Raw genomic sequence first — 57,671 nt, 5'->3', positions numbered from 1 at the left:
ACGCGCCGGCCGTAATCCTCGTCCGCGTGCCAGAAGTGCCAGACCATCCGCAGCTGGATCGGCTCGGGGCACTGCTTCATGTCGGCCACGAGGTTGGCGATCAGGTCCTCGCGCTCCCACGCCTCGAAGGAGCGGTAGCGCGCCCCGGCCTGGGCGTAGTCGTCCTCGGTCCGGCTCGCCTGGTAGCGGCCGAGATGGCCGGTCACCGGCTGGTGGTAGTCCCTGGCGGGCTTCGGCGCCTCGCGAACGCCCTCGGCCAGCGTGCTCGGCTCGTAGTTGATGTGCTTGTTCGGCCCGGTGCCGTCGACCGCGTAGGTCATCTGGCCGTCGCGCTGGTTCGAGAACACCTTCACGTCGGGATGCGGCGCGTTGATCGGCAGCTGCAGGTAGTTCGGGCCGACGCGGTAGCGCTGCGTGTCCGAGTAGGACAGGGTCCGGCCCTGCAGCATCTTGTCGTCCGAGAAGTCGATGCCGTCGACCAGCACGCCCGTCCCGAAGGCCGCCTGCTCGACCTCGGCGAAGAAGTTGTCCGGCACCCGGTCGAGCACCATCCGCCCGCACTTGAGCAGCGGGAACTGGTCCTCGGGCCAGCGCTTCGTGTCGTCGAGCGGATCGAACGAGAGCTGCTCGTTGGGCCCGTCCGGCATGATCTGCACGGCGAATTCCCATTCGGGGAAGTTGCCGGCCTCGATGTTGTCGTAGAGGTCGCGGGTGGCGTGACCGACGTCCTTCGCCTGGATCGCGGAAGCCTGGGCCGAGGTCAGGTTGCGCACGCCCTGCTTGGGGATCCAGTGGAACTTGCAGAGGACCGCCTCGCCCCGGTCGTTCACGAGCTTGTAGGTGTTGACGCCGGAGCCCTCCATCTCGCGGTAATTCGCGGGGATGCCCCAGGGCGACTTCAGCCAGGTCACCATGTGGATCGACTCGGGGTGCTGCGCCACGAAGTCGAAGAAGCGCCACGCCTCCTGGCGGTTCGTCACCGGATCGGGCTTGAAGGCGTGGATCATGTCCGGGAACTTCACGGCGTCCCGGATGAAGAAGACCTTGAGATTGTTGCCGACGAGGTCCCAGTTGCCGTCCAGGGTCTTGAACTTCACCGCGAAGCCGCGCGGATCGCGCTCGGTCTCGGGGCTCTCCTTGGCGCCGGCCACGGTCGAGAAGCGCACGAAGACCGGGGTCTTCACGCCGGTCTCGTTGAGGACGCGGGCGCGGGTGTACTTGGAGGCCGGCTCGTCGCCGATCTTGCCGTAGGCCTCGAAGTAGCCGTGGGCGCCGGCGCCCCGGGCATGCACGACCCGCTCGGGGATCCGCTCGCGGTCGAAATGCGTGATCTTCTCGATGAACTGGTAGTTCTCGAGGGTCGCGGGTCCCCGCTCGCCGACCGTGCGCAGGCTCTGGTTGTCGCGGACCGGGTGACCCTGGCGGGTCGTCAGGATCGGGCGTTGATCGCTCATGGAGCCTCCTCTCGCATCGAACAGCGCGGCGCGGGGTGCCCGGGGCACCACCACCGCGCGAGGACGTCAGACATAGGGTCGCCGGGCGCTCGCCCCAACCACGCTTGGACCCAACCACCCTTGGAACCGTTCTCGCTCGCCCTTATGACCCCCGCGTGACCTGCCGGCCAATGCATCGTTGCGAAGCTTGCGATAGACACAGCCTATGAATCTCGCCGGCCTGTCCCTCCGCGACCTCGAATACGTCGTCGCGGTCGCTGAGGAACACCATTTCGGCCGCGCGGCCGAGCGCTGCGCGGTGAGCCAGCCGACCCTGAGCGTGCAGGTGCGCAAGCTCGAACAGGCGCTCGGCGTCGTGATCTTCGAGCGCACCAACCGCCGCGTGCTGCTCACCCCCACCGGCCAAGCCGTGGTGCGCCAGGCCCGGGCGGTGCTGGCGGAGGCGCGCCGCCTGCTCCTGCTCGCCCGCGAGGGAGGCGGCGCGCCCCTGTCGGGCCGTCTCGTGCTGGCGGCGATCCAGACCCTCGGCCCCTACCTGTTCCCGCTGGTGCTGCGCCCGCTGCGGCAGGACTTCCCGCTCCTCGCCCTGGCGCTGAGCGAGGGGCGCACGGCCGGGATCCTGGAGGGCCTGCGCGAGGGGCGGCTCGACGCGGCCCTGATCTCCCTGCCGATTGCCGAGGCCGGGCTCACCGTGGCGCCGCTGTTCCGCGAGCCGTTCCTGCTCGCCTGCCCGGCCGACCACGCCTTCGCGGCAGGGGATCCGCCGAAGGCCGCCGACCTCGCCGGGCCGGACCTGCTCCTCCTCGACGAGGGCAATTGCCTGCGCGACCAGACCGTGGCGGCCTGCGGGGCCGGGCCCTCCGCCGGGCGCCACGCCACCAGCCTGGAGACCCTGCGCTCGATGGTGGCGGCCGGGGGCGGCTACACGCTGCTTCCCGCCCTCGCCGCGCCCAGCGGACCGGATCCGAGCGGCCTCACGGTCTGCCGCCGCTTCGGCGAGGAGGGTCCCTCGCGGGTGATCGCCCTCGCCTGGCGGGCGAGCGACCCGCGCGGCGAGGGTCTCGCGCGCCTCGCCGGGTTCTTCCGGGCCCATGCGCCCGCCGCAACCCTTCCTTGCGATCGGCCGGAGCGGCTCGCCCCGGCATGACAGGGCCACGATTCGCGGCTAGCGAGGCCCGTCACACGCCCTAACGCATTCGCCCGCGCGGCGCGCGGCCGCGCAACCGAAGCCTTCGATGAAGCCCGCCGATCTCGACCTCCGCCGCTCCACCGCCGTCGCGGCTCCGCAATGGGTCGGACTCGTCGCCGCCTCGGCGGCCCTCTCGGCGCTGCTGTCGGCGGCGGGCTTCCCGGCGGCCCTGCTCCTCGGGCCGATGCTCGCCGCGATCGGCTTCGGCGTCTCGGGCGCCGCCATCCGGGTGCCGAAGGCCGCCTTCCTGGCCGCGCAGGCGCTGATCGGCTGCCTCGTGGCCCACGCGGTCAACGCCTCGATCGTGCAGACCCTGATGGCGGACGGCCTCCTGATGCTCGCCGTCGTCGGCGTCACCGTGCTGGCGAGCGCGGCGGTGGGCTGGGTCCTCACCCGGATCCGGCTCCTGCCCGGCACCACGGCCGCCTGGGGCTCCTCGCCGGGCGCCGCCGCCGCCATGGTGGCGATGGCCGAGGAGTACGGGGCCGATCCGCGCCTCGTCGCCTTCATGCAGTACGTGCGCGTCGCCTGCGTGGCCCTCTCGGCCTCGATCGTGGCGCGGTTCCTCGTCGGCCACGCCGCGCCCGCCGCCCTGCCGGAACCGGTCGGGGCGCCGGAGCCCCTCGCCGTCCTGGTGACGCTCGCCGTGGCGGCGCTCGGCTCCTGGCTGGGGCGGCGCCTCAACATCCCCTCCGGCGCGATGATCGGCCCCCTGGTGATCGGGGCGACGCTCCACGCCGGCGGGCTCGCCAGCATGAGCCTGCCCGACTGGCTGCTCGCCCTCGCCTACGCGGCGGTGGGCTGGACGGTGGGCCTGCGCTTCACCCGCGCCACCGTGCGGGCGACGGTCTCGGCGCTGCCGGGCGTGCTCGCGGCGACGCTCGGGCTGATCGCGCTCTGCGGGCTCTGGGCCTTCGGCCTGACCTTCCTGCTCCCGATCGACCTGCTGACCGCCTTCCTGGCCACCAGCCCGGGCGGGCTCGATTCCGTCGCCATCATCGCGGTCGGCTCGAAGGCGGACGTCTCCTTCGTCCTCGCCGTGCAGACGCTGCGACTCCTCGTCGTGATCATCACGGGGCCGCTCGTGGCCAAGTGGATCTCGGCCAAGTGGAGCTCGCGCGCCGTCGCCTGATCCGCCACGGCCGCGCTCGCATCGCGGGCCGAAACCCGCTATGGGGCCGCCTCTGCGGAAGGCGCCAGCCCTCCCGCCATCCGGACCGCGCCCCGTGCACGACTACATCAGGAAGATCCTCACCGCCCGCGTCTACGACGTGGCGATCAAGAGCCCGCTCGATCCGATGCAGCGCCTCGCCGGGCGCCTCGGGGCGCCGGTCCTGCTCAAGCGCGAGGACCTGCAGCCGGTCTTCTCCTTCAAGCTGCGGGGCGCCTACAACAAGATGGCGGGCCTGCCGCGCGAGGTCCTCGACCGCGGGGTGATCTGCGCCTCGGCCGGCAACCACGCGCAGGGGGTGGCGCTCGCCGCCGCCAAGCTCGGCGTCGCGGCCACGATCGTGATGCCGCGCACGACCCCGGCCATCAAGGTCGAGGCGGTGCGGGCGCGCGGCGGCCACGCCGTGCTGCACGGCGACGCCTTCGACGAGGCCTACGCGCATGCCAAGACGCTGGAGGCGGACCGGGGCCTGACCTTCATCCACCCCTACGACGATCCCGAGGTGATCGCCGGCCAGGGCACGATCGGCCTGGAGATCCTGCAGCAGCATTCGGGGCCGATCGCGGCGATCTTCGTGCCGGTCGGCGGCGGCGGGCTCGCGGCCGGGATCGCCACGGTGGTCAAGTTCCTGCGCCCCGAGACCAAGGTCATCGGCGTCGAGCCGGAGGACGCGGCCAGCATGGCCGCCGCCCTCGCGGCGGGGGAGCGGGTGGTGCTCAACGCGGTCGGCCTGTTCGCGGACGGCGTCGCGGTGCGCCAGGCGGGGGCCGAGACCTTCCGGCTCTGCCGCGAGCATCTCGACGGGGTCGTGACCGTCGACACCGACGCGATCTGCGCGGCGGTCAAGGACGTGTTCGACGACACCCGCGCCATCTGCGAGCCCTCGGGGGCGCTCGCGGTGGCGGGCCTCAAGGCCTGGGCGGCGGAGCACGGGACCGGCGGCGGCGCGCTCGTCGCCGTCAACAGCGGCGCGAACCTGAACTTCGACCGCCTGCGCCACATCGCCGAGCGGGCCGAACTCGGCGAGCGCCGGGAGGTGCTGCTCGCCGTCACCATCCCGGAGCGGCGCGGCAGCTACCGGGCCTTCATCCAGGCGCTCGGCGCGCGGGCGATCACCGAGTTCAACTACCGCTACGCGGAGGGGGCGGACGCGCACATCTTCGTCGGCGTGCAGCTGCAGGGCCAGCCGGGCGAGAAGCGGGCGCTGATCGAGGGCCTCACGGCGCTCGGCTACCCGATCCTCGATCTCAGCGACAACGAGATGGCCAAGGTGCACGTCCGCTACATGGTGGGCGGCCGGGTGCCGGGCCTCGCCGACGAGCGCCTGTTCCGCTTCGAGTTCCCGGAGCGGCCGGGCGCCCTGCTCAGGTTCCTCGACAGCCTCGGCCATGCCTGGAACATCTCCCTGTTCCACTACCGCAACCACGGCGCCGATTACGGGCGGGTGCTGGCCGGGATCCAGGTGCCGGAGGCGGACAGGCCGCGCTTCCTCGAGGCGCTCGACGAGCTCGGCTACCCGTTCCACGACGAGAGCGACAACCCGGCCTACCGGCTCTTCCTCGACGGCAATGCCGCCGCCGAGGCGCCGGGGCCGGCCTGAGCGCCCGGAGCGCGACGCCGCCGCGGCGGCGTTCGCCGCGTTGGCGTTCGCCGCGGCGGCGTTGCGGGTTGACGCGGCGCCCGGCCCGGTTCACCTCTCCGGCCCGATGCCGCCGCTCCTCGCCATTCCCTTCCCGGCGATCAACCCGGTCGCCATCGCGATCGGGCCGATCGCGATCAAGTGGTACGCGCTCGCCTACATCGCGGGCCTGCTCGGCGGCTGGCTCTACGCCAAGAGGCTGGTCGCGGCCGCCGCGCTCTGGGGGCCGGTGCGCCGCCCCAGCGGCGCCGACATCGACGACCTGATCGTCTGGGTGGCGCTCGGCGTCGTGCTCGGCGGGCGGATCGGCTACGTGCTGTTCTACAATCTCGGCGCCTATCTGGCCCACCCGTCCGAGATCCTGGCGATCTGGCGCGGCGGGATGTCGTTCCACGGCGGCTTCCTGGGCGCGGTCCTCGCCATCGTCCTCTTCGCCCGGGCGCGGGCGCTGAGCGCCTACGCGATCCTCGACCTCGCCGCCGTGGTGGTGCCGATCGGCCTGTTCTTCGGCCGCATCGCCAATTTCGTGAACGGCGAGCTCTGGGGCCGGCCCGCGCCCGACTTCCCCTACGCGGTGGTGTTCCCGAGCGGCGGGCCGCTGCCGCGCCACCCGAGCCAGCTCTACGAGGCCGGGGCCGAGGGCCTCCTGCTCTTCGCGCTGATGGCGCTGGCGGTGCGGCGCGTCGGCTTCCGCCGCCCGGGCCTGCTCGGCGGCCTCTTCGTCATCGGCTACGCGCTCGCCCGGACGGCCTGCGAGTTCTTCCGCGAGCCCGACCCGCAGCTCGGCTTCCTGTTCGGGACCGAGGTCTCGGCCCTCGGGGGTGGCATCACCATGGGGATGCTGCTCTGCATCCCGATGCTGATCATCGGGATCGTCGTGGTGGTGCGGGCCCTGCGGGGCGCGACGGCCCCGCGCGCGCACCTCGCCGACGAGCCCGCCGAGGCGCGGTCCGCGTGAGCGGGACCCCGCTCCTCGCGGAATTGCGGGCGCTGATCGCCCAGAACGGCCCGATCCCGGTCGAGCGCTACATGGCGCTCTGCCTCGGCCACCCGCTCCACGGCTACTACACGACCCGGGACCCGCTCGGCGCGGCCGGCGACTTCACCACCGCCCCGGAGATCAGCCAGATCTTCGGCGAGCTCCTCGGCCTGTGGGCGGCGGAGGTCTGGCACGGGATGGGCCGGCCCTCGCCCTGCCGCGTGGTGGAACTCGGCCCCGGACGCGGCACGCTGATCGCCGACGCGCTGCGGGCGATCCGCGCGGCGCTGCCACCCTTCGCCGAGGCCCTCGATCTCCACCTCGTCGAGACGAGCCCGGTCCTGCGGGCCGCGCAGGCGGCGCGCCTCGCCGCGATCGGCCGGGAGGCCGCGTGGCACGCGCGGATCGAGGACGTGCCGGAGGGCCCCGCAATCGTCCTCGCCAACGAGTTCTTCGACGCGCTGCCGGTGCGCCAGTTCGCGCGCGGCGCCGGCGCGTGGCACGAGCGCCGGATCGGCCTCGACCCGGAGGGCGGGGGCCTCGTCGTGGGGCTCGACCCCGACCCGACGCCGGAGATCGCCGCCGCCGCGCCCGAGGGCGCGGTGCTGACCCTCCCCTCCGCGGCGCTCGCCGCCATGCGGGCGATCGCGGGCCGGCTCGCCCGCCAGGGGGGCGCGCTGCTCGCCATCGATTACGGCGAGGCGACGCTCGGCCTCACCGACACCCTGCAGGCGGTCTCCCGCCACCGCGCGGTCGGGATCCTCGACGCGCCCGGCGAGACCGACCTGACCGTGCCGGTCGATTTCGGCGCCCTCGCCCGCGCCGCCCGGGAGGCGGGCGCCGCGCTGCACGGCCCGGTGCCCCAGCGCGACTTCCTCCTCGCCCTCGGCCTCGCCCAGCGGGCCGAGCGCCTCGCCGCCCGCGCGACGCCCGATCAGGCGCGGGCCGTCGCCGAGGCCGCGGCGCGGCTGACCGATCCCGCGCCGACCGGGATGGGTCGGCTCTTCAAGGTTTTGGGCGTCTCTGATGCGGGGATGGCGGGCCTGCCCGCCCTGCCCCGCTCGACCCTGTCCCGTTGAGCAGGAGCGCGTGCTGCTCTCCTGCTTCGATCCTCGTTTCCGCATCATCCCTGCCACCGCACCGGTGCGCGTCGCGGCGGATGGTGCCCAGGCCCGAGAGGCGTCGCCATGCTCCTGGAAGCTCCCGCGCTGAGCGCGCTCCCCGGTCTCCGCCACGGCTTCTTCACGCGCGAGGGCGGGGTCTCGGGCGGGCTCTACGCCAGCCTGAACGGCGGGCTCGGCTCGGGCGACGACCCGGGCGCGGTCGCCGAGAACCGGCGCCGGATGACCGAGCGCCTCGGCGTCGCGCCGGACGCCCTGGTCAGCCTCTATCAGATCCACTCGGCCGAATGCGTCACCGTGGAGGCCCCCTTCCCCGACCGCCCGCGGGCGGACGGCATGGCGACCCGGGTCCCGGGCCTCGCGCTGGGCATCCTCACGGCGGATTGCGGGCCGATCCTGTTCGCCGATCCCGAGAACCGCGTCGTCGGCGCCGCCCATGCGGGCTGGAAGGGCGCCTTCACGGGGATCATCGAGGCGACGCTCGCCGCCATGGAGCGCCTCGGCGCCGAGCGCGGCCGCATCGTCGCGGTGCTCGGCCCCACGATCGGCCGCGAGAATTACGAGGTCGGCCCGGAATTCCACGCCCGCTTCGCGCAGGCCGGGCCCGCCCACGCGGATTTCTTCGCCCCGAGCCCGGGCCGCGCCGGCCACCACCTCTTCGACCTGCCCGCCTACATCGCCGCGCGCCTGCGCGCCGCCGGGATCGGCACCGTGGCCGATCTCGGCCTCTGCACCTACGCGGATCCGGACCGGTTCTTCAGCTACCGGCGCACCACGCACCGGGCCGAGCCCGATTACGGCCGCCTCGTCTCGGCCATTGCGCTGGTGCCATAGCGGGCATTCCGCCGGCGGGAAGCATTCGGGTCTAGGCGCAGCGAAAAATTTTTGTGGGCGCGTGAACCTTGGCCATACGGGCGCGTTGTCGGGGTAAGGAGCCAAGGGAGTCCGGGCGGCGAAACGCCGACAAGGCCGCGGTGAACCTCACCAGCGTTGTCGCCAGGACACAGCTTTCACAAGGCTGCCGGGATATGTCGAGGCACTGCTTCGGGAGAACGTTCGGCTGCGGCCGCAACGGCGCCGGGGCATCGTAGAGAGGACCAGAACCATGAAGTCGCTTCTCAAGAGCGCCACCGCCCTCGCGGGTGTTGTTATTGCCGGCTCGGCCATGGCGGCTGACCTGCCGCGTCGCGCGGCGCCGCCGCCGGTCTTCACGCCGGTGCCGGTCTTCACCTGGACGGGCTTCTACGCCGGTTTCAACGCTGGCTACGGGTTCGGCACCAGCGACAACAACAACTCGACCCTGATCGGCGTGAACGCCGCGACCGGCCTCGTGCCCCCCGGCACGACCGCGGTCCTCGGCTTCCGCAACCGCGACAACAACGACGGCTTCGTCGGCGGCGGTCAGGTCGGCTACAACTACCAGTTCACGCCGGGCGCNGGCGTCGTGATCGGCATCGAGGCGGACGCCCAGTACGCCGATTTCGGCCGTGAGCGGAACCGCTTCAGCCTCGTCACCAACAACCCGGCGGTGACCGGGCTGGCCGCCCAGCAGGTCTTCAACCCGAACGGCCTATCGGGTCTGGACTACTTCGGCACGGTGCGCGGCCGGCTCGGCTACGCCTTCGACCGCACCCTCGTCTACGCCACCGGCGGCTTCGCCTACGGCGGCGGCGGCGGCACCAGCTTCGGCCTGCCCAACCGCGACGACTTCCAGACCGGCTGGACGGTCGGCGGCGGCGTCGAGTACGCCCTGCCCACCGACTCGTTCCTGAACTTCTTCAAGTCGAACGCGGTGACCCTGAAGGTCGAAGGTCTCTACGTGAACCTCGACCGCGGCAACGGCCTCAACGGCGCCTTCGCGGTCAACAACGCCGGCACCCTGATCACCGTGACCAGCCCCGGCGTGGTGCTGGTCCCGGGCAGCGGCCTGGTGCGTCGCGACACCGAGTTCGCGGTGGTGCGCGCCGGCCTGAACTACAAGTTCGGCACCTACTGAGCCTCGGCTCGGTCACCGGCCGGACTTGCCCCGGCCGGACTTGCCCCAGCCGGACTTGCCCCAGCCGGACTTGCCCCGGCCGAACCTGCCCCGATCGAACCCGAAGCCCGGCCCACAGGCCGGGCTTCTTCCTTGTCGGTCGCCCCGGGCCGTGCGCGCGGTCAGTGCAGCGAGGCGGGATCGCCGGCAAAGCCGTTCGGCACGCCGCGGACGTCCGCCTCGCCCGGCGCCGACACGCCCGGCCCCTCCTGACCCGAACTCGCCTCCGCGAGGATCCGCCGCGCCCGGGCGATCCGCGCCTGCGACTCCGCGAGGCGGGCCTCCAGCCGGCGCACCCGCTCGCGCTCCGCGGCGAGCAGCGCCTCCGCGGCCCCGCAGCGCGCCCGCGCCTCCGCCGCCTCGCGCCGGGCCGCCGCCTCCCGGTCGGCCGCCTCGCGCAGAACCCTCTCCACCCGCTCCACCAGGGGCCGCACCTGCCCGGCGATGCGCCGCGCCCGCGCCTCGGCCGCCTCCGCGCGCGCCGTCGCGTGGCGCACCGTCTCGGTCGCCCGCCGCAGCAGGGTCAGGATCGTCTCGGGATCGGGCAAGGACGGCATGGCGGCACTCGGGACCGGCGGGGGATCGCCCTACGACGCCCGGCCGCGGCGGCGCGGTCAAGACGGCGGCGGGCGCCGCGCCCGGAACGATCGCGGCAGGCCTGGGTTTTCGGGGTGCGTGATACCGATCGGGAGTACCATGATGGCCGGGAAAGACCTCAGGACGCTGTTCCTGCACCAGCTCAAGGACACCTACTTCGCCGAGAACGCCATCCTGAAGGCGCTCCCGAAGATGGCCGAGGCGGCCCAGACCGACGCCCTGCGCGGGGCCTTCGGGGTCCATCTCCAGGAGACGCGCGAGCAGGTGAAGCGCCTCGACCAGGTCTTCCGCAGCCTCGGCGAGAAGCCCGAGGGCGTGACCTGCAAGGCCATCCAGGGCATCATCGCCGAGGGCGAGGAGGTGATGCAGGAATTCGGCGGCAGCGGCGCCCTCGATGCCGGCCTGATCGCCGCCGCCCAGGCCGTGGAGCATTACGAGATCACCCGCTACGGCACCCTGATCGCCTGGGCGCGCCAGCTCGGCCTCGCCGAGGCCGAGAGCCTGCTCAAGGAGACCCTGGTCGAGGAGGAGAACACCGACGAGGTGCTCTCGGAACTCGCCGAGGAGGCCGTGAACCCGGCCGCGGCGTGACGTGCGGGGGCCCGGCCCCCGCATCCCGGCCGGAGGGAGCCTCCCTCCGGCCTCCCTGGAGGGAAGGACGATGCCGGAGGTCGCGGGCGTCCTCGAGACCGTGCTCTACGTCGACGACCTGGAGCGGGCCGCCGCCTTCTGGGGCGGGCCGATGGGCCTGCCCTGCATCCACAGCGACCACCGCATGCGGGCCTTCGACGTGGCCGGGCGGGGCGTGCTGCTGCTCTTCCCCCGCGGGGGCTCCCTCCACCCGATCGAGACGCCCGGCGGCACCATCCCGCCCCATGACGGGCAGGGACCGCTTCACCTCGCCCTCGCGATCCCGGCCGAGGCCCTGGGCGCCTGGGAGGCCCACCTCGCCGAGGCCGGCATCGCGGTCGAGGGGCGGACGCACTGGCCGCGGGGCGGCACCAGCCTCTACTTCCGCGACCCGGACGGCCACCTCGTCGAGTTGGCGACGCCGGGCCTCTGGAAGGGCTACTGAGCGGGCGCCCGCCAGACCTGCCCGTCATAGGCGAAGCGCTCCGGCCTGGAGGCGAGCGCCGCCAGCCCGGTGAAGGCCGGATCCGCGATCGTGATCACGCAGGTCGGAATCCGCTCCATCATCGCCACGAAGGGCGGCTTGTGCACGAAGGCCTGCCGGAAAGCGCCCCGCCGCAGCACCGGCAGGAGGCGCGGCGCGATGCCCCCGCCGATATAGACGCCCCCGGTCGCCAGGAAGGTGAGCGCGAGGTCGCCGCACAGCCGCCCGAGCAGCTTGGCGAACAGCGCGAGGGTCTCGGCGGCGGCCGGATCCTCGCCGGACAGCCCGCGCGCGGTCACGGCCTCGGGGGCGAGCGCCCGCCCGCCGCTCACGGCGGCGTAGAGGCGGCACAGGCCGGGGCCGGAGAGCAGCGCCTCGACGGTGATGCGCCCCTCGATCCGCTCCAGGGCCGGCCAGAGGGCCGCCTCGGCGGCGTCGCTCGGGCCGAAATCGGTGTGGCCCGCCTCCGTCGACACGATCGCCAGCTGTTCGCCGAAGGGCACGAGCGCGGCGGCGCCGAAGCCGGTCCCGGGCCCGAGCACGAGGCGGCTGCCGCGCCCCGGCGCCAGGGCCGGCCCGACCGCGGAGAGCGCGGCCCCGTCGCCGCCGAGCGGGTCGAGCGCGGCGGCCCCGGCCGCGACCGGCACGTAGTCGTTGACGAGGACGCAGGCGCCGAGGCCGAAATCGCGGCCGATCCGCTCGCCCTCGATCACCCAGGCGGCGTTGGTGAGCGGCACCGCCGGGCCGTCGACCCGCCCCGCGATGGCGAGGATCGCCGAGCGCGGCGCCGCCCCGCCCTTGGCGAGGGCGTGCCGGATCGCCGCGCTCGGGTCCGGGAAGGCCCCGGTCTGCACGTGATCGAGCGGCAGGGGCGCGGCTCCCGGCCGCGGCACCAGCGCGAAGCGCGCGTTGGTGCCGCCGATATCGCCGATGAGGACGGGGAAGTCGAACATGGAGGGCCGCTTTCCGCCGGGTGAGGAGGGGAAACGGCCCCGTTATAGCGCCGCCCGCCCGGGAATCGACCGGGTCAGCGCCCCTCCATCCGCCCGATCTCGCGCATCGCCCGCTTCAGGGCGAGCAGCCGCCGGTCGCGGTCGCGAAACAGCTCGGCCGGGTCGCGCCCGCCCCAGTCGAAGAAGCCGTGCCCCGCCATCACGCCCGTGCGCCCCTCCGCCGCCAGCGCGTCGAGGGCCGGCGAGGCGGTGCGGGCCGGGGGCGGGCTGTAGCTCGCATTGGCCAGCGCGTGGCGCAGGAGCTCGATCCCGGTGAAGTCGGCCTTGGCGAGGTGGCCGAGGACCGGGATGCGCAGGGCCAGCCCGTGGATGATCGCGTCGTCGATGTCCCGCGGCGAGGCGAGCCCCTCGTCGAGGAGGTGGTAGACCTCCGCCGAGATCGCCGACTGGATGCGGTTGGCGACGTAGCCCGGCACGAAGCGCTTGAGGACGATCGGGACCTGGCCGAGGCCGAGGACGAGCTCGCGCATCGTCTCGACCACGGCCGGATCGGTCCGCGGCCCCGGCACCACGTCGACGAGGTCGACGATGTAGGGCGGCGTGTACCAATGCGCGACGAGGGCCCGCGCCTGCCGGGCCTCCGGGATCAGCGGGAAGACGTCGAGGTAGCTCGTGTTGCTGGCCAGGATCGTGCCGGGGGCGCAGAGCCGGTCGAGTTCGGCGAAGAGCGCCCGCTTGGCCTCCGGGTTCTCGGTGATCGCCTCGATGACGAGGTCCGCCCCTGCCACCGTCCCGGCGAGGTCCGGCGACAGGCGCACGGCCGCCTCCAGCCGCTCGGGCGTCCACTCCGCCGCGACGGCCTGCGCCTCCCGCAAGGTGGCGAGGGCCGAGCCCATCAGGCCCGGCACCCGCTCCAGGGCCTCGGCCCGGCTGTCGGTCAGGCGCACCCCGTGCCCGCCGAGGGCCAGGACCAGCGCGATGCCGTGCCCCATCAGGCCGGCCCCGATCACCGCGATCTCGCTCATGCGTTCCTCCCCGGCGAGGTCCCCGCCGCGCTCCCGGCCCCCGGGCACCGGCGCGGCGTCGGGGCGGTGGCGCGGTCCGCCCGTTCACCTCGCCCGCCCTGCCTCGCCCGCCCACCTGGCCCGAGCCGCCCGCCTCGCGCAAGGGGCCGCCTGGCGCAAGGGGCCGCCTGGCGCAAGGACCCGCCTGGCGCAAGCGGGAATGCGGGCGCGAGCGCATCCTTGCGTGCGCGTTGACAGGTCCGGGGACCGATGCGACGGCTTGGCGATGAGCCGCACCGCCGACCCTGAGCGCAGCCTCGGCCCGACCCGCGCTGAGGAGATCCGCCGCCGGCTCGCGGACGAGATCGTCCGGGGCCTGCGCGCGCCCGGCACGCCGCTCGACGAGGCGGAGCTGGCGGCCCTGTTCGGCGTCTCGCGCACCCCGGTGCGCGAGGCCCTGCGGCAGCTCGAAGTGGAGGGCTTCGCCACCTCCCGCCCGCGCCGCGGGGCCCTGGTGAGCACGATCGCCCCGGCGGCGCTCGCCGAGATGTTCTTCGTGATGGCGGAGCTGGAAGCCCTCTGCTGCCGCCTCGCCGCCCAGGCCATGACCGCCGAGGAAGGCGCGGAGCTGGAGCGGGCGCGCCGCCTCTGCGAGGCGGCGGTCGCCGCCGACGCGATCGAGGAGTACCGCGAGGCCAACGACCGCTTCCACGACCTGATCTATCGGGCGAGCCACAACGGCTTCCTGATGGAGCAGACCCGGGCGGTGCGCCGCCGCGTGGCGCCCTTCCGGCGGGCGCAGTTCCAGTCCTCCGGCCGGCTGGCGAAGTCCCTCGCCGAGCACGAGCGCATCGCCGCCTCCCTGCGCGCCCGCGACGGCGAGACGGCGGCGCGCGAGGTGCGCGCCCACATCTTCACGGTGGAATACGCCTACTACCACCAGAAGGCCCAGGGGCCGGCCTCCTGAGCCTCATTCGCCGACGCGGTCGCCGGTTCGGCGGCGAGAATGATCGGCAACGAGACCCGAACGGGATCGCCCCGCGCCCCTCTGATACGCAACCCGACGGAGCGCTTCGCAATGCGGATGAGGGCGGCGCCGGCGACCCGCGGGGCGCGCTCCGTCCGCTCAGCCCGGACGCGCGCAGGACTCGCACAAGGCGGCGTGCAGCGCGTCGATCAGCGCGATCCGCGCGCCCCGGCGGTGCAGGATGCCGATCGACCGGACGAAGGCGCGATCCGCGATGGGGATCTTGCGGATCGGGCGATCGTCGCTCGACCGGAAGCCGTAATCCGGGAGCAGCGCGATGCCGAGCCCGAGCGAGACCAGGATGGTGATGGTGTCCGGCGCGTCCAGCTCGAACAGCTCGTTCGGCACGATCCGGCGGCTGTTCAGGTAGTCGGTGACGATGGCGCCGGTCGGCGAGCGGCGATCCATGCGGATCAGCGGCGCCGCCGAGAGATACGCGTCCGTCGTGTCACGGCGCAGGCCGACCGGGCTGACCAGCGTCAGCGGCTCCCGCCGCACCGGCAGCCATCCCCAGCCCTTCGCGAGCGCGAAGCGCGGCTGGACGGTGAGGGCGCAATCGATCTCGCCCGCCTCCAGCATGCGCGCGAGCTGCGAGGAGGTGCCCGGTGCGATGTGGAGGGCGATCTCGGGGCTGCGCTCCGCCATGAGCTTCAGGGCCGGCGGCAGGATCGAGATCAGCGCGGTCGACACGGCCCCGACCCGCAGGCCGCCGCGCAGCCGGCCGAGCTGCGCGACCTGGGCCAGGTCCGCCACCCGCGCCAGGATGTCCCGCCCCGCGGCGACCACCGCGCGCCCCTCGTCCGTGAGGGTGACGGCCCGGCCCTGGCGCCCCACCAGCCGGACGCCGAGCTCCCGCTCCAGCGCCTGAACCTGCTCGGCCACCGTGGCGCTCGCCAGGCCGAGGGCGCGCGCCGCGCCGGCCAGCGACCCCGCCTCGGCGATGGCGCAGAGCGTGGCGAGGAAGCGGGTGTTCACGCGCCGGATTTTCCTGTTCCCGAACACGGGAGAACACGGGTATTTCCGCCGGCGCAAGTCCGTATCGTCCCGGGCAGGCCGCCAGGAGAGGAAGCATGTCGCTCACGCCGTCCGCGCAGGGTGTCTACCCGATCGCCCCGACCCCGTTTCACCCGGACGGCAGCATCGACGTCGCCTCGATCGACGGGCTGACCGACTTCTACGTGGGATGCGGCGCGACGGGCCTGACCGTGCTCGGCGTGATGGGCGAGGCGCCCAAGCTCGACCACGCCGAGGGGCTCGCGGTCGCCACCCGCTTCATCCGGCGCGCCCGCGGCCTGCCGGTGATCGTCGGCGTCTCGGCGCCGGGCTTCGCCGCGATGGCCTCGCTCGCCCGCGGCGCCATGGAGGCCGGGGCGGCGGGCGTGATGATCGCCCCCCCCAACACGCTGCGCACCGACGACCAGATCGCGGCCTATTATCGCCAAGCCGTCGAGGCGATCGGGCCCGACGTGCCCTTCGTGATCCAGGATTACCCCCTCACCTTCTCGGTGGTGATGACGCCCGGGATCATCCGCCGGATCGTCACCGAGAACCCGTCCTGCGTCATGCTCAAGCACGAGGATTGGCCCGGGCTCGAGAAGATCTCGGCGCTGCGGGCCTTCGAGGCGGAGGGCGCGATGCGGCCCATCTCGATCCTGTGCGGCAATGGCGGCCTGTTCCTCGACTTCGAGTGCGAGCGCGGCGCCGACGGCGCCATGACCGGCTACGCCTTCCCCGACATGCTGGTCGACGTGGTGCGGCTGTCGAAGGCGGGCGAGCGCGACCGCGCCCACGACCTGTTCGACGCGCACCTGCCGCTCCTGCGCTACGAGCAGCAGCCCGGGATCGGCCTCGCCGTGCGCAAGTACGTGATGGCGCGGCGCGGGCTGATCGCCTCGGACGCGCAGCGCAAGCCCGCGGGCGGGCTCGGCCCGGCCGCGCGGGCCGAGGTCGAGTACCTGCTGGGCCGGCTCGCCCGGCACGATCCCCGCGCGCGGGTGCGGCCGCTCTGATACGGGATCCGCTTGGATCAACCGGATCCCGTGCGACGCGCCGCGGACGACCGGCCGGCCCCGCCGCGGGCGCGGCCGTGCCTCAGAGCGTCGTCGGCCGCGCGCTGCGCTCCGCCTCCGCGGTGCCGGGGACCCGGCCCTTCCCGGCGACGTGCCGGATGAACGCCGCCGCCCAGGCGTCGAAGCAGGCCATCGCGTCGGGCTCGCGAGCCATGTCGTCGGCCTGGTCGTCCGCGTAGGCCCTGCCCCGGCCCACCGTCGCGTGGCGCCAGAGCGCGTCCGGCACCTCGATCCCGCTGTAGCGGCACTGCCAGACGAGGCCCTGATAGGCCAGCCGCTCCTCGCCCTGGTAGGGCTGGGTCGCCGGATCGAACCACGCCTTGTGCCGCAGGATCCGGGGGCGGCCGTCGGCGTCGAGCTCGTCGCCGCCCTCGTTGCCGTAGCAGAAGAAGGCGGTGCTGCGCCCCTCCAGGTGGTTGCGGCTGAGCTCGCGCCAGAGCGGCGAGCGCTCCAGCGCCTGCGCCTTCGCGGTGCTCTTCTTGTCGATCAGGTCCGGGCGCGGGTTGCCGCCGCTCGCGCAGACGAGGCGGTCGAACAGCGCCTTGAGGTTCGTGGTGGGGCCGTACCACCAGACCGGCCCGATGATCGCCCAGGCGTCGGCCCGGGCGAGGCGCGCGTAGAGGTTCTCGTTCCAGAGCAGGTCCGGCTGGTGGTCGCTGCCCGGGGCGTAGCAGTTGCAGGGCCAGACGCAGAGCGCCATCGCGGAGCCGACGCAGCCGTTGCAGCCCTGGATCTTGGGCTTGCCGTGCTCGTTGCCGAGATCGACGTGGTCCGCCTGCCAGTCGGGCGGCAGCTGACCGAGCAGGCGGTGCATCAGGAAGCGCGCCTTGCCGTCGAGACCCGGGCAGCCGTCGAGCCGGCGGGCCGAGCCGGCGATCACCAGCACGCGCAGCGGCCGCTCCTCCAGGGAAAGCGCGCCGGCCGCGGCCCTCAGCTCATCCATCGCGCCCTCCCCCCGGATGCGGGACCGCCACGCGCCGGCCCGGCAGGCGAAAAATCCCGGCCGCACCCGTTGTTCCCGGGGAGCTGTGCCGTGCGGCGCCCGGTCGCCGCGGCGGAACCGCCGTCCCGAGCGCCCATTCCCCCCACCGTCCCCGCAGGCCGGGGCGGGCGCCGCGTCGGCCGATCACGCGGCGCCGGACGGCGAGGAACCGGGAGATCCCCTCATGCGACGACTTGCTCTTCCCCAGCTGCTCGCGATCGGCGTCGCGACGTCGGCCGCGGCGCAGCCGCCCCTGTCCGGCCGGGAGCCGGCCCTCCTCTTCCACGGCAATTACTGCGGCCCGGGCAACAATGCCCCGCTCCCGCCGGTCGACGCGCTCGACCTCGCCTGCGCCCGCCACGATGCCTGCACGCCGGACGGAGGCCTGCCGTCCCGGGCCTGCAACGCGCGCCTCGCCCGGGAGGCCGAGGCGGTCGCCCGCGACGCGAGCCAGCCGCAGGACCTGCGGGCGCTCGCCGGGATGGTCGCGACCGGTGCCGCGCTCCTGCCCACCGCGCCGGGCGCGGCGCCGCGCCCGGCGCTGTCGATGCGGGCCGCGCCACTCGCCGGTCCGGTCACCCTGATCGCGCCCCGGCCGGCCGCGGACCCGGACGCCCTGGAGCCAGATTCCCCGGACCTGGAGCCCGCGGACGAGGCCGAGTAGGCCCGGTCAGGCGCCGCGGGCATCCTCCAGGATCATCGCGGCCCCCTTCTCGGCCATCATGATGGTGGGCGAGTTGGTGTTGCCGGAGGTGATGCGCGGCATCGCCGAGGCGTCGATGACGCGCAAGCCCCGCACCCCCCGTACCCGCATCCGCGCGTCGAGCACCGCGCCGGGCTCGTGGTCCGGCCCCATCCGGGCGGTGCCGACCGGATGGAAGATCGTGGTGCCGAGGTCCCCGGCGGCGCGCAGCAGCCCCTCGTCGCTCGTCACCTCGGGGCCCGGCCGGTACTCCTCGGGCCGGTAGCGGGCGAGGGGCGGCTGCGCGACGATGTGGCGGGTGAGCTTGAGCGCGTCGACCGCGACGCGCCGATCCTCGTCCGTCGAGAGGTAGTTCGGCCGGATCGCGGGCGGCGCGGCCGGGTCGGGGCTCGCCGCGTGGACGCTGCCGCGGCTCGACGGGCGCAGGTTGCACACGCTCGCCGTAAAGGCCCCGAACGGGTGCAGCCCCTCGCCCCACTTGTCGAGGGAGAGCGGCTGGAAGTGGAATTCGAGGTTGGCGGTGGCGTAGTCCGGCGAGGACTTGGCGAAGACCCCGACCTGGCTCGGCGCCATGGTGAGCGGCCCGGTCCGGAACAGGGCGTACTCGATCCCCATCCAGGCCCGCTTGAACAGGTTCGCGTAGGTCAGGTTGAGGGTCGGCACGCCGGACACCTTGTAGACCGGGCGGATCTGCAGGTGGTCCTGCAGATTCTCGCCGACCCCGGGGGCGTGGTGGACGAGGCCGATGCCGAGATCCCGCAGCCGCGCGCCGTCGCCGATGCCCGAGAGTTCGAGGAGCTTGGGCGAGGCCACGGCGCCGGCCGAGAGCACCACCTCGCCGCGCGCCCGGGCGAGGGCGCGCCGTCCGTCCGGCCGCGCGAAGACCACGCCCGCCGCGCGGCCCTCCTCGATCAGCACCCGCTCGACGTGGATCCCGGTCTCCAGCCGCAGGTTCGGCCGGCCGAGGGCGGGCTTGAGGAAGCCCCGCGCGGCGCTCCAGCGCCGGCCCCGGCGCTGGTTGACCTGGAAGTAGGACGAGCCCTCGTTGTCGCCGGTGTTGAAGTCCGGGATCTTGCGGATGCCGGCCGCCTCGGCGGCGTCCCGGATCGCGTCGAGCACCGCCCAGCGGATGCGGGGCGGCTCGACGCGCCACTCGCCGCCCGAGCGGTGGAAGGCGTTGGGCGGCGCGATGTGGTCCTCGTGCTTGAGGAAGAAGGGCAGGACGTCGTCCCAGCCCCAGCCGCTGAGGCCGAGCTGGCGCCAGCCGTCGTAATCGGCCGCCTGGCCGCGCATGTAGATCATGGCGTTGATGGCCGAGGAGCCGCCGATGACCTTGCCGCGCGGATAGGCGAGCTGGCGCCCGTTGAGCCCCGCCTCCGCCTCGGTGGTGAAGAGCCAGTCCGCCCGCTTGTTGCCGATGGCGAACAGGTAGCCGGCCGGGATGTGGAACCAGATCCAGTTGTCGCGCCCGCCCGCCTCCAGGACCAGGACCGAGCGGCGCGGATCCGCCGACAGGCGGTTGGCGAGCACGCAGCCCGCCGAGCCCGCCCCCACCACGATGTGGTCGTAGGTCCCGAAATCAACCGGAGCCTCGCCCTCGCTCGCTGTCATGTCTCCTCCCGGGCTTCGCGTCGTTTCCGCGCTGTGTAGCGCAAAGCGGGCGCGGGGCAGTAGCGGCTCCCGGCGGGGCCGGGCCGCTCCCGCCGCCTCGCAGGCCGGTCCGGCCGGCGTCTCCCGGGAGACTCCGCTCCGGGAGGCCGTCACGGAAGCGAAGCAAGCGCGAATGTGGTGTCATACCAAATCCGCTTGATCTCTTCGGGATGGCGGATTTGGGCTTCGCTCAGGCGCCGCGCGGGCTGGTGATCCGCTTGATCCCTTCGGGATGGCGGATTCGGGCTTCGCTCAGGCGCCGCGCGGGCTCGTGATACGGGACCCGCCTTGATGAAGCGGATCCCGGATCAGCTGCCCGGCTCGATCGAGCAGGTATCCGCTGCGCCCACCTTGAAGAATTGACCAATGAGAGGGCTCGTGGGGAGTTTTCGATCTTTGTTTCGACCGTGACCCTTAAATCCTCCGTAGACCACCCTATAATGTCTGAAAGATCGCACAACCGCGATCGGGGATCTCATCAGGAGAGAAAAAGCAAACTCCGCGGCCGTCAAGAACTTCCTGTCTCGTAGGGCGAGAGACAGCAGCCAGGAAAGAACATTAACGTTTGCTTCCCTCAGGAGCGCCGCGGAACCAGCATCACGTCTGAGGTGGTCCCGGGCGACAAGGAGGAACGATTTGTACATCCTCCTGTGATTGCTTGACATGTTGTCGGAGGCTTGCCTGTATCCGGTCAGAAACTCGGGAACCAGCGCGAAGTTGTACTTTCTGGAGATCGCCAGGTAAAGGGCCCAATCCTCGCATCCTTGGGCACCTCGGTCTCGCAAGCTCGCGTCGTAGCCCCCCACCTCACGAACGGCGGCGGTCCGCATCAGGGTGGCGCTTCCGTTGCCGATGAAATTCATCGTGCACAGCGCCTCGTAGGCCCTTCCCTCGTGAGCTGGTTTCCAGTCGGCGACGATGATGATGCCCCGCTCGTCGATCTGGGCCGACCACGTATAGGCGAGCGCCGCATCGGCGCCGGCCGCCTCGATCGCGACCAGCTGCTTCGCGATGCGGTCCGGCGAACAGAGATCGTCCGCGTCGACGGGAGCGACGAAGGCGCCCCGGGCCTGCGCGATCCCCTCGTTCCGCGCCCGCGCAACCCCTCCGTTCGCCTGCCTGATCAACCGTATCCGTGCGTCGAGCGCCGCGTGACGCGCCACGATCGCGGTCGTGCGATCCGTCGAGCCGTCATCAACGACCAGGATCTCCAAATCGCGATGGCTCTGAGACCTGACACTCACCAATGTAGCTTCGATCGTCTTCTCGGCGTTGTACGCTGGAATAACGACAGTGACCAAAGTGTGGCAGTTACACGAACTTGAATTCACGCTCATGCCACATCCATACAGCACGGAATCGTCTTATAGTGCACGATCTATGCGATATACCGACAATCCGAACGGACGCACTCGCCCCCGAGACGAAACATTCACCTCTCGTATACAGTGCGTGGTCGGATGAAGCAAATCGGCCGGCGATTCCGAGGTTGGAGCCTCGCCCGAACGGGCCGCACTGGCTCTCGGCGGCGCGGAGAGCTGACCATGCGTCGGCCTGAACTGGGCGAGTCCTGTCATCCATCTCCGAGCGCCCGCGCGAGCACTGCCTTGCCGGCATTCGGTGCCGCGATCCTGGGCAGGGCGTAGCGCTGAAAGTCTGCGGCCCCCACCGCCGTCGCGACGGTCGAGCATGCCCACGCGAAGCCGCACGCGGCCACGGCGGCCTGAGCGGAGGCGTCCATCGCGCCGTACGGGTAGGCGAAACCTTCGACGCGCTGCCCGCTCATCTCTTCCGCGGCGCGCTTGCCCTCCGCGATTTCCCATCGCTGCTCGGCGGGCGTGAGCGTCGGCAGCGCCGGGTGACTGAGCGTGTGGCCTCCGAGGGTGACGACGCCGCGCCGCGCCATCCCGCGGACCTCGTCCGGCGTCATCGCCCTCTCCTCCTCGGACGCCGCCCCCGCTCCCCCCAGAGCCCGTCGCAGCGTCGCCATCGCGCGCTCGCGCTCGGGACGCGAGGCGTCGCGGATCAGGCGCCAGAGTGCCTGGTAGGCCGCCTCCCGCGCCGTCCGGGGCCTCTCCCACGCGCGCCACCTCCGCCGGTCGAGGTCGAGCCGGTCGGGTTCGCCGAATTGCAGGCGGTATCGCCCGTCCGCGATCCCGACCGAGAGGTCGGCCGGGGCGGAGCGGTCGAGGATCAGGTGGGCGAGCTCGTCCCACCAGAACGGCTCGGGACGCCCGATGGCGGCGGTCGTCAGGAAGAGGGTCGCCGGGATCCCGGCCGCCGCGAGCCTGGGCTCAGCCTGGTGCAGGTTGTCGACGTAGCCGTCGTCGAAGGTGAGCGCCACCGCGTCGCGCGGGAGGGTGCCGGCGGTGAGCGCGGCGACGAAGGCGGCGAGGTCCATGGGGGTCCGGGAGCGCCGGAGATGCTCCAGATGCGCCTCGAAATGGCGCGGGGAGACCGCGAGTTGCCAGGGATCGGAGTCGAGCTCGGCGACCCGGTGATACATGAGGATCACCGGACGCGGTCCCGAGCCGAACGGCCAGGCCCTGCGCAGCTGGCGCTTGAGGAAGCCCACGCCCCTCACCTCACGGCCTCCGCGCCGCCCGGGCGGCCACGATCACCGGGTAGGATGCGTCCACGACGTCGAGCTTCGTCGGATCCACCTCCGAGAGGGCGAGCCCCTGGAGGAAGGCCGTCGCGGCGTAGACGTTGCCGTGGCTCCGGACCGTTGCCGCGCCGGCGCCGAACACCTCGTCGAGGAGGCGCGTCAGCGCGGCGGGGGTCAGGGACCAGAACCAGGTCCCGGACCACTCGCCGCGGTCGATCGGGCTGATGCCGGGCACGGTCAGCAGGAGCACGCCGCCGGGCCTGAGGGCGCCGTGCAGCTGGCGCAGGGCGCTCGCCATGTCGAAGATGAGGTGCAGCGTCTGGGTGAGGACGATGCAATCGAAGGCGGCCTGCGGCAGCGTGCCCGCCCGGCTGATGTCGCCGATGAGCGTCGCCCTGGGATTGCCGGCCTCGACGTGGAGGATGTCCTGCCGCTCGACCCGCGCGCCGCCGAAGCGCCGTGAGTAGGCGTCGTCGCCGATCTCGAGCACGCGGCCGCGGATGTCGGCGGCCGCCCCCTCCAGAAATCGCTCGATGTAGAACCTGTCCACCGGGAGCCCGCGATCCCAGCCGAAATCCTCGCTCACCGGCCAGGGCGTTCCGAAATCACCCCAATCAACCCGGCCGACCGGGGGCGAGGCGCGACCGACGAGGCGGCGGCGCAGCCGATAGCCCGCGCGGCGGGAGACGGCACCGCCGAGCCGGATCGCCGCCCGGCGCGCCAGCTCGCCCGCGGTCCACAGCGGGTCGAGACGCGCGGCGGCCGCCACGCCGCGCGGCGAGATGCGTCCGCCGGCCCGCAGCGCCTCGCCCGCGTAGTACCGGCGCCAGAAGCGGCGCCCCTCGGACCAGGTCTCCCTGCGCAGCGAGTCGGCCCCCGCCGCGGGCCGGTACCGCGCGTGGACGGCGAGGGCCGCGTCCCGCATCGCGCGGAAGTCGTAGGACATGTTGCTGTCGTGCCACCGGTAGCGGGCGACGACCGTCGGGTGCGAGGCGATCGCGTGGGCCTGCGCGAGGCGCAGGTAGACGTCGTAATCCTCGCATCGCCTCAGCCGGGTGTCGAAACCGCCCGCGGCCGAGAGGATGTCGCGGCGGTACAGGACCGTCGCGTGCATGCCGACGATGTTGTGGTGCAGCAGCGCGGCGACGGGATCGCCGGCCATCGCGTGATAGACGGCTCCTCCGAGGGGATTCCCCTCCCGGTCCACCCTCTCGTGGGCACCGTACACGAAGGCGACGCCCGGCGAGCGGGCGAACGCGGCGAGGCCCTGCGCGATCGCGGCGGGGCGCAGCATGTCGTCGGCGTCCAGGAACAGGATGTAGGTCGTGCGGGCCTGCGCGAGCCCGGTGTTGCGGGCGGAGGAGAGGCCCTGATTGGGCTGACGGATGAGCCGCACCCCCGGCCACCGGGCCACGATCGCGGCCGGATCGTCGCTCGACCCGTCGTCGACGACGATCACCTCCTCCGGCACCCTGGTCTGCGCGGCGACGCTCGCCAGTGCCTCGCCCAAGAAGTGGGCGTGGTTGTAGGTGGTGATGACGACCGTGACGTCGCTCCCGGCGATGAGCTGGATCGACTTCTCATTCGACGGGGTGGTAATCGGCGCCTCCATGAGATCCTTGCTTCCCTTCATCCTGAGAGGCCCGCTCTGCATCGGCGCGCGTCGCGACGCGTGGACGGCGCCGGTCGTCGCCGGCCCGGGCACCCCGCGGCTGATCGTGGAACGGCGGCCCGCCCTCATCGCTGTTGCGCCGCCGGTCCGCGCGTTCGCGACGCCCCGCGCCGCGCCCGCCGCGCGAGGCGTCTTGGAGCGTCACTTCGGAAGCCCGCGTGATCGGGTACCGGCATGATGAGGGGAACGACCCGAGCCGCGGCGTCGGATCCGCCCATGCCTCCGTTCAAGATCCATTCGTCGCGACCGATCGAAGATTTGCATGTTTTTATTCGATAAGCATCGCCCGCTCGTCAACATCGCGCGCCGCTATCTGTGGTCGGTTCCAGCCGTCACGGTTCTCGGCCTCATCTCCACGGGACTCGAGGGCATCGGGGTCGGCCTGATCGCGCCCCTGGTCGTGAGCTTGACGTCGAGCGAGTCGGCGGCCTCGTCCGGCCCGTTCCGCGTGCTGATGCAGTTCGGGGCGGATTTGCCGGCGAATACACGCCTCGTTTACATCTGCGCAGGGATCGCGGGTCTCGTCATCCTGAAGAACGCGGTCGCGTTCCTCAACACGCTCCTGATCTCGTTCGTGGATGGTCGGGCCAGCCACGACGTGCGCGTCGCTCTCGCGCACCAGCTTCTCACGGTGGAGTACGGCTTCTTCCTGGTCGAGCCGCCGGGCCGGATCATCAACATCCTGGCCAATGAATCGTGGCGGGCGTCGGAGGCCATACGGGCCTTCTTCCAGGCCCTGTCCAGCGCCGCGTCCCTCATCCTGTTCGGGATCTTCCTTCTCTGGAGCGAGTGGCGGCTGGGATTGGCGGTCGGACTGGGCGTCCTGGCCATCCGGCACGCGATCGCCCGGATCACCCGTCGGGTGAACGACCTCAGCAGCCAGATGTCGGCGGAGAACGAGTCGCTGGCGAGCGCGATGATGATCAGCGTCCTGGCCATGCGCCCGATCCGCATCTTCGGGCAGGAGGCGCGGGAGGAGGCCCGCTTCCGCGACGCGTCCGAGAAGGTTCGGGCGCTCATCTTCGCGATGGAGCGGAAATCGGCGCTGATCCAACCCCTGAGCGAGAGCCTGCGGACCTGCGTGCTGGTCCTCCTGCTGGCCGGCACCGTCCGGGTCGCGGCCGACGTTCCCCTGCCGGTCCTCGCGACGTTTCTGGTCCTGCTCCAACGCACGCAGCCGCACCTCGCCACGTTCGAGGCCGCCCGCGCCAAGATCTCACAGACCTCCGGCGCCGTGCAGGAGGTGGAGTGGCTCCTGGCGGTGACGCGCAAGGCTGCGCCGCGATCGCTGGGCCAGGTCAAGCCCAGCTTCGACAGGGATATCCGTTTCGCCGACGTGAGCTTCCGGTATCACAGTTCCTCCGAGATCCGAACGATCGACAGTGCCTCTTTCGTCATCCGCGCCGGCTCATCGACGGCGCTGATCGGACCGTCCGGCTCAGGGAAGTCAACGATCATCAATCTCCTGTGCGGCCTGCTCGAGCCCACATCGGGTGAGATCCTGGTGGACGGGACCTCATTGGACCGGCTCGATCGTTCGGAATGGCTGAATCTGATCGGCATCGCCGGACAGGACACCGAGATCATCGAGGGGACGATCGCCGAGAACATCGCCTACGGCGCCCCGCATGTCGGCCAAGCCGAGATCGAGGAGGCCGCGCGAGTGGCGGACGCCGACGCCTTCGTCCGGTCCCTGCCGCTGGGCTACGCGACGAATGTCGGCAGCAGGGGACTCAACCTGTCGGGAGGCCAGCGGCAGAGGATCGGCCTCGCACGCGCCATCGTCCGCAAGCCCAGATTGCTGATCCTGGATGAGGCGACGAGCGCGGTCGACGGCCTGTCGGAGAGGACGATCATGGATCTCCTCGCGTCGTCGCGCCGGTCCTGCACGATGCTCGTCGTGAGCCACCGCATGAGCACGCTCTCGCGATGCGACAGCGCGATCGTGCTGGAGGGGGGCCGGGTGGTCCGGGCGTCACCGATGACCGACGTCATGCGCGACCGCGAGGCGATCCCGTAGCGCGGCGGCGCGTCACCTCGCGTCCGGCCCATCCGGGCGGAGGGGTGCTCCGAAGGGCAGCTCCGCGGCGTGCCGGCGATCCACTCGACCGGGAGCCGCAGGCCCGGGCGATCGTCGCGGGCGGCGCGTCGCGCCCGGTGCCGGCCAGCGGCTCGGGGGCTCACGCTCCCTTCCGATCCCGCCCCCGCGCAGCGGTTGCTCGTTGAGACCAGCCCGATCGAGATCCTTGTCACGGCGCGAGCCGAGCGTCGAAGCGGGAGCCGCCAACGATCGGCCGGACCGACTCAGACCGAAGACATCGTTGCATCAGGGCTGCTACCAGCGGAACGGCGGCTCCGGTTTGTAGCAAACATACCCGTAGGGACCGTACCAGCGGCTTCCGACCGAGCAGGGTGGCAGCCCTCGCAGGCAGCGCCCCAAGCAGAAAGGCGAAATGACGTCACCGTAAGCCGGGCTCATGGAGGTGGCGCGGACGACGGCAACTCCTCGACCTCGAGCCGAGGCCGGCATGGCCGAAGAACTCATGGCAATCGCGATCAACAACGCAGCTGATCCTGTAGCCTTGCAGACTTTCATGGTCAGACCTTCCGTCGCAGACGTGCTGGATCCGCCCGTGTCGATTCAGCACGCACGTTCTGAACGTCTCAGAAGCGCAACGGTTCTCATGTACTCCACGCGGAGTGGCGCTGCCTCCGTTCCTAGAGCAGCACCCGATCACGTGGCCATCGGGTACTGCTCTAGGTCTTTGATCTTGCCGCATTTTCTGCGACGAACCGGCATCCACTTCGTCGGAAAATGCTCTAGGATAACGGCTGCCGGCCTCCCGGCACCGCGCGCGACGACGGTGCGGCCGGAGTCGGGCCGAAGCAAGTGCCCAAAGCTTCCTCTGAGGCTCCTTGAGGGCCTCAGCCGGACGCTGCCGATGGATTCCTGCGACACCACGCATTCCGCCTGGCCGGCGAAGCGGGGAGACGATGATGAGGGACCGGCAACGGACTCGGCACGAGGCGCGTCTGCATGATGTCGTTGCGCGGGCGGAGATGGACGAGGCGTGAACCGTCGCGTTCGCGGCAGACGCCTTCGGGCTCCCTCCTCCGGCACGCCCTCATCGCGTGACTGGCCCTCCGCCGCATCGGTGCCGCCGGATCACAAGTCGCTTGCCGGTTGAGGCGCTCCCCTATCCAAACATCCAGCCGCGCTTGAGTCATAAAGATAAATCTTATACCGTTGCCACCTGCGATCCGTTCAGAATAAAGGCTCAGCTTCGGAGGAGAGATTTGACCTATTATCTAACATCAGTGCAAATCGCAAACATTCAAAATCAGAACAAAGAAGCCCCTCGCCGGCGCGCTGAGGTAGTATTTACAGTCGAAAACGACGAAGGTCACCCAACAGTCGCGACGACCATGCTTGTTGATATATCTTACGAGGATGGGATCACGTTTGGCGAACTGAAGGAGGAGGCAATTGCGCAAGCCACTAAGATAATTGAGGTTATTCATGGCAACTTGAGCGCGAAAAGCGCTTCGCCGGCCTGACAAGAAATGCGCATCGACATTCTTGCGCGCTGAAACCTGCGGCGGTTCACGAGGTCCTTGCGAAGCGGTGCGGTGGCCTCGGATTGCGCGCCGGCCATGTGAAGCGCGCCATCGAACCCCGGGATCAAGCGTCGAAAGGCCGTCGGCATCCGGCGCTCGATCGTGATGAGGGCGCGACAGCGCTCACACGGGAGTTCAACCGCCCTCACGGATCGCGGTCGACCTTTCCATCCAGCCCTCGAGGCGGCTGGCTCGGCCGCAAGCCTCATTCAACGATTTGCGGCCACTGCCCTTGCCGGACCTTGGGAGCACGCGGCGCAGCGTCCGATCCCGCGCCCCGCTCACAGATGCGGCTGGAATACGCCGCACGATCCTGCCACCGACGCGCCGGCGTGAACCTATTCACAGTCTGATAGAGGCGCGAGCTTCGATTTTCATCAAATATATCTTTCAAAGGATCGTATATTTCGCCCAACATGTATTGTCCCCTCATGGCTTTACTGATGCCTCTCGCTTAATCCGCTCAGCGTGAGCTGGGCTGGACAGCAAATTTCCGAATGTCAGGATCACGCGGGCCTTGGCCTGCTCGACGTAGCTCTCTTTACATCCGGTCACGATACAACTTGAGACGCGAATTTTCTGATCCACCGCGAAGCGGTCAGCATCGTTCAATGAGATTTTGACGACCTGCCCGCGATCGCGCGCCCTGTTCGGGGGCTGAAACTCGGGGGGCAGCGCGTCGGTGACCGGAAGGATGCGGGCGATCTGGCCCGACACACTCTGGCGATGGGCGGAGACCTGCACCGACTGGCCCTCGGCAGCTTCGAAGAGATAGCTTTCAGGCATGTAGGCGAGCACGAAACTCGTGCCGGTGTAGATCGAGGCCAGCCGATTCGAGCCTGGCGTGAGGACCTCGCCGGGGCTCGCGATCGCGCTTCCGACGACGCCGGAGACCGGCGCGGTGAGCACGCCGTCCGCGTAGACCCTGCGCAGGTTGTCGGAAGCACTGGTGATTTCGGCGAGCGCCGCCCGGTTCGACGCGAGTTCCGTATCGAGCGAGATCTTCTCGGAGATCATCGTGAGCAGGCGCTCGGTCGCGGTGAATGATGCGGCGGTGACCTCATGCAGCGAGCGGTTGAGGGCAAGACCCGAACTCTTAGCCTTGTTCAAGTCGGCCATGAACTCGTTGGCCTGCTTCGCGCCGGCACGGGCGACAGGGACCATCGCGGCCACGATCGTCGTGCGGGCCTCGAGTTGAGCGACGCGCGAGGAGATCTTCGCGCGCTCAATGGAGAATTCCGCGAGCGTCTTCGAGATCGAGGGAGAGTCGACCACAGCAATCTTCTGGCCGGCGACGACCGTGTCGCCCGGGCGCACGAAGACCTCACGGACGCGGGCATCATAGGGCGTCGCCACGTAGACTCGGTCGCGCGTGACCAAACCGCCCGCATTCAGAACCAGAACGCCACTTGAGTAATAATAGAAGCCTATCGCTCCGCTGCCGATCACCGCAGTACCGGTCACGAGAACTCGGAACAGCTTGCCCCAGCTCATCTGGCTCACCTTGAGTTCAGACATCTTGCTCTCCCAAGCTCAGGCGGCAGCCGACCGACGGAGCGTGCGCGCGATCAGCGCGTCAGCGATCCGGACCGATGCATGCCCGTCACCGAACGGGTTCGGCCCGCCCAGCCGGTGAGGCGTCCTTCCGCGCGTGCGTTCGCGGGCCATCGCCGTGATGACGTCGTGGTCGGACCCGACGAGGCTTCCGAAGCCGGCCGCCACCACTTCCGGACGCTCGGTCGTCGTCCGGGTAATGAGGATCGGCAGGCCGAAGGTCGGCGCCTCCTCTTGCACACCTCCCGAATCGCTGATCACCAGCCACGCGCGGCTGAGGAGATGGACGAAGTCGAGATACTGAAGCGGCGCGAGCAGACACACATTCTCGATTCCACCGAGAATTGCTAAAACCTCGCGACGCACTTCGGGGTTGAGGTGAACCGGCAGCGCGACGACCTTGTCGCCGTCCTCGGCCAGCGAGCGGAGCGCCCGAAGCACCTCGCGCATCGGGCTACCGATGTTCTCGCGGCGATGCATCGTCGCGAGAATCAGCTTCTTGTTGAGCGGAATGCCGGCAATGCCCGAATCGACCGGCGCGTAGTTCGGGGCGGTATTCTCGCGAGCGTAGAGAAGCGCGTCCACCACCGTGTTCCCGACCGTGATCACAGACTTCGGATCAACGCCTTCCCTGAGCAGATTCGCCGCACTCTCCGCGGTCGGCGAAAAATGCAGGCTGGAACTCACCGAGATGACACGTCGGTTGTACTCCTCGGGCCAGGGTGACGACAGGTCACCGGTGCGCAAACCAGCCTCGACATGGGCGACGGGCACCCTGGACAAGAACCCAGCGCTCGCGGCGGCGGAAGCAGTGGCCGTGTCACCCTGGACCACGATCCAGTCGTAATGGGTCGCTCGAAGCGCCGCGGCGATCTGGTTCGTCATCAAGCCGAACTTCTCGGCCAGACCGGGTTCGCTCATCACCGCTTCGCCATGGTACCTGACGGTGATGTTGAACAACTGCAACAGGCCGGCCGCCAGCTCAATGTGCTGGCCGGTCCAGTATGCGTCCACCTGAATGCCAGGCTGCGCCACAAGGGCCCGATACACCGGTCCAAGTTTGATGATCTCGGGACGCGTCCCAAAGGCGATCAGAATACGCATGTACTTCTTCCTTTGATTTTTTTTACCGAGTGGCTTTCCCGAAATCCTCAGGAAGATCGTGCGCCGTTTTCGACCAGACGATCGGCTTGGTCGCGAATTCCGACTCACCGATGTAAGTCTTCCACGCGCGGAAGACGGCTGCCGCGTTGATATAGAGTCCAACCGGCCAACGATACGCGATGCCGAGCAGATCATACGTACCGTAAACTTCGCGGCAAGCTGCGACCCTGACCACATAACGGGTGAACAGCGCAACGAGGTTCACGGTGACAGACGCCGACAAAAACGGCTCCAAAGACTCAGGTACACCAGAAAGATCGATGATGCCGCCTGCGATCAGGAGTAAGATCATCAGCGAGACAGGTGGAAGGAAATTAGTGACAACGCCCTTCCTGTCACGCACAAAAAAGTACTTATCCCAAGCATCACCCTTCCAGCCCAGCTTGTGCGTAGCTTCGAAGTTTATGCCGTATACCCAGCGCGTCTTCTGCTTTATACTTGATGACAAGCTTTTTGGGAAAAACTCCCGTGTTGCGACGTAGTTCAGACCGCGCTCATCGTCGGCAGAAACCGCCGCGAAAGCCGATCTGAAGCCTGCGCGCTTGGCTTCTACGCCGAGGATGTAGTCTTCCGTGACCGTCCCGGACATGAGGACCTGACCCCGCGTTGCCAGGAAGTGCTGCAGCAGCTTCCTGGTCATCGCGGTGCCCACCCCGGCCGACGGGATGGCCGCACCCACCGCGTTCCTCACGATCATCTCGCGAGTGTGCCTTTCAGCGAATTCGTCCATGTAGGTCGACGCGACGGGAAGCCCCTCGCCCCGATCGAGCGAGAACACGGGGACCTGAATAAAGTCGTGATCTTTGCTATATTCGGCATAGATAGAAAAGGTGCGCGGATCAATGACATCCTCGCTGTCATGCAGGACGGCGATGTCCGGGCAGTCCTCGCGCTCGAAGACCTGTCGGAACATTTCATTCAGCATCTGGCCCTTCGAGGTCGGACCGCCGAGCGTATTGACGATGACGGTGACGCGACTCGGGTATTTGCACTCGAGTTCCCTGGCGACGCGCAAAGTACCCGTGTCGTTCGGGTAAACGCCAAGGTACAAGCTCACGTAGGGGCAGGTAATCCGCGCGAGATTGCCTTCGACCATCCGCCCGAGGACGTCCTCCTCATGCCAGTTTGCAACAAACACGGCGATGCGGGGGATAGCGGACTTCCCGGACAGGCTCGGGAGACCCCTTCTCGAAATCCCGAATGCCATCAAATCGATGAACGCATCGTCGAGTGAGGAGATATTGATCAATGAACTAACGGCAAACATAGCTATTGGAATGACTTCACTCATAGCACCACACTCAATACGCTCACGATAAGCGCTGCGCTCCGCGCGTCGCTGATCGGTAAAAAATGTCTTAACTGGCGTGCTTTGTAAATTCGAAGGATATCGGTATGAGTACGTACGTCGTCTGATTTATAGTGAATAAGAGCAGTTACTCGGATCCAAGGCCCCCGTTAACCATGTATATTCTAATTGATAATGAGAAAAAGTTTCTGTCTTCGCTCCTGACAAGCGATTTCATATCCGACCTTGAGCCGGTTTTATGGTTAAGTTCTAGTTCATTTCGTGCATGCCTTGCGACGCTTGGAACCTCGTGCCAGCCGGTGCGTCGGTCACGACTTAAATCCCTGGTGACGCCCTCGAGCGCATACGGACCGGCCGGCCGGATGGTTGCCGGCTCGGCTTGGGTTCACTTGATCGGGGTCAGCCTGCGTTGCGCGCGGTCCGCCCCGAGGACCGGCTCTCGAACCTGTTGACGGCCTGCGGGTCTCAGTCGGGCCCGAGGGCCCGAGAGCGGCGCGCGACGGCCCTTGTTCACGGGCCCGACGGCCCCCGACGCCGCCGCCGGGGGAGACGGTCGCTCCTCGCACGCCGTCCTGCTGCATGCGCAGTCGCTCCCGACGCCGCGCGGTGCGATCCGATCCGCGCGGCCCAGCGACCATCCGCCCCGCGGCACGAAACTCGATCTGGCGCACTCAACTTCGACGCGCAAAATCCAGCAAGGTTTCCGTCGTACCGGCGAGAGCCAAGAGCCTCGCCCCAACTGTCTCAGCACAATATTTAGGCAGCATCTGTCCTTACGGCATCTTTGTAGGATTTAATGCTTTCGCAATCCGCCCCAATCATATTGCCCGACATGCGAGCAAGGGGCGCGCGGCGCGATGAAGGCCAGGACGACGGAAATCCGACCCGGCGAGTCCGCCCGGGTTAGCCTGACGCAGGTCGCGGGCGAGACGGAGTCCGTCCGCCAGATCGTGACCGACAAGACGCGCGCCATCCAGGCGGTCACCGCGCAGGTCAAGATCCTCGCCCTCAACGCGCTGATCGAGGCGGCCCGGGCCGGCGAGCAGGGGCGGGGCTTCTCGGTCGTCGCGCAGGAGGTGCGGGCGATCGGCGCGCAGATCGAGGCGATCGCCGGAGCGCTCGACGCGGAGCTCGCCGGACGCATCACCGGCCTGCAGGGCATGATGAAGGACCTCGCCGACGCGGCCCAGGGCGAGCGCCTGGTCGATCTGGCGCTGAACGCCATCGAGCTGATCGACCGCAACCTCTACGAGCGCACCTGCGACGTGCGCTGGTGGGCGACCGATCCGGCGATCGTGGCCTGCGCGGAGGAGCCGACGCCGGAGCGGGTCGCCTACGCGACGGAGCGGCTGGGCGTGATCCTCTCGGCCTACACGGTCTATCTCGACCTCTGGGTCTGCGACGCGGCCGGTCGGGTCGTGGCGAATGGCCGGCCCGACCGCTTTCCCGCGATTCGCGGCGCGAGCGTCGCCCACGAGGAGTGGTTCCGGCGCGCGGCGGCCCTGCCGAACGGCGACACCTACGTGGCGGCCGAGGTGGCGACGCGCCCGCTCCTCCAGGGCGCGCAGGCCGCGACCTACTGCGCCAGCATCCGGACGGACGGGCGCTCCGACGGGCGGCCGCGCGGCGTGCTGGCGATCCACTTCGACTGGGAGCCGCAGGCCCGGGCGATCGTCGCGGGCGTGCGCGTCGCGCCCGAGGACCGGGAGCGGACGCGCGTCCTGCTGGTCGATGCCGGCGGGCGGGTTCTCGCCGCCTCGGACGGGCGCGGCCTGCTGACGGAGACGCTCCGCCTCGACGCCCGCGAGCGCACGGGCGGTTTCGACCAGGATGCCGGGGGCGCGGTGACCGCCTTCCACCGCACGCCGGGCTACGAGACCTATGCGGGGCTCGGCTGGTACGGCGTGATCACGCAGCATCCGGCCCGGCGGGCGGCCCGCTGAGCCGGTCCCGGACCCGGACCGGGCGAGGCGGCCGGGCGACCTCGGCGAAGCGGCCGTTGAGGACGGAGATGAAGCGCTGAAACCTGTGCCGGGGCCGGCGCCAGAACCGGGGCGCCCGCACGCGAAGGTTGTCCTGGGGAGAGGCCCGCCGGGCGCGCACTCCGATCGGGCGCCGAGGAGCCGAACACCCGACATGTCCAGGCCGGCAGGGCGCTTCCTGCCCAGGCACCCGCCGCGCGTCTCATCATGGTGGTCGATGATCACCCTCAACGCCGACGCGGCCCGGAAATCCTCAGCGGAAACCCGCACTCTTGCCCGAATAATCCGTTTGGATGATGCTGGCCTTCTCCTGGCGTTTCTATGCTGCGGAAGCGGACGCGGCATTCGCGTGCCGTCTCCCAGGCTTCAGGTGAGCAAACCACTGATGTCGGTCCCGATCGAGGTCGCGCGCCCACAGGGCCACGAGGAGGCACGCCTGATCATGGTCAGGGATGTGCTGGCAGCGATCGTGGTGCGCGTGCATGCCGACCCGGATCTCGGCATCGACGAGGGATGGTTCCTGAAGGTCGGATTCGGACCGTGCGATCACGAAGGTGTCATTTTTAGCTGTGTTGAGGAGTCCCAATCCTGGGCCGAGAAGCTGCTCGGCGGGTGAATACATATGTATGTATGATCGGGCACGGTCCGAGATGGATCGGTCGGCCTCCTGCTGCATTGCCTTATAGTTAAAACCGCATCCGGTATAGGCAGTTTATACGCACTTGTATGTCGGCAAATTTGATGCAAAGCTCATCACTAGTGAAGCTTTCATCTCTTGGTTGCATAATGTTGTCGGGAGAGACCCTCCTCCTCGTCCTACAACGACTCGGCTACTGCGCATTCCTTCTCGACGAATCTGGTCATGTGACGGCGGGCAATGCTCTGGGAGCAGTCCTCCTGAAACACGAGGCCGTGGGGAATGAGGAGATCTTTCGGCCGCCCCACGAAGGCAACGGGGCGTTGCGGCAGCTTCTCGGTCAGCCGACGAGACCCGCCGCGATGCCCAGGCGCCCCTGGATCGTCCAGGACGGGACACGTCGCCTGCTCTGCTCCTTCGAGCAGCCCGCGGGCGCAGAGAGCTCCTCGCCGCACGTTCTCGTCATCATTGACCTTGAGGAGCGTCAGCGGCCGAAAGGGACCACGCTGCAGGAACTGTTCGCCTTGACCAACGCCGAGGCGAAGCTCGCGCTGCAACTCGCGAAGGGCGGAACGCTCGAGGCCTGCGCGGAGGAGAACGGCACGAGCGTGAACACCGCTCGCGTTCAGCTCCGGTCGATCTTTGCCAAGACCGGCACGGCGCGGCAATCGGATCTCGTGGCCTTCCTCAACCGCGTCGCCATGCTCGGCTGACCCGTGAGGGCGGGCCCGTCGGACAGGGCGGCCTGAGGCCGGGCTCGACATCCGCTCGACCCGAGCGGAGGCGATGCCGGATCCTGTCGGAAGCTCGCCGCCGTGGCGTCGGCCCCAGAGGCATTTCGACCCCGACCCGGAGGCTTGGCGACACGCCGAGAGCGGCGCCAGAGGCTATGTCCACCGTTTCGATGATCTGGCCGGGAGGGCCGCCACACCCGCGCCCGCGCCGACCACGGGACGAGACCCGCGCGACCCCGTCGCGGACGCGCCGACCGGCCAATACGGCCGCTGCGGTCCCCGACGAGAAGGCATCCGGGCCCCTGCCCGGCAGCTGCCGCACCGAGTTCGTCATCGCACCCGCGAGCAGGATTGCCGGACGCGAGCGGCTCCCCGGCCGAGCCTAATCCATTCGATCTAGTTCTTCACGGTTAAAAAATCGTTGCCGCATAATCAAAACCGATGATGTGCGCTCATGTTTGGCTGAGATATACGATGGTCATGTGTACCAAAAGCGCTTCGGGCAGAACGTACTTATACTGAAATCGAGCTGTACCACTTGGTGTTTTCAAACCCAAGACTTTGGCTAAAGATCTGCACATTGGACAGCAGTCGAGCGCTCATTCCACAAAGAGGCATCCATGAGTTCAGATGCTAACAATGCCTGCTCACCATCAGGAGCCGCACGCAGCATCCAGATGGATCCGGCATCTGCGCTGTCACGCTGCAAGTACGCGCTGTTAGGGGTCGCTCTGATGAGCGGTTTGGTCAACATCCTTTACCTGACCGGCTCGTTCTTCATGCTCGAAATTTACGACCGCGTCATTCCGAGCCGCAGCGTGCCGACGCTCGTCGGGCTGATGACGCTCGCCCTGGTCCTCTACGTGTTTCAAGGAATGCTCGAGACCCTGCGCTCACGCGTCCTGACCCGGATCGGGATGAGCCTGGACGAGTCGCTCTCGGATCGGGTGTTCGACCTGATGGTGCGTGCGCCGCTCAAGGGGGCAGCCCCGAGCGACGGCCTGCTGCCGATGCGCGACCTCGACCAGCTGCGGGGTTTCCTCGCCGGTTCGGGCCCAGGGGCGTTCTTCGACCTGCCCTGGATGCCGATCTACCTGGCGATCTGCTTCCTGTTCCACCCGCTCGTCGGCGTTGCCGCCGTTGCGGGGGGCGCCGTCCTGGCCTGTGTGACCCTGGCGACGGATTGCCTGACGCGCCGCTCCACGAAGAAAGCGATGGCGCACGCCTCGCAGCGCTACGCGCTCGCCGAGGCCGGTCGCCGCAACGCCGAGGTGCTCGCCGCCATGGGCATGCAGGAGCGCTTCGCGACGCGCTGGGCCGTGGCGAACCACGGCTACCTCGTCGAGCAGCGGCGTTTGGCGGACGTCACCGGCGGGTTCGGCGCGGGCTCCAAGGTGTTCCGGGCCGCGCTGCAATCGGGCGTGTTGGCGCTCGGCGCCTGGCTCGTCGTGAACAACCTGGCCACGGGCGGCATCATCATCGCGAGCTCGATCCTGGTCTCGCGCGCCCTCGCGCCGGTCGAGCTCGGCATCGCCAACTGGAAGGGCTTCGTGCAGGCGCGCCAGGCCTGGCAGCGCCTCGGCACGGCGTTCGAGCGGATCCCTGCGGTGCGCGAGCCCCACGGGCTCCCCGCGCCGCAGCAGGCGCTGAGTGTCGAGAGCGTCAGCGTCGCGCCGCCCGGCACGCCGCGGGTCGTGGTGCAGGACGTTTCGCTCGCCCTCGAGGCGGGCCATGGGCTCGGCGTGATCGGCCCCTCGGCCTCGGGAAAGTCCTCGCTGGTGAGGGCGATCGTGGGCGTGTGGTCGCCGCTGCGGGGCAAGGTGCGCCTCGATGGGGCCGCGCTTGACCAATGGACGAGCGCCGCGCTCGGCCGGCATATCGGCTTCCTGCCGCAGGAGGTCGAGCTATTCGCCGGCACGATCGCGGAGAACATCGCCCGCTTCGAGCCGCAGGCCGCCCCCGAGCACGTCATCGCGGCGGCGCGGGCGGCGGGCGTCCACGAGTTGATCCTGCGCCTGCCGGAGGGCTACGACACCCCGATCGGCGAGGGCGGGGCTGGTCTCTCGGCTGGACAGCGCCAGCGGGTAGGGCTCGCGCGCGCCCTCTACCGCGATCCCTTCCTCGTCGTCCTCGACGAGCCGAACGCGAACCTCGACACCGAGGGCGAGAACGCGCTGACGCAAGCGATTCTGGGCGTGCGCCGGCGGGGCGGGATCTGCGTGGTGGTGGCCCACCGGCCCAGCGCGCTCGCCGCCGTCGACATGGTCCTGATGATGACCGACGGCCGCGCCCAGGCCTTCGGCCCGAAGGACGAGGTGTTGAAGCGCGTGCTGCAGCCGGTCGCCGCGCCAGCGCAGGCCCCGGCCCAGCCTCACCTGCCCCGGACGGTGCCACTCCCCGAGACAATGCGGGAGACTGCGTGATGGCCGCGAGCCTCGATCCCGTCAGGATCCCTCTGGTGCGCCCGCCGGCGACCGCCGACGCCTCGATCCGGCGGCACCTCCGAGCCTCTCTCCTCCTCGGCACCGTCCTGGTCGGCGGGGTCGGCGGCTGGGCAACCTTCACGCAGATCTCGGGCGCGGTGATCGCCCCGGGCCAGCTCGTGGTCGAATCGGACGTCAAGAAGGTGCAGCACCCGACGGGCGGCGTCGTCGGCGAGCTCCTGGTGCGGGACGGCGACCCTGTCAAAGCGGGCGACGTCCTCATCCGTCTCGATGAGACGCAGACCCGGGCGGGCCTCGACATCCTGCTCAAGGCCCTCGACGAGCTCAGCGCCCGGCGCGCCCGCAACGAGGCGGAGCGCGACGGAGCGGGAGGCATCACCTTTCCGGCTGACCTGCTGCAGCGCGCCAAGGCTGACGCCACGGCCGCCCGCCTGATCGACGGCGAGACGAAGCTGTTCACCTCGCGGGTGAACGCCCGGGAGGGTCAGAAGGCGCAGCTGCGCGAGCGCCTCGCGCAACTCCAGCAGGAGATCGGCGGGCTCACCCAGCAGGCGAGCGCGAAGGAGCGCGAGATCGCCTTCATCGGGAGCGAGCTCAAGGGCGTGCGCGAGCTCTACGCCAAGAACCTCGTGCAGCTGCCGCGGCTCAACGCGCTCGAGCGCGACGCAACCCGGCTCGAAGGCGAGCGCGGCCAGCTCCTCGCCTCGACCGCGGCCCAACGAGGCAAGATGTCGGAGATCGAGCTGCAGATCCTGCAGATCGACCAGGACATGCGCACCGAGGTCGGCAAGGAGCTCGCCGAGATCCGCAGCAAGTGGTCGGAACTCGTTGAGAAGCGGGTCGCGGCCGAGGACCAGCTCAAGCGGGTCGAGCTGCGCGCCCCGCAGGACGGAATCGTGCACCAGATGACGGTGCACACGATCGGCGGCCTCGTCACCCCGAACGAGCCCGCGATGCTGATCGTCCCCTCCTCCGACCGGCTGGCGCTCGAGGTGAAGATCCAGCCCCACGACATCGACAACGTGCGTTTCGACCAGAAAGCGGTGCTGCGCTTCTCCGCCTTCAACCAGCGCACCACGCCCGAAATCGACGGCCAGGTGACGCGCGTCTCGGCCGACGTGACCACCGATCCCAAGACGGGAGCGAGTTTCTACACAGCCCGCATCAGCGTGCCCGACGACCAAAGGGCACGCTTGGGCGCCGTTCGCCTCGTGCCCGGCATGCCGGTGGAGAGCTTCATCCAGACCGGCGAGCGCACCGTACTGTCGTACCTAACCAAGCCGCTCACTGATCAGATCACCAAAGCGTGGCGGGAGCGCTGAACGGCCTCAGCGCTGTTTCCGACTTCAGAAATAAATCCAAAAGGGAGTACGAGTCATGGCTATCTCGCTCACGTCCGGCATTCTGGAAGTCGATGAGGGCTCCTTCTCGACGGCGGACGAGCTTCTCTACGCGGGCAACACCGTCACGTTCTATGATACCGGCTTAGGCTCGCTTTACGCCAACTTGGCGGCTCAAGCGGTGACCGGCGCAGCAGCCCTGTCCACCCCCCAGAAGGCGGTGGACCAGGGCATGTTCAACATCGCGGCGAACACCAAGGATCTGCTGCTCTCGTCGGCGGGCACGCTGTCGAGCGGCGCGGTCCAACAGTTCAGCACAAGCATCGGTGTCGACAGCGGCCTCACGACCGTCGACGGAAAGAAGATTTTCTTGTTCGCCGTGTCGGGCGACGACGACATCGTGGTCGGTCGCGTCGGTGCCGATGCGACCTCCGCGAAAGATGGCGGCATTGCCTTCTCGATCGCGCTCGACGAGCAGGTTGACCAGACGACCGGCTACGTCACGAAAGCTCAACTCTGGATCACACAATACGCAGCGATCACGAACGTGGGCGTTGACAAAATTGACGCCAATGATTTCCAGGCGCTGACACAGAAGCTGTTCGTCGCCTCCAGCGAGTCGGTCACTAACGAGAACACGACCTTCAGCACAGCGTCATCCGGCGCGCCCGTTTACGCCATCGTCACGCCGCCATCCAACTCACAGGACCTTAGCGTCCTGGTGACCGCGTTCAACAGCGACGACCCGAGCACAACCATCCATGAGGACTACCTGTCCCAGCGGTTGAACATCAGCACGACCGGCTTTGGCGTCGGCAGCCAATCGGTCACGGCACCACCCAACGGGGCCGGCATCCGACTCGACTACGTGCGAAACGGCGTCGCCGGCGCAGGATCGGACCCGACGGGTTCCTTCTCTAGCCACAATCACAACATCACCAACGCTGGATTTGGGATCACTCAGATCCAGGGCGGAGGCACCACGGCCGATGTCAAGGTGACGGCGATCCAGGCGAATGCGCCGGATGATGATGCAACCAATTTCTTCGCTGATCTTGGCAAGAACGACACGGTGGTTACGATCGAGGCGGTTCGCGTCAAGGACGCGAGCGGCAATGTCGTCTACCTGGGCGGCAATGTCGCCAATGCGAACGGCCTGACGATCTCCGGCGTCGGCTCGGCCTCGGCCGTGACCGTGAAGGGCGTTCAGCTGAACTGGACGGTCGAAGTCGTGAACAAGATCGGGACCTTCGACCGCCTTACGGTCGAAAATGTCGGCTCCAAGGGGTTCGATGTTGGCCACCTGATCTATACAGCACCGCCGACGGTCCAGAATACGGTCGTCGAACTCGGCTCGCATGTTCACTTTCTCGACGGGGGGCCGTCTGTCACGACCGACGCAACGCAGGTCGGCGCCTGGATCGTGGACGAAAGCACCCCGAATTCCAGTGATCACCACAGCGTTGCGGCGGCGTTCACCGCGAGCGGCGGCCCCGACGGGACCGATACGATCGCTTACGCGCTAAGTGCCACGGCCGGCAAGAGCGGCTTGAAGAGCGGCGGTGAGGACGTTCTGCTGCGCCTGTCCAACGGCGTCGTGGAAGGCTATACGGCGAGCAACAGTAAGGTCATCTTCTCCGTCAGCGTGAATTCCAGCACCGGCGATGTGACGGTCACGGAGAGTGGTCATCTCGACCATCCGGGCACCAGCGATCCCGACGACGCCGTGGCGATGGCCGCCAGCCTGATTCAGGTGAGCCAAACGGTTACGGACAAGGACGGCGACCACGCGACCGGCTCCGTCTCGATCTCCGATAAGATAAGTTTCAAGGACGACGGTCCGACCGCGGTCGCGGGCTCCGACGTGAGCCTCTCCAGCACGGACGGCAGCAGCATCGCCGGCCAGGGGACCGCGTCGTTTACCATCGGATACGGCGCGGACGGCGCCGGCACTACGACCTATGCCCTTACGATCAACACGGCTGCTACCGGCCTGACGTCCGGCGGCAAAGCGATCACCCTGTCCATGAGCGGCGCCGACGTGGTCGGCAAGACCAGCGACGGCGTCCTGGTGTTCACGGTGTCTTCGACGGGCAGCGGTGCCTTGACACTCGTCCAGTCGGCCGCGCTCGACCACAGCGGCGGGACGGCGCGCACCCTGAATGGGGCGATCTCCCTGACGGCCACCGTGAAGGACGGGGATGGCGACGCGGCGTCGGCCAGCGACAAGATCAATCTGTCATTCGCGGACGGTGCTCCGACCATCACCGGCTCAGGGCCAGTCTCGCTCGCCACCAGCGATGCGAATCTCGGGCCCTCGGGCCACGACGTGAAGGCGGCCACGTTCACGCCGGACTACGGACCGGATGGAGCCGGCTCGGTCAGCTACAGCCTAATCGGCACGGGCAGCACGAGTCTCACGTCGGCCGGCAAGGCGATCAGCCTGTCGAAAGATGCCGGGGGCGTGATCCATGGCGCGACTTCGGACGGTGACGTGTTCACCGTGTCGGTCGATCCGTCAGGTCAGGTCACGCTCACGCAGTTCAAGGCCATCGACCATGCCGCGGGCTCCGACACGGCCAGCCTGAACGGCGCGATCAGCATCAGCGCCGTCGCGACGGACGGTGACGGCTCGACCTCAGCTCCTGCGTCGCAGGGGGTCAATCTGACCTTCGCCGATGACAAGCCGACGATCACGGCCGATGCGTCGGCCTCGCTGAGCACCAGTGACGCGACGCTCGGGACGGACACGAAGGCGGTGACCATCACGCCGGCTTACGGTGCCGACGGTGCGGGTGCGACCCACTCGGCGCTCGTCATCAATGCCGCCACCACGGGTCTGACGTCCCACGGCTCCGCGATCACGCTCGTGGCGGATGGCGCCGACGTGGTCGGCAAGGCCGACACGACCGAAGTCTTCCGCGTCTCGTTCAGCGGAGGGCAGGTTACGCTCAAGCAGTCAGCCACCATCGACCACCAGGTGGGCTCCGACACCGCATCGCTGACCGGTGCGATTTCGCTCTCGTCCTCAGCGACCGACTCGGACGGCGACGTCTCGTCGGCAGCCACGACGGCCCTGAACCTGGCATTCGGCGACGCAACGCCCACCGCGACGGCCGCCGCACCCTCGGTGACCCTGACCACCAGCGATGACAGCCTGGGCGGCGCCGGGGCGGCAAGCCAGGCGACGGCCTTCATCACCGCCTACGGCAACGATGGTGCGGGCAGCACGGCGTTCGCGCTGGCGCTGACCGGCGGCAGCAGCACCGCCCTGACCAGCGGCACGAAGCCGATCAAGCTGTCGATCGACGGGTCAGGGGTCGTCCACGGCGCGACCGCGGATGGGGACGTGTTCACCGTCTCGGTGGATGCTGGTGGCAAGGTCACCCTGACGCAACTCAAGGCCGTTGATCAGGCCGCCGACGCGGTTAATCTGACCGGTGCCCTCACCGTGACATGCACCGTCACCGATTCCGACGGCGATAAGGCCAGCGCCTCGGAAGGCGTGAACCTGTCATTCACCGACAGCAAGCCCTCGATCACCGCGACCGGCAGCACGGTTGCGTTCGCGGTGGATGAGTCGAGCTTGAACGTCGGCGACAAGCACTCGATCCTGGCCCTGTTCGACGGCAAGTACGGAGCCGACGGCGCGGGCACTACGACCTACGCTCTGACGGCCACCACCGGCACGGCGACCAACCTCCTGGACACGCTCACCGGGGAGCAGGTCACGCTGAAAGCCGTCAGCGGCACGGAGGTCGATGGCGTGAACGGGCACGGCGACGTCGTGTTCACGGTCACGCTCTCGGGCAGCGATGCCACCCTCACTCAGCTGCGCGCCGTCAAGCATGGGGACACGTCAAACCCGAATGACACCGTCACGCTGACCCCGCAGCTGATCACGGTCACGGCCACGATCACTGACGCGGACGGCGACGCGAAGGCGGCCGGCGCGGATCTGTCGGCGAGCATGACCTTCAGCGACGACGGTCCGTCCATCGCGCTGAAGCAAGGCGCGACGGCGGTGGCCCTGGCCAGCAGCGACGCGGCGCTCAACACGCCTTCCGTGTCGGCGAGCGACTTCGCCGCGGCCCAGTACGGGGCCGATTCCAACGGCACGACCACGTACAGCCTGACCTGCTCGGCCGGTGACAGCGGCTTGATGTCGGGCGGTGAGGCCGTCCAGCTCAAGACGGAGAACGGCAGCGTCGTCGGCTACACGTCGAAGGGCAGCGTGTTCACCGTGTCGGTCGACGTGACCGGCAAGGTCAGCCTGACCCAGGCGGCCGCGATCGACCACGACGCGAACTCGGATACGGCGTCGCTGACTGGCAAGATCCAGGTCACCGCGACGGCGACGGACGGGGACGGCGACAAAGCCGCGGCATCGGAGGCGGTCAATCTGACCTTCGCCGATGACAAGCCGACGATTGCGCTTAGTGGCACCAAGGTGTCGTTCATCGTGGATGAGAGCGGCCTCGGCACGGGCTCAACGCCGAACTCGGCTCTGGTCACCTCGCAACAGGACATCACCGGCCTGTTCATCGGCAAGCCGGGTGCCGACTCGATCGGGGCCACGACCACCTACAGCCTAGCGGCAGCGTCAGACGGGACCCCGACCGGCCTGGTCGATACGCTCACGCAGTCGGGTGTGGCGCTGAGGACCATCAGCGCCACGGAAGTCGACGGCGTCAACGCCAACAACGACGTCGTCTTCACCGTCACCCTGGCGAACGGCAAGGTCACGCTGACGCAAGCGCGATCGGTGGTCCAGAACAACAAGCTTGACCCGAACGATGGGGCGACGCTGGCGGCGGGCCTCATCAGCCTCTCCGCGACGATCACGGACGGAGATCACGACTCAGCCTCACGGACGATCTCAATCTCCGACCTCATGACCTTCAACGACGACGGCCCCTCGCTCGCCACGAAGTCGGGTACAGGCTCGGTGACCGCCGATGACGCTCAGCTGAAGCAAGCGTTCACAGGCAGCTTTGCCGACTACTTCGCCACACCGACCTTCGGTGCGGACGGCGCGGGCTCTCTGGACTACAAATTCGCGATCAAGAGCACGAACAGCGGCCTCACCGATGTGAACGGAAAGCAAGTGTTCCTGACCCTGTCGGCGGATGGAAAGACCATCACCGGCAAGGAGACGGACGCCGCCGGCACCACGGTGTTCACCCTCGCGCTGGATAGCTCCGGAAACGCCTCGCTGACGCAGAGCATCGCGATCAAGCACGCCGTTAACACGTCCCTCGCCACGCTGTCAGCCAATGCGCTGCACCTCATTGCGACGGCGACGGATGGCGACGGCGACACCAAGACTCAAGAAATCGACGTGAGCGGCAACATCAGTTTCAAGGATGCGACCCCAGAATTCATCGAGACAACGGTGGCTGGCGGCACCAAAGCCGTCGATGACATGATCTTGCAGTATAGAAATGGCATCCAGGGCAACGACACATTCAAAGTTGACTTCCACAACGACGTCCCTGGCACGAGCGTAACGATCTCGAGCTTCGATGCGTCGTCGCACGAGGGCCTCCTCGCAAATCAAACGAGTGCAGCTCACATTGACTACGTCAAGAGCCTCGACCCCCTTACCAAACCGATTTACTCACTTGATGTAACGGACACGGGATACACCGTCAGTGTTGTGAATGCACCGGACGGCCTGCCGCAGAAGATTGCCTTCGAGAAGCTGCCTTCAGGCTCCCCCACGGAGACCGTGACGGCTACCTTGACCGGCGACTACGGCGGCTCGGTCAAGATCGACGGTCTGATCTTCGACCCGAGCAAGGCGATCAAGGCAACGAGTTCGGTCGTCGGTGGCGTGACGGTCTGGAAAGCTGATTACACCGCCGCCCTGGACCCCAAGCAGAATGGCGCGGCCTCCGACGCGGATGACGTCAACACCAACAACATCGGCTTCGGTATCAAGGGAGGGCAAGCGTCCCAGATCAACCCCAATGAGGGGTTCCGGGTGGATTACCTGGCGCCGACGCACCCGGATCAGACAGGCGGTCTCGACCACCTGAAGCATCTCAGCTTCGATGTCTATGGCATCGGGAATATCCCTAACGTCAATATTCACTACTGGCTGTATCGCACCGACGGCAGCCTTGTGGACGAAGGCTGGCGGAAGACCTCGGAGCACATCACCAACGGCGCGGTCGACAAGACTGGGCTCACGCTGACGGACAACAAAGCGCACAACATCGACCTGTTCGATGATGGCACAGCAACTGGCACCGCAGGCCTGCAGGGGGCGAACGACTACTTTGATTACGCTGTCGTCCAGTTCGATTTCTCGCCCGCTGCAGCGAAGAACGGGTCCATCCCTGATAACATCGGTGTCCGAGTGGGCACGTTCTTCACCGAGATCATCCAAACGCCGGAGAAGGACAGCTTTAATTTTGAAGTAAAAGCCACAGACGTAGATGGCGATGTGGCGCTGGGTGGAAGCACGCACGTTGCGCTTGATCCCGCTCATAGCGGCTGGCACCTCGTCTGAAGACCTGCGGGGGAACTGCAATCGCGGCTCCCCCGCGACCACCTTGCGAACGAATGCTTCTTTCTGACAAGGTCTACGTCCCTGATGACCTTGCATGCACTTGAGTTGCGGGGCGCTTCTCGACGGCGTCCGCGAGCGCCGGAGCGTCGAGCCCATCCACGCCCTCGAACGCGGCGGGGTCGATGATCTCACCACCGTGGATCCAGCGCACGAAGCCGGCGGCCGCATCAAACTCTGGGATCAAACATCAGGGTGGCTCAAGAGAGACGATCCTGCTTCGGGAAAGTGGAGAGCGGTTGAGGAGCCGCCTCTCGAACTGGACGGGGCTGAGGAAGCCGAGCGCGGAATGGCGCCGGCGGGGATTGCAGACGCCGTCGATGTCGCGGGCTAGAGCGGCACCCGATCCCGTTGCAACCGGGTGCCGCTCTCGATCTTTGATCTTGCCGCATGTTCTGCGACGAACCGGCATCCACTTCGTCGGAAAATGCTCTAGTGAACCGTCGCACAGTTGGTGATCATCCAAGTGGCGCGCTCGGCACGCAGGAAATCCATGATCTCCAGCGACGCGGCGAGCTGCGAGGCAACCTCAAGCGAGAGTCCTGTTTGAGGCTGCCCATCGAGCAGGACTGGTTTCCCCGTCCGAGAAGCACAAACGCTCCAACCTTCACGGTCCTTTTGTATACCGTATACCAGGGTCTGCATGGCGCTTCTCCGGCTGTGCTTTTCCTCTTAGTTTAGACATGACGAAGCGCGCAGCAACAGCAAGCTTCCCGGGCCAAATGGCGCCGGTCGCGCTTGGGGCGGAGGACCGGCGCGAGCCGAGCATGATGCGCCGGGGCTTCCCGCCCCCGCCAAAGCTCGGCACGCCGCCCGCCACCAAACGGCTGCCGAGCAGTTGGAGCGGTGCCGCACGGCAGGCCGGGGCAGGCGCCCCCGGAGTGGGCTCCGTCGAGGAAGCGCGGCCGGCCGCGGCGGCATCAAAGCCCGGTGCAGCTCGACCTGTTCGCCATGCTCTGACGCGAAGAAGGCCCCGCCGCGGGCGAGGCCTTCTCGACGTCGCTGTCTCTGCAGGTCCGGGACGTTGCCCGGCCGCCCCGGGTTCTGCCTCCCAGCCCCGAAGTCGTGAGGGCAGAGTAGGAGACCCGATGATCAGCCTACCGCGCCCCGGCAATACCCGTACTCGGTCTCGTCCTGGGCCGAGAAGCGGCTGCCATTCGCAAGTTTTCTGGTCAGCGGGTTCATTGACCGGATCGCCTCCACGATCGACCCGCCATCGACGCTCACTCTTGCGTAAAGTTCATCGACATGGCTCAAGAGCACGATCGCCTCGCCGCTTGATTCTCGCTGCGGCCGCTACGCGCACCTCACGCTTCAAGGCCCTCGCGGCGTAGCCGCCGAATTCGCCAGAAGTGTCCGGTCGTTTTCATTACATTCCGATTTGCAAGTGAGGTGCAGGTGGCGTGTCTCGATTGGGCGCGGAACACAGCTGCTCAATGACATCGAACAGTTCCGTCCACTTGATCGGCTTGCCGACGTGGGCGTCCATGCCACCGGCCCGACACCGCTCTGCATCCTCGTTCATGGCATTCGCCGTGAGCGCCACGATCGGCATCGGAGGCCGACCCTGCGCACGCTCCCACGCCCGCACCGCAGCCGTTGCACCAAGCCCGTCGAGCACCGGCATCTGCACGTCCATGAGCACGATGTCGAAGGCCGGTCCTGTCTTGATCGCCTCCACGGCTTGAGCCCCGTCCTCAACAAGCACGACCTCGTAGCCCCGGCGGCTCAGCACGGCGCGGATCACCTCCTGGTTTATCTCGTTGTCCTCGGCAACCAGGATCCGGTGGCCGCGGGCAACAGGACCCGCGAGGACTTGCGGCGCGGCCTGACCCTGTCGATCCGACTCGGCCAAGGGCAGCGGCAGTTCGAACCAGAAGGTCGAGCCTCGCCCAGGAACGCTCTCCACGCCGATCGTGCCCCCCATGAGTTCCACGAGACGCTTGCAGATCACCAGACCCAGGCCCGTGCCGCCGTAGCGACGGGTGGTCGAAGCGTCGGCTTGACTGAACCGCTCGAACAGCAGGGGCAGCTTGTCGGCCGGGATGCCGATGCCAGTGTCCGTGACCGCGACCCGCACTCGCCCGGTGCTCGCCGCGAAGCCAACCCGCATCGTGATCTCACCTCTCGGCGTGAACTTCACGGCGTTGCTGGCGAGGTTGAGCAGGATCTGGCGCAAGCGGGTCGGATCGCCGACGAACCGGTCAGGCGCGTCACCCTCGATGTCCGTGACCATCCGGAGCGGCTTGTCCTTGGCGCTCTCCGCGACCAGGGCCCGACAGCTCTCGACGAGCGCCCGCAGAGAGAAAGGCACGCTCTCGATCGCCATCTGGCCGGCTTCGATCTTGGAGAAGTCCAGGATGTCGTTGACGATGGCCAGGAGCGAGCGCCCGGCCTCCTGCGCCAGCCCGACCAGGTGCCGCTGGGCGTCCGGCAGCGAGGCGTCGTCGGCCAAGAGATCATGCACGCCGAGCATGCCGGTGAGCGGCGTCCTGAGCTCGTGGCTCATGTTGGCCAGGAACTCGGCCTTGGCCCGGGCGCCAGCCTCCGCCTCGACCCTGGCCCGCTCCAGGTGGCGTTCCTGACGGACCCGCTGGGTGACGTCCCGGATGGCGGTGACGATGGTGACCTCGTCGGCGTCCTCGATCCGCTTGTACGCGGCCTCGACCCAGACGTAGTGCCCCGCCTTGTGCTTGAGGCGGAACACGACCGAGGCGGTCGGCCTCTCCCGGGAGAGGCTCGCTGCTGCCGCCGACACCCGGTTCAGATCATCCGGGTGAAGGCAGTCGCGCACCCTGATCCGGTGCGCCTCCTCGACCGCGTAGCCGAGCATGGCGTGCACCGAGGGCGAGATGTAGGAGCGGCGCCCGTCGGCGTGGCCGAGGACGATCAGGTCGGAGACGTTGTCGGCGAGAACCTTGTAGCGGGCCTCGCTCTCACGCCGGGCCCGCTCCGCGCCATGCCGGGCGGTGATGTCGGTGTAGGTTCGCACCGCACCACCGCCCGCCAGGGGCACGGTGCGGATCTCCAGAACGGTGCCGTTCGGACGCTCGCGCTCGTAGGTGTGCTCCCTGGGCTCGAGTCCCGCCGTGGCCACCCAGGTGCGGAAGGCCTCGTCGGAATGGGCGAACTCGTTGTGCGCGAGCTGGTGATTGCGCACCGCCGTGAAAGTTGGCTTTCGCGCCATGAAGGCAGGGGGTAGATCGAGGAGTTCCAGGGCGCGCCGGTTGCAGACCTGGACCCGATCGTCGGCATCGATCATCATCAGACCTTGGTCCATGTTCTCGAGCGTCACAGCGAGCAGGTCCGCGCTCGCGCGCGCCTCGGCTTCGGCGGCCCGCACGCGCCGGTCGCGCCGCCCGAGGCCGACACCGAGCCCGACGAGAGCGAGCACCGCCGTGCTGATCGCGCTGGCCTGGACGAGCGCCTCCCGCCGCCAAGCCGCGAGGGCGTCATCGGTCGCGATCCCGGCCGTGACCACCAAGGCGGGGTACTTCACCAGCCGCTCGTAGGCGACGATGCGCTTGACGCCATCGATGGGTGCCGGTGGTGCGTCGTAGACGCCGGTCGAGATGCGTCTCAGGTTGTGGAAGAGAGGCGTGGACGAGAAGTCCTTGTCCTGGCTCTCGGTCGGTGCCGCTGGGTCTCGCGAGAGGAGCCTGCCGTTCGAGCTCCACAACCCGATCGTCCCTCGCTCGCCTAGGCCGAAGGTCGCGTAGAACTGTGCGAAGTAGTCCGGCTCCAGTTCGGCCACAACGACGCCGGCGAACGAGCCATCGAAATTGTTCAGCCGCCGCGCGAGAGGGAGGATCGGCTTCTGATCGTAATGGCTGCGGATCAGCGCACCGATGAACATGGCCCGGTCTTCCGGGTGATCTCGGAGCCAAGCGAAGTAAGGCCGATCGGCGCTGCTGAGGGGGGGATGCGGCGAGAGGGAGTCGGCAATCCACGAGCCGCTCGCATCGGTGATGGCGATATTGCGCACCTGCGCAATGGTCCCGGTGCGGCGGACGAGAAAACTCCCCAGGGTTGCTCGATCAGGGTTGCCCTCGACCCACTCGGTCGTGCCCGAGAGGATGAGGTCCACGGCCTCGATGGTGCGCTCGGCGTGCTGGGCCAGTGAACGGCTGAGATTGCGGGCGTCCTTGCGCGCGTCCGCGAGAGCAGCGTCGCGTGAGCGCATGATCTGCCACGCGCCGAGAGTCACCAGGAGAAAGGCAGTGAGCAAGGTGATGCCGACCGCACCGCGCAGGGGATAGGCAGAACGAGGACGGAGGGGCACGAACTGCATGGGGTGTCTCGAGGGACGCTGGACGATCCACGTACGACCGCGAGCATAGCCAACAGTGCTCTCCCAAGCTGAGGCCAGAGTGCGGTCCTACCCAGCTTACATCCCGCATGGCTCTCTCGGCCGCTCCACTTGCAGCGGGCGCGCAGCCGATCAGATTGGCACTTCGCTCAGCAAAAGTCTCGCATTGTCCAGCGTATTTCGTAGGGTCAGACTCTCAATTTTGTAGATAAAGAGCCGAAATCTCAGGTGCACAGAGAATAATAGTGCCCATGTGCACATCCAGACAAGCGATTTCTAAATTAATTCTGGATGGATGGATCGATGTATTGTCTTTAAGCTTTTCCCTCGCTTGGGCACGGAACAAATCTCGTCGCAGGGTGCAGCCTCGCTTGAGGGCTAGTCTCGCAAAGCGGCGGACATGGCTGGTTCCATACGCCGCCCCGCTGTGGCTCCGGCCCTTCTCGCCTCAGCGCGCCGGGCGCGCTCTTTCGCCGCCTGCATGCGCTGCTCGCTGATTTTTCGAGCCTCGGTCAGCTCGTGCACGTTGCTGAGCGCCATCGACGAATCATAGCTCTCGTTCGCGTAGATCATGCCCGATTCGATGACCCACACCTCGTCGAGCACTGGTTGCGGGGCCTCACTCGCACTGTGGGAGGGGCTGTGGACCGCGCAGCAGGACCACTGCGCCACGGCCAAGGCGGGCGTCGCCACCCCAGACATCGCGGCGATCAGGATCACGTCGACCGAGGTGTAGGGGCACGACATGCGCTGCAGGGTGGCGAGCAAGCGCCCTCAGGGCGACGAGGTCGCGGTCACGATGCAGTGCGCCTCCGGTGCGGATCGCTGGAACCGCACTGCCCGCTGGCAAGTCGGCGCAAGCGGCACGATGCTCGTTCAGACCGAGGACGGGCAGAAGATGTTCTTCTATCGCTGCCGGTGACGAGGCGGTCCGTGGCATGCCCATGGCGTTGGACAAGGCCTTCGCCAAAAGACCCTGCTCGACAGTGTCGGCAGGGTAAGTCCTTTTGGGGCGCTCTTGCGAGCGGTTGGTGCATAGGCGCCTAAGCTTGTGCCAGGCTGAGGATCGAGGGCGTAAAAAGGTCATTTACACGCGGAGACAGCACACCAAGCGGTTGAGTTTCGCGGTTGTACTGTCCCATCTGCTGCCCGCCCCAGGTGGCGGAAACTGAACTCCGGCTTCGCCAGGAGGGGCCATTCTCCTAACGCGGTCGTCCTAAGAGGCCTGCCGCAGCCCCGCCGCGCCTCTGACGAGCGGGGCCGCGAGAGCCCGCCGCCTGTGATCGGCTGGCTTCGGTCTGAAGCCGGCCGCACAGCCTCAGAGCTCGGCCGGCACTTCCTCCTCACCCCTGAAGTCTGACAAGCTGTCATTCTCGGCAGTGACGCTCCGTCATTTACTCCCGATCTAGATGTCTTCCATCCATTCAACATCACCATCCGCCAAGCTATAGCGCGCGGCAACGATCTTCAGCTTGTTCTCCTGGCGAAGACGATCCTGTATGACCGTGCTCTGCGTCTTGAGGCGAGCGGCAACACGCCGTGCGTTCGAGCGCACGGCCGCATCCAGGAGGTCACTTGACTGGCCCCGGGCCGCGAGCACCGCTGGAATGATCGGCTGGACCATCTCGCCGATCACGCCCGGAAAGGTTGCGTTCTTCTCCACGACATCGACCGCCGCAGCGACAGCCCCGCATGACTGGTGACCGAGGACGACGATCAGCGGGCAGCCGAGCACGCCCACGCCGTACTCAATGCTGCCGAGCGCGGCCGTGTCGACGGTGTTGCCCGCGTTGCGAACGATGAACAGTTCACCCAGGCCGCGGCCGAAGAGCAGCTCGGGGGGAACGCGACTGTCAGAGCAGCCGACGAGCACACAAAACGGCGCCTGGCCGCGCGCGAGTTCGACGCGCCGCTCGCGGCCCTGCTGAGCACGGTAGGGCGCCTCGGTGCGGAAACTGTCGTTGCCCTCCTTGAGGATCCGCAACGCTTGGTCAGGGGTGAGCGTGGTCTTCGAAACGGGATCCGCAGCGAACGCCGGCTTACCGCCTACCGAGAATGTGGCAGCCGCGGCAATAGCACCGCCGAGGAAAGCGCGCCTAGCAAGCGGAATGCAACACGAGCATGAGGCCTTCAGCATTGAGCGCTCCTCTCAGGAGGCGGGCTTCTGTGTCCCGCCCTAATCGGGGTCAACACGCGGCGAGCCTCCACAGGTTCCTTGACGCGGCGCGGACTGCCTCGATCGCCAAGTGGCCGCCGGCTGGCCCGCAGTCCGTGCTTGCGGGCGTTCTGGCTCGCGCGCGCCTTGCCCTCCGCCGTGCGCGGGCCGCCGCCCCTCGGGGTCCCCGGCGTCGACTGCCCTGTCCGGCACGAGGTCATCTCAGCCTTGAGGGAGCGAAGCCCCCTCCCCCGCCACGGGCTCGACATTGAGCACGTCCGTCGAGGCGGCGCGCAGCTGTTGGCCAACGCTGGTGCGGCTGCGCTCGATCTCGCGAAGCAGGGCATCGCGCCGGTGGTCGGCTGCGGCTGCCATGCGGTCGATGCGCTCCATGTCGGAGAGCCGGAGGTGGAACGCCGCCGCGGTCACGTCAGCAGTCGTCGAGCCGCGTGATGCAAGTCTGTTGTCGACCTCGGCTCAGCCTCTCGCGTCCTCACTCGGCCACCCGAGCGCCAGCCTCGTGGCCCGGGTCTCGCAAGGTGTGATGTCGAAGCTGCCATTTCGGCTTGTCCGCCTTGTACGTTGGCTCGAACAGGCTCGCCAACGCGTGGAGGTGACCCTGTGCGAGGATCTCGCGTCGCCAACGGCGTAGACAACGGCGTAGACGCTTGGCCTCCCAGATCAGGTCGACGACGTCCTTCGCCCAGATCGCCTCGATCGCGTCCGCCGGTTTGACCTTGTGCACGACCTCGAAGGAGATTTGTGTTTATAGGCGAGATTGGTTGATCCAGGAGGGCTTGCCGCCCCCTTTGCGCCTCCTCCCAGCTGGCCGACGAGATCCGGCCCTGGCAGGCCGCCGCGACCGGCTCGATTGCGCCCCTGGATCTGCCCGACCCGGCGCCGGTTTATAGATCCGGCCCCCGCCCTCCCGAGAGCCACGGGCCCGAGAGCCACGGGCCTGTTCGCCGCCGGATCCAGCGGCAAGGCTCAGGTGATCTCGGCCGGGACGACGCTGCAGGGTCCCGGCGACGGTCTCCCAATCGCCTGAACACGCCAGAGGAGAGCCATCGTCGGGCGCCCGGCTGCGCGCTCCCGAAAACAACCAAAGAGTTGTAACGTAGTCGGTTAAACACCTGTTGGTTATAGTCTTCCACACAAGATCGCGGAACGCGGCAGATCTGCAACAGCGTGGCACGCGCGACACGGTCACCGCCCAGCAGAGCGGCGTTGGCAACCACGTGGGATCAGTGCAGATCGGTCCTGGCCGGTACTTGACGTTGTGTCAGCTATAATGCGTCTGCATCATCGCGCAAATCACACTAGTCATATGAAACAAACATTGCGCTACTAACAACACGAACGTATCAAACAGCAACATTGGTTCAGGATTACATGAGCGGTAACGCGAGTGAAAGAGCCTTGACCCCCTGCCTGTCTGCAATCGACGCGCCGCTCGCGCGCCCATTATTGCTCGATAAAAACTGCTAAAGCTTGAATTTGCTACTTCATAAGCTGCCAAGTTGTGTCATCAACGCCCCCGCCGGCCCTGTCATCAAATACACACATGTGATCGAAAACGGCCGCTCCTTGCGCCCCGACACCACCATTGAGCGGGAGAGCGCCGCGGTTCCGACAGGCTGCACTTTGAGATCCGCCCAACGTCACCCGCCAGTTCCTGCCGCAACACCCGCGATGCTCGGCCAGACATAGCGAGACCGGCGCGGACCTACTGCTCAGCTTCACGATAGCAACCTTGGCCGTTCCCCAGCGGCGAAGGCTCGCCCCAGGATGCCGAAACCGCTTGCCCGGCGATCTCGGGGTCTTTCACGGCGTTTGACCGGCCCCCGATCTTCTAAACGAATACAGGCGCAGACACGCAACTAATTCAAATGCATTATGCGCATTAGCTACAATGCACAGCAGATTGCGCAGACCGAATTATCGTCCTCGACAGGCCGACAGATTGGGTTATGAAGTCGCTAAGCTCGCAGCAGGACGGCAGGCCCGCTTTGAGACCCGCCGTAGGTCGGATCAATCGGGTGATACCGATCCGATTCCAGAATGGAGAACAATGTGAGGAAGCATTTGTTCGCCCTGTCGAGTCACGTCCCTCGCTTCGCGCACGCGGCGGTGGCCTATGCGGACAAGAAATGCGCCTACACGGGCCAGAGCAGCTCTAACGGCGGCAATAGTCTGACGCTTAACAGGAGTGACGACCGTAACGGAGCCTGCAGAATGACCGCGGGTGCGGGCGGCGGCAACCCGGTCGGCGACGACAGGACCCCATTCCTGCAGGGTGGCGACCTTGGCAACGGGACCGTCACTCAGACCGGCACAGGAGATCGGCTCGGCGTCGCCGGGCGAGGCAAGCGGGCCGGTTCGGGCAACGCCCCCAACGTGACGCGGGCGGGCCCGAATGGCCGCGACGAGCTCCAGGAGATCGGTAGCAACATTGGTGTGGCGCCGGGTTCCGGGCTGCTACCGCATTTTGGGGGCGAACGACCACACCGGGCGGATCAGCATGCCTGAGGACCGGACGGCGCGGCGCGGGAGCTTTCGGGTTGTGCCCGCATGATGGTCGAGAGCTTCGTGCAGCTTGAGCATCGCCTGGAGCGAGGTCATTTGACAAAGCCGCTCGCTGAGCAAGTCGCAAAGGCGTCGTGCAAGCAATAAGACGACGCACCTTCGAGCTGTGCGGAGGCTGAAATATCCGTGCTTCTTCGTGCTGCGGGATGTACGGCATGGCTTTAGTAGTGCCAAGTATCAAAGAAGACGGGCTCATGGTCGCGGCAAACTACGTAGATTAGTCCATCTGGACGATGCGTGATCGGTGGTCAGTCATGTATGACACCGGAAAGCGGGGCGCAGACCGCAATCTGCTGGTACAAAAGGCTGGTAGGGGGATTGAATGACATCTGATGCCGGTTGCATCGGCCGCCCTGTTCGGGCGGAGCGCTCCCCTTGTCTCGCCAGTTCTCCGCGAGAGATCGCCTTTATCGATCCCGGGCTGGATGCGGTCGAGGTCCTGCGCGCGGGCTTGCGCGCCGATGTCGAGCCCATCCTCCTGAACGCGTCGAGTCCCGCGCTGGCCCAGATCGCACGGGCGCTGCACGGGCGTGCGGGCCTCGCGGCCATCCACGTCCTGGCCCACGGATCACCTGGCGCGATTGCTTTCGCCGCGGGCGCTGTCACTGCTGAGAGCGTCGGCGACAATACAGACGAGCTCGCTTCCGTGGGGAGCGCGCTCGGCGTGCGCGGCCGCCTCCTCGTTTGGAGCTGCCAGGCGGGCGCCGGCGCCGAGGGTGCGGCGCTGACGCGCGCCCTTGAGGGGGCGGTCGCCGCCCCGGTGACGGTCGCCCAAGTCGTCATCGGTCACGCCGCTCTCGGCGGGACCTGGTCTCTCTCCTCCGACATCGCCGGCGCCGCTGCGCCGCTCACCGCATCCGCTCAGGAAGGATATCTTGCCGTGGCCGCTACTCAAACGACCTCCAACGGGACCACGGTCGAAAACCTGAACGTCCTGGACACCAACACGGCGAACGACGTAGGCGGGAAGGAGATCATCACTTGGTCCGAGGTGTCGGCGTTCCTAACGTCGACAACGAATGCGACGCAGACCCAGACCCTGCAATCCGCCTTCAGTGCCGGATCGCTCGCGCTCACGTTCAACCTGGGCAACAATGTCTACTTCACTATTAAGCATACGTCCGCCGGCTACGTGATCGTCCAGACGGATCAGTACGGTTACGTTCCGGGCACGGGCCCTGTCGATCCTTATGGGACATTCGCGCTGGGAGCGCTGTCGGACACCACCGCGGCCGCAGTCGCTAGCCTGAACCAAACGTATCCCACTCTCTCAAGCTTTGTATCGGCTGTTAACTCGGTTCTGGGCTCTACATCTGCGCTCGTGACGGCAGACGTGGATGGGGGTGCGGGAAGGGACAATATTCAGGGTATCACGTCGAACACCGCCATTCATAATATCATTCAGGGAGGCGCTGGCGCCGACGTGATGAGCGGCGGGTTGGGAGCGGATTTCTTTGTTTACACTTCGGTCAACGATTCTCCCGCGGCCGGGCAGCTCAACAGCGGCGGTCAGCTCTCCCAGTCATGGGACCAAATTACGAACTTCTCATCGGCTCAGGGCGACAAAATCGATCTGACCGCGCTCGGTTCATTTGCCTGGGGTGGAAACGCGGGCCCCAAGGCGGGTGTCCCGTCTGTGTGGTACACGAGCGATGGCAATGGTGGGTCGTACGTCCTCGTCGATGCCGATGGGAATGGTCAGCCTGACTTAAAAATCCAAGTCGTTGGGGTGACGAATTTCTCACCAGCAGACATTCTCGGCGTGGATGCCACGGCCGCGGTGGTGAGTTCAGTTGTCGCAGCGACCACCGGCGGTGCGGTTGCTGGCACGGTCGACTATTTGAATGCGACCGACAAAGTGTCTGTGACGGTAACGTACAACGAGGCGCTGAAGGTTGCCTCGGGCCCGACGCCCACCTTGACACTGACGGGCGGCCGCACGGCCACTCTCGACGCTGCTGCGTCTGACTTGGTGCATGGCAAACTGGTGTTCACCTACACGGTGGCAGCCGGCGACAATGTCGTGGGCTTGGCCATCACCGGTTCCAGCCTGGCCGGCGTCACGGATCTGGTCGGCAACGCCGTTACTGCTCCGGCCAATGCAGGTCTGCAGGAGACGGGCGGCATCACTCTCACGCTCGATAACACGGTAGCGAGCGTGAGCTCAGTCGTGGCGGCGACGACAGGTGGCAGTCTGTCGTCGGGCGTGGATTATTTGAACGCCGCTGACAAGGTGTCGGTGACAGTCACGTACAATGAGGCGCTGAAGGTGGCCGCAGGTGCGACGCCCACCCTCACGTTGACGGGCAGCAAGACGGCGGCTTTCGACGTCGCTGCGTCCGACTTGGCACACGGCAAGCTGGTATTCATCTATACGGTGACCACGGGTGACAACATCTCGGGTCTTGCGATCACAAATTCGACACTGACTGGCGTGACGGATCTGGCGGGCAATGCCGTTGCTGCTCCGACAAATGCGATTCTGCAAGAGACGAGTGGCGCAACGATTACTGTTGATACTGCAGTCGCGTCCCCGACGGTCGCGTTAGTCAGTGACACTGGGTCGTCCTCGACGGACGAGGTCACCAGCAACGGCGCGCTAAGCCTGACAGGTGTAGAAAGCGGTGCCGCGATCGAGTACTCGACCAACGGCACGACCTGGGGCTCCTCGTTCGCGCCGGTGGAGGGCTCCAACACGGTCTACGTGCGTCAGATCGACAAGGCTGGGAATATCTCGGCGCCCTCGGCAGCCTACACATTCACGCTGGACACCGCCGCGACGGCGACGATCAGCCTGAACGACATCACCACGGACAACGTCATCAACGCGGCGAAAGCTGGTGGCCCGGTCGCGGTGACCGGCTCGGTCGGCGGCGACGCCAAGGTGGGTGACACGGTCACGCTGAGCGTGAACAACGCCACCTACACCGGCGCGGTGGTCGCCGGTGGCACCTTCAGCATCAACGTCCAGGGCTCCGACCTGGCGGCGGACACCAAGGTGCACGCCAGCATCACGGCGACGGACACCGCGGGCAACACCGCCTCGGCTTCGGCGGATCACAGCTACACGGTCGATACGCTCGCGACGGCGACGATCAGCTTGAACGACATCACGGCGGACAACGTCATCAACGCGGCGGAAGCTGGTGGCACGGTCGCGGTGACCGGCTCGGTCGGCGGTGACGCGAAGGCGGGCGACACGGTCACGCTGAGCGTGAACAACGCCACCTACACCGGCCAGGTGGTCTCCGGTGGCACCTTCAGCATCAACGTCCAGGGCTCCGACCTGGCGGCGGAC

43 protein-coding genes (1 of these 43 only partly in view) are annotated in these 57,671 nt (G+C 68.1%); 24 read left to right on the top strand and 19 right to left on the bottom strand.

Going from position 1 to position 57,671, the window contains the following annotated elements:
- Positions 1–1,454, bottom strand: partial view of a catalase gene (locus MET2598_RS0107230; RefSeq protein ID WP_018260378.1) — the 5' portion only. Its footprint begins 136 nt before the window's first position; only the first 1,454 of its 1,590 coding nucleotides appear in the window; it begins with the start codon at positions 1,452–1,454; its stop codon lies off the left edge, out of view.
- Between the two features lie 205 nt (positions 1,455–1,659).
- Here MET2598_RS0107230 and MET2598_RS0107225 point away from each other — a divergent pair, with 205 nt between their 5' ends.
- The 7 genes from MET2598_RS0107225 to MET2598_RS0107195 all read left to right on the top strand — a co-directional run bounded on the left by MET2598_RS0107225 (position 1,660) and on the right by MET2598_RS0107195 (position 9,549).
- On the top strand, positions 1,660–2,601 hold the full coding sequence (locus MET2598_RS0107225; protein WP_012333091.1) for a LysR substrate-binding domain-containing protein: 942 nt from the start codon (positions 1,660–1,662) through the stop codon (positions 2,599–2,601).
- An 88-nt stretch (positions 2,602–2,689) separates the two neighbouring features.
- Positions 2,690–3,775: an AbrB family transcriptional regulator gene (locus MET2598_RS0107220; RefSeq protein ID WP_012333092.1), complete on the top strand. Its 1,086-nt coding sequence runs from the start codon at positions 2,690–2,692 to the stop codon at positions 3,773–3,775.
- A gap of 94 nt (positions 3,776–3,869) precedes the next feature.
- Complete coding sequence (gene ilvA, locus MET2598_RS0107215) at positions 3,870–5,414, top strand: threonine ammonia-lyase, biosynthetic (protein WP_012333093.1); 1,545 nt, start codon at positions 3,870–3,872, stop codon at positions 5,412–5,414.
- 106 nt (positions 5,415–5,520) lie between these two features.
- Positions 5,521–6,411, top strand: a complete 891-nt coding sequence (gene lgt, locus MET2598_RS0107210) for a prolipoprotein diacylglyceryl transferase (RefSeq protein WP_026190572.1) — start codon at positions 5,521–5,523, stop codon at positions 6,409–6,411.
- Positions 6,408–7,511 (top strand): class I SAM-dependent methyltransferase, encoded by a 1,104-nt coding sequence (locus MET2598_RS0107205; RefSeq protein ID WP_012333095.1) that lies wholly within the window; start codon positions 6,408–6,410, stop codon positions 7,509–7,511. The genes lgt and MET2598_RS0107205 overlap by 4 nt, the downstream gene beginning before the upstream one ends.
- Before the next feature lie 108 nt (positions 7,512–7,619).
- Positions 7,620–8,387 carry a peptidoglycan editing factor PgeF gene (pgeF, locus tag MET2598_RS0107200; RefSeq protein WP_012333096.1) on the top strand — a complete coding sequence of 256 codons (768 nt, stop codon included), beginning with the start codon at positions 7,620–7,622 and terminating at the stop codon, positions 8,385–8,387.
- Positions 8,388–8,658: 271 nt separating this feature from the next.
- Complete coding sequence (locus MET2598_RS0107195; protein WP_012333097.1) at positions 8,659–9,549, top strand: outer membrane protein; 891 nt, start codon at positions 8,659–8,661, stop codon at positions 9,547–9,549.
- 161 nt (positions 9,550–9,710) lie between these two features.
- Here the strand turns inward: MET2598_RS0107195 and MET2598_RS0107190 are convergent, their stop codons facing one another.
- Entirely contained in the window at positions 9,711–10,145 is a 435-nt protein-coding gene (locus tag MET2598_RS0107190) for a hypothetical protein (protein ID WP_012333098.1), read from the bottom strand.
- Between the two features lie 139 nt (positions 10,146–10,284).
- Between MET2598_RS0107190 and MET2598_RS0107185 the strand changes: the two genes are divergently transcribed.
- Together MET2598_RS0107185 and MET2598_RS0107180 are read left to right on the top strand one after the other, a co-directional pair.
- On the top strand, positions 10,285–10,776 hold the full coding sequence (locus MET2598_RS0107185; RefSeq protein WP_012333099.1) for a YciE/YciF ferroxidase family protein: 492 nt from the start codon (positions 10,285–10,287) through the stop codon (positions 10,774–10,776).
- A gap of 70 nt (positions 10,777–10,846) precedes the next feature.
- A complete protein-coding gene (locus MET2598_RS0107180) occupies positions 10,847–11,260 on the top strand; it encodes a VOC family protein (protein WP_012333100.1) in 414 nt (137 codons plus the stop codon).
- On the opposite strand, the gene MET2598_RS0107175 is transcribed toward MET2598_RS0107180, so the two are convergent.
- Entirely contained in the window at positions 11,254–12,252 is a 999-nt protein-coding gene (locus tag MET2598_RS0107175) for a glucokinase (RefSeq protein ID WP_018260376.1), read from the bottom strand. The genes MET2598_RS0107180 and MET2598_RS0107175 overlap by 7 nt on opposite strands.
- A 74-nt stretch (positions 12,253–12,326) precedes the next feature.
- Entirely contained in the window at positions 12,327–13,277 is a 951-nt protein-coding gene (locus MET2598_RS0107170; RefSeq protein WP_012333102.1) for a 3-hydroxyacyl-CoA dehydrogenase family protein, read from the bottom strand.
- Positions 13,278–13,542: 265 nt separating this feature from the next.
- On the opposite strand from MET2598_RS0107170, the gene MET2598_RS0107165 reads away from it, so the two are divergent.
- Positions 13,543–14,223, top strand: coding sequence for a GntR family transcriptional regulator (locus tag MET2598_RS0107165; protein ID WP_012333103.1), 681 nt, complete (start codon positions 13,543–13,545; stop codon positions 14,221–14,223).
- Positions 14,224–14,382: 159 nt separating this feature from the next.
- Here the strand turns inward: MET2598_RS0107165 and MET2598_RS0107160 are convergent, their stop codons facing one another.
- Positions 14,383–15,258 (bottom strand): LysR substrate-binding domain-containing protein, encoded by an 876-nt coding sequence (locus tag MET2598_RS0107160; RefSeq protein ID WP_018260374.1) that lies wholly within the window; start codon positions 15,256–15,258, stop codon positions 14,383–14,385.
- A 95-nt stretch (positions 15,259–15,353) separates the two neighbouring features.
- Between MET2598_RS0107160 and MET2598_RS0107155 the strand changes: the two genes are divergently transcribed.
- The gene (locus tag MET2598_RS0107155; protein ID WP_018260373.1) at positions 15,354–16,292 is read left to right on the top strand and encodes a dihydrodipicolinate synthase family protein; all 939 of its coding nucleotides are present in this window, start codon (positions 15,354–15,356) and stop codon (positions 16,290–16,292) included.
- An 82-nt stretch (positions 16,293–16,374) separates the two neighbouring features.
- Here MET2598_RS0107155 and MET2598_RS0107150 read toward each other — a convergent pair whose 3' ends face one another.
- Positions 16,375–17,295: an NAD(P)H-dependent oxidoreductase gene (locus MET2598_RS0107150; RefSeq protein ID WP_018260372.1), complete on the bottom strand. Its 921-nt coding sequence runs from the start codon at positions 17,293–17,295 to the stop codon at positions 16,375–16,377.
- Between the two features lie 223 nt (positions 17,296–17,518).
- Between MET2598_RS0107150 and MET2598_RS0107145 the strand changes: the two genes are divergently transcribed.
- Positions 17,519–17,998, top strand: a complete 480-nt coding sequence (locus MET2598_RS0107145) for a hypothetical protein (protein WP_018260371.1) — start codon at positions 17,519–17,521, stop codon at positions 17,996–17,998.
- Positions 17,999–18,004: 6 nt separating this feature from the next.
- Here MET2598_RS0107145 and MET2598_RS0107140 read toward each other — a convergent pair whose 3' ends face one another.
- From MET2598_RS0107140 to MET2598_RS0107125, 4 genes are all read right to left on the bottom strand, one after another.
- Positions 18,005–19,648, bottom strand: a complete 1,644-nt coding sequence (locus MET2598_RS0107140) for a GMC family oxidoreductase (protein ID WP_018260370.1) — start codon at positions 19,646–19,648, stop codon at positions 18,005–18,007.
- Between the two features lie 347 nt (positions 19,649–19,995).
- Positions 19,996–21,024 (bottom strand): glycosyltransferase family 2 protein, encoded by a 1,029-nt coding sequence (locus MET2598_RS0107135; protein WP_026190571.1) that lies wholly within the window; start codon positions 21,022–21,024, stop codon positions 19,996–19,998.
- Positions 21,025–21,260: 236 nt separating this feature from the next.
- The gene (locus tag MET2598_RS0107130) at positions 21,261–22,271 is read right to left on the bottom strand and encodes a polysaccharide deacetylase family protein (protein WP_236728678.1); all 1,011 of its coding nucleotides are present in this window, start codon (positions 22,269–22,271) and stop codon (positions 21,261–21,263) included.
- A gap of 1 nt (position 22,272) precedes the next feature.
- Complete coding sequence (locus MET2598_RS0107125) at positions 22,273–23,907, bottom strand: glycosyltransferase (RefSeq protein WP_018260367.1); 1,635 nt, start codon at positions 23,905–23,907, stop codon at positions 22,273–22,275.
- A 322-nt stretch (positions 23,908–24,229) separates the two neighbouring features.
- On the opposite strand from MET2598_RS0107125, the gene MET2598_RS0107120 reads away from it, so the two are divergent.
- Both MET2598_RS0107120 and MET2598_RS40815 read left to right on the top strand, forming a co-directional pair.
- A complete protein-coding gene (locus MET2598_RS0107120; protein ID WP_018260366.1) occupies positions 24,230–25,987 on the top strand; it encodes an ABC transporter ATP-binding protein in 1,758 nt (585 codons plus the stop codon).
- Between the two features lie 1,157 nt (positions 25,988–27,144).
- The gene (locus MET2598_RS40815) at positions 27,145–27,525 is read left to right on the top strand and encodes a hypothetical protein (RefSeq protein ID WP_157182099.1); all 381 of its coding nucleotides are present in this window, start codon (positions 27,145–27,147) and stop codon (positions 27,523–27,525) included.
- 489 nt (positions 27,526–28,014) lie between these two features.
- Here the strand turns inward: MET2598_RS40815 and MET2598_RS0107105 are convergent, their stop codons facing one another.
- From MET2598_RS0107105 to MET2598_RS0107095, 3 genes are read right to left on the bottom strand one after another with little or no spacing between them, the layout of a single operon-like run.
- Positions 28,015–29,103: an HlyD family secretion protein gene (locus tag MET2598_RS0107105; protein WP_018260364.1), complete on the bottom strand. Its 1,089-nt coding sequence runs from the start codon at positions 29,101–29,103 to the stop codon at positions 28,015–28,017.
- Positions 29,104–29,118: 15 nt separating this feature from the next.
- On the bottom strand, positions 29,119–30,243 hold the full coding sequence (wecB, locus tag MET2598_RS0107100; protein WP_012333115.1) for a non-hydrolyzing UDP-N-acetylglucosamine 2-epimerase: 1,125 nt from the start codon (positions 30,241–30,243) through the stop codon (positions 29,119–29,121).
- A gap of 22 nt (positions 30,244–30,265) precedes the next feature.
- Positions 30,266–31,594 carry a glycosyl transferase family protein gene (locus tag MET2598_RS0107095; protein ID WP_026190570.1) on the bottom strand — a complete coding sequence of 443 codons (1,329 nt, stop codon included), beginning with the start codon at positions 31,592–31,594 and terminating at the stop codon, positions 30,266–30,268.
- An 875-nt stretch (positions 31,595–32,469) separates the two neighbouring features.
- Here MET2598_RS0107095 and MET2598_RS43345 point away from each other — a divergent pair.
- From MET2598_RS43345 to MET2598_RS0107055, 7 genes are all read left to right on the top strand, one after another.
- Entirely contained in the window at positions 32,470–33,555 is a 1,086-nt protein-coding gene (locus MET2598_RS43345) for a methyl-accepting chemotaxis protein (RefSeq protein ID WP_012333117.1), read from the top strand.
- Between the two features lie 256 nt (positions 33,556–33,811).
- Positions 33,812–34,210: a hypothetical protein gene (locus tag MET2598_RS42655; protein WP_236728677.1), complete on the top strand. Its 399-nt coding sequence runs from the start codon at positions 33,812–33,814 to the stop codon at positions 34,208–34,210.
- A gap of 383 nt (positions 34,211–34,593) precedes the next feature.
- The gene (locus tag MET2598_RS42650; RefSeq protein ID WP_018260362.1) at positions 34,594–34,944 is read left to right on the top strand and encodes a helix-turn-helix transcriptional regulator; all 351 of its coding nucleotides are present in this window, start codon (positions 34,594–34,596) and stop codon (positions 34,942–34,944) included.
- 698 nt (positions 34,945–35,642) lie between these two features.
- A complete protein-coding gene (locus MET2598_RS0107070; protein ID WP_036270302.1) occupies positions 35,643–37,388 on the top strand; it encodes a type I secretion system permease/ATPase in 1,746 nt (581 codons plus the stop codon).
- Positions 37,388–38,731 (top strand): HlyD family type I secretion periplasmic adaptor subunit, encoded by a 1,344-nt coding sequence (locus MET2598_RS0107065; protein WP_018260360.1) that lies wholly within the window; start codon positions 37,388–37,390, stop codon positions 38,729–38,731. The genes MET2598_RS0107070 and MET2598_RS0107065 overlap by 1 nt, the downstream gene beginning before the upstream one ends.
- A gap of 55 nt (positions 38,732–38,786) precedes the next feature.
- Positions 38,787–45,266 carry a DUF5801 repeats-in-toxin domain-containing protein gene (locus MET2598_RS0107060; RefSeq protein ID WP_018260359.1) on the top strand — a complete coding sequence of 2,160 codons (6,480 nt, stop codon included), beginning with the start codon at positions 38,787–38,789 and terminating at the stop codon, positions 45,264–45,266.
- A 94-nt stretch (positions 45,267–45,360) separates the two neighbouring features.
- Positions 45,361–45,657, top strand: coding sequence for a hypothetical protein (locus MET2598_RS0107055; protein WP_018260358.1), 297 nt, complete (start codon positions 45,361–45,363; stop codon positions 45,655–45,657).
- 98 nt (positions 45,658–45,755) lie between these two features.
- On the opposite strand, the gene MET2598_RS38780 is transcribed toward MET2598_RS0107055, so the two are convergent.
- The 3 genes from MET2598_RS38780 to MET2598_RS42645 all read right to left on the bottom strand — a co-directional run bounded on the left by MET2598_RS38780 (position 45,756) and on the right by MET2598_RS42645 (position 50,400).
- Positions 45,756–45,968, bottom strand: a complete 213-nt coding sequence (locus MET2598_RS38780; protein WP_083784688.1) for a hypothetical protein — start codon at positions 45,966–45,968, stop codon at positions 45,756–45,758.
- 724 nt (positions 45,969–46,692) lie between these two features.
- Complete coding sequence (locus MET2598_RS0107050; RefSeq protein ID WP_018260357.1) at positions 46,693–49,614, bottom strand: ATP-binding protein; 2,922 nt, start codon at positions 49,612–49,614, stop codon at positions 46,693–46,695.
- Between the two features lie 396 nt (positions 49,615–50,010).
- Entirely contained in the window at positions 50,011–50,400 is a 390-nt protein-coding gene (locus MET2598_RS42645; RefSeq protein WP_236728675.1) for a hypothetical protein, read from the bottom strand.
- Here MET2598_RS42645 and MET2598_RS42640 point away from each other — a divergent pair.
- Positions 50,390–50,554, top strand: a complete 165-nt coding sequence (locus tag MET2598_RS42640) for a hypothetical protein (protein ID WP_236728674.1) — start codon at positions 50,390–50,392, stop codon at positions 50,552–50,554. The two genes, MET2598_RS42645 and MET2598_RS42640, sit on opposite strands and share 11 nt — an antisense overlap.
- A 483-nt stretch (positions 50,555–51,037) precedes the next feature.
- Here MET2598_RS42640 and MET2598_RS0107035 read toward each other — a convergent pair whose 3' ends face one another.
- The 3 genes from MET2598_RS0107035 to MET2598_RS0107025 all read right to left on the bottom strand — a co-directional run bounded on the left by MET2598_RS0107035 (position 51,038) and on the right by MET2598_RS0107025 (position 52,532).
- Positions 51,038–51,769 carry a carbonic anhydrase gene (locus tag MET2598_RS0107035; protein ID WP_018260354.1) on the bottom strand — a complete coding sequence of 244 codons (732 nt, stop codon included), beginning with the start codon at positions 51,767–51,769 and terminating at the stop codon, positions 51,038–51,040.
- Between the two features lie 240 nt (positions 51,770–52,009).
- Complete coding sequence (locus MET2598_RS0107030; RefSeq protein ID WP_018260353.1) at positions 52,010–52,216, bottom strand: hypothetical protein; 207 nt, start codon at positions 52,214–52,216, stop codon at positions 52,010–52,012.
- A gap of 64 nt (positions 52,217–52,280) precedes the next feature.
- Complete coding sequence (locus MET2598_RS0107025; protein ID WP_018260352.1) at positions 52,281–52,532, bottom strand: hypothetical protein; 252 nt, start codon at positions 52,530–52,532, stop codon at positions 52,281–52,283.
- 1,316 nt (positions 52,533–53,848) lie between these two features.
- Here MET2598_RS0107025 and MET2598_RS40810 point away from each other — a divergent pair.
- A complete protein-coding gene (locus MET2598_RS40810) occupies positions 53,849–54,316 on the top strand; it encodes a hypothetical protein (protein WP_157182097.1) in 468 nt (155 codons plus the stop codon).
- A gap of 379 nt (positions 54,317–54,695) precedes the next feature.
- Positions 54,696–57,671, top strand: a 2,976-nt coding sequence (locus MET2598_RS42075; RefSeq protein ID WP_018260350.1) for an Ig-like domain-containing protein, incomplete at its 3' end; no start/stop codon positions are given.

The organism is Methylobacterium sp. WSM2598 (genome assembly GCF_000379105.1).
Classification (GTDB): domain Bacteria; phylum Pseudomonadota; class Alphaproteobacteria; order Rhizobiales; family Beijerinckiaceae; genus Methylobacterium.
The sequence above is the reverse complement of the archived record's forward strand: the minus strand, read 5'-3'. Positions and strand labels throughout refer to the sequence as shown.

Excerpts from the sequence above, each read along its gene's own strand:
- MET2598_RS0107225 (WP_012333091.1), top strand. The coding sequence starts at position 1,660 with ATGAATCTCGCCGGCCTGTCCCTCCGCGACCTCGAATACGTCGTCGCG.
- MET2598_RS38780 (WP_083784688.1), bottom strand. The coding sequence starts at position 45,968 with ATGCAGACCCTGGTATACGGTATACAAAAGGACCGTGAAGGTTGGAGC.
- MET2598_RS0107120 (WP_018260366.1), top strand. The coding sequence starts at position 24,230 with ATGTTTTTATTCGATAAGCATCGCCCGCTCGTCAACATCGCGCGCCGC.
- MET2598_RS0107060 (WP_018260359.1), top strand. The coding sequence starts at position 38,787 with ATGGCTATCTCGCTCACGTCCGGCATTCTGGAAGTCGATGAGGGCTCC.
- MET2598_RS0107125 (WP_018260367.1), bottom strand. The coding sequence starts at position 23,907 with ATGGAGGCGCCGATTACCACCCCGTCGAATGAGAAGTCGATCCAGCTC.
- MET2598_RS42650 (WP_018260362.1), top strand. The coding sequence starts at position 34,594 with ATGCCCAGGCGCCCCTGGATCGTCCAGGACGGGACACGTCGCCTGCTC.
- MET2598_RS0107070 (WP_036270302.1), top strand. The coding sequence starts at position 35,643 with ATGGATCCGGCATCTGCGCTGTCACGCTGCAAGTACGCGCTGTTAGGG.
- MET2598_RS0107155 (WP_018260373.1), top strand. The coding sequence starts at position 15,354 with ATGTCGCTCACGCCGTCCGCGCAGGGTGTCTACCCGATCGCCCCGACC.
- MET2598_RS0107190 (WP_012333098.1), bottom strand. The coding sequence starts at position 10,145 with ATGCCGTCCTTGCCCGATCCCGAGACGATCCTGACCCTGCTGCGGCGG.
- MET2598_RS0107145 (WP_018260371.1), top strand. The coding sequence starts at position 17,519 with ATGCGACGACTTGCTCTTCCCCAGCTGCTCGCGATCGGCGTCGCGACG.
- lgt (WP_026190572.1), top strand. The coding sequence starts at position 5,521 with ATGCCGCCGCTCCTCGCCATTCCCTTCCCGGCGATCAACCCGGTCGCC.
- MET2598_RS0107140 (WP_018260370.1), bottom strand. The coding sequence starts at position 19,648 with ATGACAGCGAGCGAGGGCGAGGCTCCGGTTGATTTCGGGACCTACGAC.
- MET2598_RS0107170 (WP_012333102.1), bottom strand. The coding sequence starts at position 13,277 with ATGAGCGAGATCGCGGTGATCGGGGCCGGCCTGATGGGGCACGGCATC.
- MET2598_RS0107135 (WP_026190571.1), bottom strand. The coding sequence starts at position 21,024 with ATGAGCGTGAATTCAAGTTCGTGTAACTGCCACACTTTGGTCACTGTC.
- MET2598_RS0107150 (WP_018260372.1), bottom strand. The coding sequence starts at position 17,295 with ATGGATGAGCTGAGGGCCGCGGCCGGCGCGCTTTCCCTGGAGGAGCGG.
- MET2598_RS0107035 (WP_018260354.1), bottom strand. The coding sequence starts at position 51,769 with ATGCTGAAGGCCTCATGCTCGTGTTGCATTCCGCTTGCTAGGCGCGCT.
- MET2598_RS0107050 (WP_018260357.1), bottom strand. The coding sequence starts at position 49,614 with ATGCAGTTCGTGCCCCTCCGTCCTCGTTCTGCCTATCCCCTGCGCGGT.
- MET2598_RS0107165 (WP_012333103.1), top strand. The coding sequence starts at position 13,543 with ATGAGCCGCACCGCCGACCCTGAGCGCAGCCTCGGCCCGACCCGCGCT.
- MET2598_RS0107180 (WP_012333100.1), top strand. The coding sequence starts at position 10,847 with ATGCCGGAGGTCGCGGGCGTCCTCGAGACCGTGCTCTACGTCGACGAC.
- pgeF (WP_012333096.1), top strand. The coding sequence starts at position 7,620 with ATGCTCCTGGAAGCTCCCGCGCTGAGCGCGCTCCCCGGTCTCCGCCAC.
- wecB (WP_012333115.1), bottom strand. The coding sequence starts at position 30,243 with ATGCGTATTCTGATCGCCTTTGGGACGCGTCCCGAGATCATCAAACTT.
- MET2598_RS40810 (WP_157182097.1), top strand. The coding sequence starts at position 53,849 with ATGGAGAACAATGTGAGGAAGCATTTGTTCGCCCTGTCGAGTCACGTC.
- MET2598_RS0107185 (WP_012333099.1), top strand. The coding sequence starts at position 10,285 with ATGATGGCCGGGAAAGACCTCAGGACGCTGTTCCTGCACCAGCTCAAG.
- MET2598_RS42655 (WP_236728677.1), top strand. The coding sequence starts at position 33,812 with ATGATCACCCTCAACGCCGACGCGGCCCGGAAATCCTCAGCGGAAACC.
- MET2598_RS0107065 (WP_018260360.1), top strand. The coding sequence starts at position 37,388 with ATGGCCGCGAGCCTCGATCCCGTCAGGATCCCTCTGGTGCGCCCGCCG.
- MET2598_RS0107055 (WP_018260358.1), top strand. The coding sequence starts at position 45,361 with ATGCACTTGAGTTGCGGGGCGCTTCTCGACGGCGTCCGCGAGCGCCGG.
- MET2598_RS0107105 (WP_018260364.1), bottom strand. The coding sequence starts at position 29,103 with ATGTCTGAACTCAAGGTGAGCCAGATGAGCTGGGGCAAGCTGTTCCGA.
- MET2598_RS0107175 (WP_018260376.1), bottom strand. The coding sequence starts at position 12,252 with ATGTTCGACTTCCCCGTCCTCATCGGCGATATCGGCGGCACCAACGCG.
- MET2598_RS0107095 (WP_026190570.1), bottom strand. The coding sequence starts at position 31,594 with ATGAGTGAAGTCATTCCAATAGCTATGTTTGCCGTTAGTTCATTGATC.
- MET2598_RS0107220 (WP_012333092.1), top strand. The coding sequence starts at position 2,690 with ATGAAGCCCGCCGATCTCGACCTCCGCCGCTCCACCGCCGTCGCGGCT.
- MET2598_RS43345 (WP_012333117.1), top strand. The coding sequence starts at position 32,470 with ATGAAGGCCAGGACGACGGAAATCCGACCCGGCGAGTCCGCCCGGGTT.